The sequence below is a fragment of the Candidatus Francisella endociliophora genome, assembly GCF_000764555.1.
GTDB lineage: Bacteria > Pseudomonadota > Gammaproteobacteria > Francisellales > Francisellaceae > Francisella > Francisella endociliophora.
This window is the reverse complement of record NZ_CP009574.1, coordinates 1,902,031-1,959,701: the sequence shown is the minus strand read 5'-3', so window position 1 is coordinate 1,959,701 and position 57,671 is coordinate 1,902,031. Positions and strand designations below refer to the sequence as shown.

The window sequence follows — 57,671 nt, the reverse complement described above, 5'->3', positions numbered from 1 at the left end:
TCTGAGTTCGGAATGGGATCAGGTGGTTCCTACAAGCTATCATCGCCAAAACTTTATGTTTTGGAATAAAAATATTTAACAATTCAGCATAGAAATAGACTTAAGTCTCTCGGATCATTAGTACTGGTAAGCTTCATACATTGCTGTACTTCCACACCCAGCCTATCAACGTCGTAGTCTCCAACGTTCCTTACTAGCTAAGCTAGAGAGATCTAATCTTGAAGGAGGCTTCACGCTTAGATGCTTTCAGCGTTTATCCCGTCCGAACGTAGCTACCCGGCAATGCTTCTGGCGAAACAACCGGAACACCAGTGGTTCGTTCACTCCGGTCCTCTCGTACTAGGAGCAACTCTTCTCAAATCTCTAACGCCCACGGCAGATAGGGACCGAACTGTCTCACGACGTTCTGAACCCAGCTCGCGTACCACTTTAAATGGCGAACAGCCATACCCTTGGGACCTGCTTCAGCCCCAGGATGTGATGAGCCGACATCGAGGTGCCAAACTCCTCCGTCGATATGAACTCTTGGGAGGAATCAGCCTGTTATCCCCGGAGTACCTTTTATCCGTTGAGCGATGGCCTTTCCATACAGGACCACCGGATCACTAAGACCTACTTTCGTACCTGCTCGAGCCGTCACTCTCGCAGTCAAGCGCACTTTTGCCTTTATACTCTTGGCACGATTTCCGACCGTACCGAGTGCACCTTCGTACTCCTCCGTTACTCTTTGGGAGGAGACCGCCCCAGTCAAACTACCCACCATACACTGTCCTCGAATCTCTCCTGAGTTAGAACTTCAAATATTCAAGGGTGGTATTTCAAGGACGACTCCACACAATCTAGCGATCGTGCTTCAAAGTCTCCCACCTATCCTACACATAAATATTCAAAGTCCAGTGCAAAGCTGTAGTAAAGGTTCACGGGGTCTTTCCGTCTAACCGCGGGTACACTGCATCTTCACAGCGATTTCAATTTCACTGAGTCTCTGGTGGAGACAGTGTGGCCGTCGTTACGCCATTCGTGCAGGTCGGAACTTACCCGACAAGGAATTTCGCTACCTTAGGACCGTTATAGTTACGGCCGCCGTTTACTGGGGCTTCGATCCAGAGCTTCGCTTGCGCTAACCCCTTCAATTAACCTTCCAGCACCGGGCAGGCGTCACACCCTATACTTCATCTTACGATTTAGCAGAGTGCTGTGTTTTTGATAAACAGTCGCAGCCACCTGGTATCTGCAACCCCCAACAGCTCAGAGAGCAAGTCTCTTCACCATCAAGGGCACACCTTCTTCCAAAGTTACGGTGTCATTTTGCCTAGTTCCTTCACCAGAGTTATCTCATAGCCTTAGTATTCTCTACTTACCCACCAGTGTCGGTTTAGAGTACGGTCGCTTATACAATATACTTAGAAGCTTTTCCTGGAAGCGTGGTATCAATAGCTTCGTCAAATAAAATTTGACTTCGTCTCGTATCTCAGATCAACAAGTTACCGGATTTGCCTAATAACTCTACCTACATACTTTCACCTGGACAACCATTCGCCAGGCCTACCTAACCTTCTCCGTCCCTCCTTCGTTCATATAAGCGGCACAGGAATATTAACCTGTTTCCCATCGACTTCACTCTTCAGCTACGCCTTAGGGGCCGGCTTACCCTACGTTGATTAACATTGCGTAGGAATCCTTGGGTTTTCGGCCAATAAGAATCTCACTTATTTTACGTTACTCATGTCAGCATTCGCACTTCTGATACCTCCAGCAAACTTCTCAATTCACCTTCATCGGCTTACAGAACGCTCCCCTACCAATATACTATATATATTCCGCAACTTCGGTGCATAGCTTAGCCCCGTTAAATCTTACGTGCAGGCCGACTCGACCAGTGAGCTATTACGCTTTCTTTAAAGGGTGGCTGCTTCTAAGCCAACCTCCTGGCTGTCTGGGCCTTCCCACTTCGTTTCCCACTTAGCTATGACTTGGGGACCTTAGTTGGCGGTCTGGGCTGTTTCCCTTTCCACTACGGACCTTAGCACCCGCAGTGTGTCTCCCGTGATTGAACTTGATCGTATTCTGAGTTTGCATCGAGTCAGTAAGGTCGTAAAACCCCCATCGTCGAAACAGTGCTTTACCCCAATCAGTTATACACGAGGCACTACCTAAATAGTTTTCGGGGAGAACCAGCTATCTCCGTGCTTGATTAGCCTTTCACTCCGATCCACAGCTCATCCCATAATTTTGCAACATTATTGGGTTCGGTCCTCCAGTTGGTATTACCCAACCTTCAACCTGGCCATGGATAGATCGCGCCGGTTTCGGGTCTACTCCTAGCGACTAGTCGCCCTATTAAAACTCGCTTTCGCTACGGATCCCTTATTCAGTTATCCTCGCCACTAAAAGTAACTCGCTGACCCATTATACAAAAGGTACGCAGTCACATGACTAAATCATGCTCCTACTGCTTGTATGCAAGCGGTTTCAGATTCTATTTCACTCCCTTTATAAGGGTTCTTTTCACCTTTCCCTCACGGTACTAGTTCACTATCGGTCATTCAGTAGTATTTAGCCTTGGAGGATGGTCCCCCCATATTCAGACAAGGTTCCACGTGCCCCGTCCTACTTGTTCGTATGCTTAGTTCCACATGGTATATTTCGTATACGGGACTATCACCCTCTATCGTCAAGCTTCCCAACTTGTTCTACTATATATCATGCTAAATCATACCAGGCTCTTCCCACTTCGCTCGCCGCTACTATGGGAATCTCAATTGATTTCTTTTCCTAAGGGTACTTAGATGTTTCAGTTCCCCTCGTTCGCTCTACACTCTATATCGAGTGAGTACCTAACTGATGCTAGGTGGGTTCCCCCATTCGGAAATCTCCGGATCAAAGCTTATTTACCAGCTAACCGAAGCTTATCGCAGATTATCACGTCCTTCATCGCCTCTGAATGCCAAGGCATCCACCGCTTGCACTTATTTTCTTAAGTCTATTTCTATACTAAATTGTTAAATATCTCTATCTTCATGCAAATAAAATATGGTGGAGCCAAGCGGGATCGAACCGCTGACCCCCTGCGTGCAAAGCAGGTGCTCTCCCAGCTGAGCTATGGCCCCAAAAAAACTGGTGGGTCTGAGTAGACTCGAACTACCGACCTCACCCTTATCAGGGGTGCGCTCTAACCAACTGAGCTACAGACCCGTATTCTATTTACACTAAAATATATTATCTACAAACACTAAGTTAAATCACTTGAAATCAATAGCTAAAGCTTATTCTTTTTTTCGTATTTCCGTTAAGGAGGTGATCCAGCCGCAGGTTCCCCTACGGCTACCTTGTTACGACTTCACCCCAGTCATGAATCACTCCGTGGTAAACGCCCATTCGTTAAGCTATCTACTTCTGGAGCAACCCACTCCCATGGTGTGACGGGCGGTGTGTACAAGACCCGGGAACGTATTCACCGCAGTATTCTGACCTGCGATTACTAGCGATTCCGACTTCATGCAGTCGAGTTGCAGACTGCAATCCGGACTAAGAGTACCTTTCTGAGTTTCGCTCCAGCTCGCACCTTCGCAGCCCTCTGTAATACCCATTGTAGCACGTGTGTAGCCCTGGTCGTAAGGGCCATGATGACTTGACGTCGTCCCCACCTTCCTCCGCCTTGTCAGCGGCAGTCTCAATAGAGTACCCAACTTAATGATGGTAACTATCAATAGGGGTTGCGCTCGTTGCGGGACTTAACCCAACATTTCACAACACGAGCTGACGACAGCCGTGCAGCACCTGTCACTGCGTTCCCGAAGGCACCAATCTATCTCTAGAAAGTTCGCAGGATGTCAAGACCAGGTAAGGTTCTTCGCGTTGCATCGAATTAAACCACATGCTCCACCGCTTGTGCGGGTCCCCGTCAATTCCTTTGAGTTTTAGCCTTGCGGCCGTAGTCCCCAGGCGGAGTACTTAACGCGTTAGCTGCGCCACTAGATCCTTTACACCGAATCCAACAGCTAGTACTCATCGTTTACAGCGTGGACTACCAGGGTATCTAATCCTGTTTGATCCCCACGCTTTCGTCCCTCAGTGTCAGTATCGGTCCAGAATGTTGCCTTCGCCATTGGTGTTCCTTCTGATCTCTACGCATTTCACCGCTACACCAGAAATTCCCCATTCCTCTACCATACTCTAGTTTGCCAGTATCAAATGCAGTTCCAAGGTTGAGCCCTGGGCTTTCACATCTGACTTAACAAACCACCTACAGACCCTTTACGCCCAGTAATTCCGATTAACGCTCGGACCCCCCGTATTACCGCGGCTGCTGGCACGGAGTTAGCCGGTCCTTATTCTTTGGGTAACGTCCTTCTCATGAGCTATTAACTCATAAGCTTTCCTCCCCAACTAAAGTGCTTTACAACCCTAGAGCCTTCTTCACACACATGGCATTGCTGGATCAGGGTTTCCCCCATTGTCCAATATTCCCCACTGCTGCCTCCCGTAGGAGTTTGGGCCGTGTCTCAGTCCCAATGTGGCTGATCATCCTCTCAAATCAGCTATAGATCGTAGCCTTGGTAGGCCTTTACCCCACCAACAAGCTAATCCAACGCAGGCTCATCCATCTGCGGCAGCACAAAGGCCACCTTTAATCCGCAGATATTATGCGGTATTAACAGTCGTTTCCAACTGGTATCCCCCACAGATGGGCAGATTCCTACGCGTTACTCACCCGTCCGCCACTCGTCAGCTAGAAGCAAGCTTCTACTGTTACCGTTCGACTTGCATGTGTTAAGCATGCCACCAGCGTTCAATCTGAGCCAGGATCAAACTCTTCAGTTTAATTCTCAAATTCTGACTCTAACTACTGATACTCAAATTCTTTAACAAAGTGTTTGTATATAATATATCTATTAAATATCTAAGACCTGAAAACTACTCCCTGTCTAGCTTCCCACTGGATCACTCCCAGCCGGTGAAGACATATAATACGCATACACTTACCCAATTGCAAGTACTTTCTGTAAAAAATTACACTTTTTTATAGGTTTTTTGCTTCAAGCCTATTTTATACCTAAAATTCACCCTTTTCTTAATACTAATATAAAAATTATTAATTATAGATTTGGGATTTACACAGTTTCTACAAATTCAATAACTATTAAACTTTTTATACAAATTATAAATATAACAATACTGCTTACTAATTTTTAACAAGACCTACTATTTTCACCCACTTATAAAAGCTTAATTTTCATAATATCATTTGCACCAACTTATAAAAGCAGTTTGATTAAACACGCTAAATGAATAGTCTTAAAGACGGAGGAAATATGAACAACAAAAAGAAACTTTTATCTATGATTACACTTGCATTAATGGGATCATCTGGTTTTGCAGCTGACTGTGTACTGGATGAGACTAAGGATGGATGGACTGGAACTGTTAAGTTTCATTGTAATAAAGATACTGATCTTCTAGAAAATCCTATTAGTTTTAAAGTATCTAATAATGTAGAAGCAGGAAGCATCTGGGGATTACCAGGTAAGTCAACAGTTTCTAAAAATAGAGATACAGTATCGGTCACAGTTGAAAAATGGTGGCCTCAAGGCGAAGGATATATATTACCTGCGGGTCAATCTACTACCATATCTTTCTCACCTACAAATGTTTCTGTCTATGATTCTAATTACGCACCTGAATTCAGTATTGAAAACTTCAATGTTGGTGGTGGTTCAGCTCAAGAACAAGGAACAGTAACCGTAACTTTACCATCTAAGCCTAGCTTTATAACTGATAGCTCCACTTTAGCAAATGTTCTTATATATAAAGGCGACACAAAAGTTGGTCAAATTAATGATGCGGCTTGGGGATCTACAGTTAATCTAAGTGTCCCCACTGGCGCTTTAACAGTATCAGTCCCTGCAATTGATGGGGGCGCTGGTTCAGCATCTCCAGCTAACTTGACTCTTGCTCAAGGAGAAACAGCATCTGTTGAAATAAGCTATGAAACTCCAGCTCCTGCTGAAGTTGGTAGTATCAACCTTTCTGCTAGCACTTCTGATGCACCAGAACAAAATCCAGCTTATATAATTAAAAATAGTAGTGGTATAGTTGTTGCCCAAGGAACAATTAACTTTAATAGCCCTATTACTATTAGTGATCTTCAAGCTACTGAAAGTGGTACGAAATACACTATTAGTGTAGATGGCTACTCTAAAGATGGATATAAGTATGAAGCAGCGCCTGTAACAACTACTGTAACTAAATTTAATTCTACTGATGTTAATCTAACATTTGAAAAAGAAGCAATTCCTACAGAAAATGTAAATATCAAAGTTTCTGGATTAGCAACTGATAATGCAAAAGATATAACACTTACACTAGCTAATGAAAATGGTGAAAAGCAAGAAGTCACTTTAAATAGTAATAAAGACTATAATACAGCAGTTCCTAAAGATGGTTCTACATGGACTGTAACAGCTACATCTGTATCAGGATATACTGTAAATGTATCTCCTAGTACATTCACAGCTAATGAAAATAGTCAAAATATAGAAGTTACTTTTAAACAACAATCTCAAATAGAATCTAATGGTAATACAATAGGCTATTGGGAAAACTGGAAAGGCGCGCAACAAGCTCCTGCCGGAACATCTAATAGTGAAGCAGAATACTATAGTGTTGATGTAGCTCCATATTCTCATGTATTCTACTCATTCTTGACACTAGCAAAATCACCAAACCCGGATAATCCTTCTAACTCATATTGGGATGGTAGCGCAATTTACGAATCTATGACTGCTGGTGATGTACTTGAATTTATGAAAGTATATCCTGCTGGAACTGCAGATTGGGAACGTAAGGATAACTGGATGAGACAAAGAGTGGATGGCCTAATAGAAGCTGTACACAACAATAATGCTAAATTTATCTGGGCAATAGGTGGCTGGTCTGATATTCAGCAAACTATTAGAGAAGATCAAATTGATACATTTGTTAAAATGGTAGTTGATCTGCTTAAAAAGTCCGGGGACGGTGTTGATTTTGACTGGGAACACTTAAGCCAACTTGCTAATGGTAATGTAAACCCAAATAAAGATCAACAGCTTGCAACGCTCGCTAAGACATTATTAAAACTACGTACAGCTCTTGATGCAGCAGGTATGCAAGATAAAGAAATCGGTTATACAACTAGATTTAATGCATTCATGGCTGATAGTAGTAAATATGGATTTGCAGGATTTAACTCTGATGGGGAAGGCTTAGCAATCGATAATTGGTTAAAAGCTCATGGTAGCTCTCTAGATGAAGTAGTTGATCATGTAAATATAATGGCTTATGATGTTGGCCCTAGCTATATGCCAAATGGACAAACTTGGAATATGAATGTATACAAAGACGTTTTAGACACATTTAGCTCTCGTGTTAATAAGGCTAAAGTGAACCTTGGTTTTGAGCCAGGTGGCCAAGCTGCTGGTGGTCTTTGGGAAGGTATGGATGTTAGTAAACAAGCTATTAATTATTTAGCTAGCAATAGCTATGGTGGTAGCATGTTCTGGGCAATTAACCAAACTCCATATATCACTTCTGACAATACTGGCTTAAATTCTGATGTTCTTGCTAAATATACTCAAGAACAATATGATTCTGAATAATATAAAATCTTAACAACTCCTTTCTCTTTTAGTTCACTAAAAAAGGGTTATATTGTTCGGAATCATATTTATTTTCTCTACACCTATCAATTATTGATATACCCTATCAATTTCTGATAATTTTCTACTTCTTATTTCATGATATCTTTATCTCGCAAAATAAAACTTGGCTGTTTTTAAAACAAGATTAAGCTTTATTTATCAACCTCATAATAAAGAGTATTTACTGTAAAACTTATTTGATTTGCTTTTTTTTATGGGCATATAATTAATTTGTAGGCCAATAACCTGCGTTTATTAAAAAACTGTAAGGAGATGACTCTTATGAACAGAAAAATAAAAATGCTTTCGTTTGTTACTCTAGCTCTTATGGGATCAACAGCTTTTGCTGACTGTACTCTAGATGAAGCTAAGGATGGATGGACAGGGTCTTTAAGGTTTCAATGTGATGAAAATACTGATTTACTCAAAAACCCTATCAGCTTTGAACTAACTAACGGTGTTCAAGCGGGAAGTATATGGGGATTACCAGGTAAAACATCTGTTATTAAAAACGGTAATAAAGTATCAGTAACTGTTGAAAAATGGTGGCCTGAAGGAGAAGGCTATGTATTACCAGCTGGACAATCTACAGTATTATCATTCTCCCCAACGAATGTTGTTACTTACGATGCTAATTACGCACCAGATTTTGAGGTGAAAAACTTTAGTGTTGGAGAAGGAGAGGTTCAAGAAAAAGCTACTGTTGCTATCAAACTTCCTGAAAAACCAAGTTTTATCACAGACCAGTCTCTACCAGATGTTGTCATATACAATAGTAGTGATGTCAAAATCTCAGAAATAACTGATGCTGCTTGGGGCTCTGCTATAAATGCAGAAGTTCCTGCTGGAGATATTAAAATAGTTGTCCCAGCTATAAATGGTGCTAATGGTACTGCCTCTCCTACAGCATTCTCTATAGCCAAAGGTGAAACTAAAAATATACAAATAAACTATGAGCAACCTGCTCCTGCTGAAGAGGGCTCTATTGAACTATCAGCACGTATCGATGCGGATACAACTAAAAAACCTACTTATACTGTAAAAGATTCTAATGGAAAGATAATTACACAAGGTATGCTTAACTTTAGCAATCCGGTTACAATCAATAATCTGCCAGCAACAGATGGCGGTACTAAATATACTATTTCAGTAGGAGAATTTTCTGAAAATGGTACTATTTATAAAGCAGAACCTATCACAGTAACTGTGACTAAATTCAATACAAGCAAAGCAAACTTAGTATTTGAAAAACAAGCAATTCCAACCCAAGATGTAAATGTAAAAGTTAATGGTCTCCCTGACCAACAAACAGCAACTCTTACTTTGACTAGTAGTAATGGTGATAAACAAGAGCTTACTCTTGATAAAAATGATAACTATAGTATTAGCATACCAAAAGATGATGCTACTTGGACTGTAACAACTACTTCTATATCTGGATATAGAGTAACAACATCTCCTAGCTCATTCACAGCTAACCAAGATAGTCAAAATATCAGTGTTGCATTTGAGCAACAAGCTCCTATCGAAGCTGGTAAAAAAGTAGTGGGATATTGGGCAAACTGGAAAGGTGCATTACAAGCACCTGCCGGAACTAGCAATACACAATCGAACTACTATACTAATGATGTTGCGCCATACACACATGTATTGTATTCATTCTTAACACTAGATCCTAACCCAAACCCTGACAGCCCTGCTGATAAAGAGTGGAATGGCACTGCTGTTTATGAATCTATGACAAGACATAATGTTCTAGATGTAATGAAACAATATCCAGATGGTACTCCTGCATATCAACGCACAGATAATTGGATGAGATCACGAATTGATGCACTTATTGATTCTACCCACAAAAACAATAGTAAGTTCATCTGGGCGCTAGGTGGTTGGTCTGACCTACAACAAACTATCAGCCCTGCTCAAGTAGATGAATTAGTAAATCAATTAGTTGATCTACTAAAAGTATCAGGTGATGGTATTGATTTTGATTGGGAGCACATTAACCAACTTGCAAATGGTCAACCTAATCCAAATGCAAAAGAAGAGCAAGCGGTATTAGCAGAAACAATGCTTAAATTACGCCAAAAACTAGATGCTGAAGGCATGCAAGATAAGCAAATCGGTTATACTACTAGATTTAATGCTTTCATGGCTGACAGCAGTAAATATGGCTTCCCTGGCTTTAACTCAGATGGTGAAGGTTTAGCTATAGATGATTGGTTAAGAGCTCATGGTAGTTCATTAAATAAAGTAGTGAACTGGGTAAATATCATGGCTTATGATGTTGGTCCTAGCTATATGCCAAATGGACAAACTTGGAATATGAATGTATACAAAGATGTTTTAAACACATTCAGCTCAAGAGTTGATCCTAATTTAGTTATATTAGGCTTTGAACCTGGATACCAAGCTGCTGGTGGTGTTTGGGAAGGTATGGAAGTTAGCAAACAAGCTATCAACTACCTTGCAGGTGAAAACTATGGCGGTAGTATGTTCTGGGCTATAAACTTAGAAAACCCAGCTTCTGATGGTTCTAAACTTGGCCTAAACTCAGATATACTAGCAGATTACTCTCGAGATAAATTTGATCTAGAATAATAACTAGGCTTTTTCTTCATACTTTTCTTCCTCTTTTTTTAATTAAATAGTTTCCAAATATAAATATTCTTATATATATTATATATCTATTAAACAATTTGTTTTAGAAACATCAAGGGAGCTTTTAATGAATAAAAATTTTTATAATAACGTAAACAATAAAATTCAAGAAATTAAAGATGCAGGGACATATAAAAGTGAAAGAGTAATCTCTACACCTCAGGAACCTGTAATCAATTTAGAAAACGGCGATACTCTTATTAATTTCTGTGCTAATAATTATCTAGGATTTGCCAACAATCCAGAAATCGTCAAATATGCTAAAAATCATATTGAAGAATGTGGTTATGGTATGGCATCTGTAAGATTTATTTGTGGAACAAATAGCGTTCACAAACAACTAGAGAAAGAATTATCTGACTTTTTCGAATTTGAAGACACTATTTTATACCCCTCTTGTTTTGATGCAAATGCTGGTTTATTTGAAACGCTTCTTACAAAAGAGGATGCTATTATTAGTGATTCACTAAATCATGCAAGTATTATTGATGGTGTTAGACTTTGTAAAGCTATGAGATTCAGATATAACAACAATGATATGCAAGATCTTGAAGCAAAGCTTATAGAAGCAGATAATGCTGGAGCTAGATTTAAAATGATTGCAACAGATGGTGTCTTCTCAATGGATGGTATTATTGCTAATTTGAAAGCTGTATGTGATCTAGCAGATAAATATAATGCTATTGTAATGGTTGATGACTCCCATGCTTCTGGTTTTGTTGGCAAAAATGGTAAAGGTTCAATCGAACACTGTGATGTAATGGGTCGTGTAGATATTTTAACTGGCACACTTGGTAAAGGGCTAGGTGGTGCTTCTGGTGGCTATATTTGTGCGAAAAAAGAAGTTGTAGACTTACTTAAAAATCTATCTAGACCATATCTCTTCTCAAATTCTCTAGCACCAATTATTGCAAAAACATCATTAAAAGCTCTTGAAATCACTAGAAATTCTAACGAATTAAGAGATCAGCTACAAGCAAACCAACAGAGGTTCAGATCTAAAATGACTGAAGCTGGTTTTGATCTAATACCAGGTGAGCACCCTATTATTCCAGTTATGATTTATGATGAGAAAAAAGCTGCTGAATTTGCAGAAAAATTACTAGATTATGGAATTTATGTAATAGCTTTCTCATACCCTGTTGTACCAAAAGGTAAAGCTCGTATTAGAACTCAAATGTCTGCTGCTCATACTTTTGAACAAATTGATAAAGCTGTAGAGGGTTTTACAAAAGCTGGTAAAGAATTAGGTATTATCTAATAGCAATAGGACTAAAAATAATGAAAGCACTATCTAAATTAAAAAAAGAACCTGGTATTTGGATGATTGATGATGCTCCTATGCCAGAATATGGACATAATGATGTACTAATCAAAATTAGAAAAACAGCAATATGTGGTACAGATCTACATATCTATAACTGGGATAAATGGTCACAAGAAACGATCCCTGTACCTATGATAGTTGGACATGAGTTTATTGGCGAAGTTGCTGCTATGGGAGATGCTGTCAGAGGTCTTGAGATAGGAGATAGAGTTTCTGGCGAAGGTCATTTAGTATGTGGTCAATGCCGTAACTGTAGAGCTGGTAAACGCCACCTTTGTAGAGAAACAGTTGGTGTTGGTGTAAATGTTCAAGGTGCATTTGCTGAATACCTAGTAATGCCTGCATCAAATGTTTTTAAAGTCCCTGATACTATTACAGATGAAATCGCAAGTATATTTGATCCTCTAGGAAATGCTGTACATACTGCACTTTCATTTAACCTAACAGGTGAAGATGTCTTAATTACTGGCGCAGGACCTATTGGCCTGATGGCTATAAAAATTGCCAGATTCTGTGGGGCTAGAAGAATTGTTGTAACAGATGTCAATGAATACCGTCTAAAGAAAGCTAAAGACTTCGGTGCAACTTTTGTACTAAATGTTGCTCCATATAAAACACAGAATGAACTTGTTAAAGAAATGCGTAAGGTTATGTCTGGCATAGGTATGACAGAAGGTTTTGATGTTGGTCTAGAAATGTCAGGCATCAATTCCGCTATATCAATGATGCTGGATGTAATGAATCATGGTGGCAAATTATCTCTACTAGGGATATCAGGTAGTGACGTATCTGTTGATTGGGGTGCTATACTATTCAAAGGCTTAATTTTAAAAGGTATTTATGGCAGAGAGATGTTTGAAACATGGTATCTAATGTCAAGTATGATTCAAGCTGGTATGGATATGACTCCAGTAATCACCCATAGGCTATCTATAGATGATTATAAAGAAGGCTTTGAAATTATGAAAAGTGGTAAATGTGGTAAAGTAATATTAGACTGGAATAGTTAAGTATGAAAAAACCAACTTATCTAAATTCCACTAAACTAGATATTCAATGGATATTTACTTTATTTGGCACTGCTATTGGAGCTGGACTTCTTTATCTACCAGTCCAAGCAGGTGATAGTGGATTTTGGGCATTGGCAACTGTTATGATTTTTGCTCTACCATTAACCTACTATTCACATAAAAATATGTCAAATATCGTCTTATCAGCTGATGATGGTGGTATTACAGATGTCTTTACACATAATCTAGGAAAAATCTTTGGATTAGTATGTGTAGTTCTATACTTCTTTGCTATATTTTTAAATATGCCAATGTACTCTATTGGTTTAAATAGTGAACTTAGTAACTTTCTTATAAATTATAATTTAGTAAAAACAGACCTATCTACTAGCGTATGGTTTAGCTTTAGTATACTAGTAATACTTATGACAGTTGTATCATTAGGTATGAATATTATACTTAAATTTATGCAACTCATTGTTATCTTTCTAATTCTATTAGTATTGATACTAACTATATATATCATACCAGACTGGAATTATAAGTTTGTAACTGATAGTCACTTTGAATTTACAAGCTATATAATAGGTGTGCTAATGGTATTACCAATACTTGTACTATCTATGAACCACTCACCTGTAATCTCAAGTTTAGTTATATTTTATAGAGATTACGTAAAAATAGAACGTTCTGAAGAAAAAGCAAAAATATATAAAATCTTACAAATCAATGCACTAATATTATTTATATTTGTATTGCTTTTTGTAACTTCATGTTTGCTTAGTACAACAGTGGAGGATTTAAATAGAGCAAGTGCAAACAACCTATCCATAGTTACACTAATACAAGAGCAGCATCCAAGTATTCTACTCAACATATTAGCTCCAATGATAGTTTTTACAGCGATTATTAGCTCTTTTATTGGTTGCTATATTGGCTCAATAGAAGCTTTAAGATACTTATTCAGATACTTCTTTAAAGAAGTTTGTAAAATACATATTTCAGATTCTTTAATAAGTAAAGCATGTATTTTCATTATATTTATAGTTTTATGGATATGTACAATTGCTAACTTCAAAATCTTAGATATCATCGGTATTTTAGTGGCTCCTACAGTAGCATTTCTTCTATATGTACTACCTGTAATAATTATATATAAAAATATAAAGTGCAAAAACTATAGAAGAGTTATTTTAGATTCTATCTTATTAATAATGGGACTAGTTATTATATTTGGATACTTGATTGGACTGTTAATTAAATAGAGTTTTAGCTACCAAAATACCAATTAGCAAAATCTAAATCATCTTTAGTTGTTATTTTAATATTTTTTCTTGATCCCTCTACGACTATAGGATTTATTCCATAAAGTTCTAGTGCTGAAGCTTCATCTGTAATTCTATCAGTTAAGTCATTTGTAAAGCAAAAATCCAATGCTTCTTTCAATTGACCATATCTAGATAGTTGTGGGGTTTGTGCAAGCCAAACATCATTACGGTTAATTGTCTTTGTGATAATATTTTTAGCAGCTACTTTTTTGACAGTTTCAAAAGCTTTAATTGCCAAAATTCCAGCTTGAGAATGCGATAATTTAGCAGCTTCATAAAGCTCTAAAATATCATCTATTAACACACAAGGTCTTGCAGCATCATGAACAAAAACCCAATCTTTAGAATCATAGTTTTTTATTGCATGAAGAGCATTATGGACGCTATTAAACCTAGTCGCACCACCAATACAAGTTTGCACTTTTGGACTATCAAAATAAATAGAGTCTTGCCAAAAAGCATCCTTACAGCTAATTGCTATAATAACCTTATCAAAAAAAGAATTTTCGACAAACTTCTCTAATGTATTATCAAGAATAGTTTTACCATTGGCTAGCTTACAATACTGCTTAGGGACATCAAGCCCTAACCGACTACCTATACCTGCAGCAGGAATAATCACATATTTATTTGACACTATAGAAAACCTCACCTTGCTTAATCAACCCCATATTCTCACGAGCTAAACTTTCAAGAACTTCACTATTTTTACGTAATGAAACTACTTCTGAGTATAGTTGAGCATTTGTTTGAGATTTTTGTCTCACTTCTTCTGATTGCTTCGCAACAGCGCTTTTTAATGTTTTATATTTAATAAGCCCTGTACTACTAAACCATAGATCATATTGTAATATAGCAATAAGCAATAGAACTGCAGAGATAAAAATATAGAAAAAAGAATTAGATTTTGTATTCATGAATAATGATTATTCTTCGACTTGAACTACGACTTTTTCCGTTTCGCTCTCTTCTACAACAATTTCTTGAGCTTCATCAGCTTGCTCTTCTTCAGAACTAAACACAAATGCCTTAACACCTGGATAAATAGCATTTTCACCAAGTTCTTCTTCGATTCTTAATAACTGATTATACTTAGCTATACGATCAGACCTTGATAATGAGCCAGTCTTAATTTGACCTGCACAGGTTGCAACAGCTAAATCAGCAATAATTGTATCAGAAGTTTCACCAGAACGATGAGATACAACACAAGTATAGCCTGCTTGACCAGCCATAGCCATAGCTTCAAAAGTTTCTGTTAAAGACCCTATTTGATTTAACTTGATTAGAATAGAGTTAGCTACACCTTTTTCGATGCCTTTTGCAAGAATGCTTGGGTTAGTAACAAACAGATCATCACCAACTAACTGAACTTTCTTACCAAGTTTTTCAGTCATTAACTTCCAACCATCCCAATCTTCTTCAGCCATACCATCTTCGATAGATACGATAGGGTATTTCTCAACCCATTTAGCAAAGTATTCAACCATTTCTGCTGATGTTAAAGACTTACCTTCAGAAGCTAATTCATATTTACCATCTTTGTAGTACTCACTACTTGCAGGATCTAATGCAATAAACACATGCTTACCAGGCTCATATCCAGCTTCTTTAACAGCTTTTAAAATAGCTTCTACAGCAGCTTCATTTGATGGTAAATCTGGAGCATAGCCACCTTCATCACCAACACCTGCTACACTATAGCCATCAGCTACTAATACTTTTTTAAGAGTATGGAATACTTCTGTACCACATCTTAGAGCATCAGAAAAATTATCAAAACCAGCTGGTACAATCATGAACTCCTGCATATCTACATTGTTATCTGCATGTGAACCACCATTGATTACATTCATCATTGGTACTGGCATTAAATATTCTTTAACATCCATTAAATAACGATAGAATGGCTTTCTAAGCTGAGAAGCTGCTGCTCTAGCTGTAGCTAAAGAAACACCTAATATAGCATTTGCACCAAGATTCTTTTTGTTTTCAGTGCCATCTAAATCAATCATAGTTTTATCAACTAATCTTTGATCTAAAGCATCTAAACCTTTCACTGCTTGTGCAATCTTTGTATTTACATTTTCAACTGCTTTATAAACACTTTTACCAAGAAAAATGTCTTTTTTTCCATCTCTTAACTCTAAAGCTTCTCTAATACCAGTAGAAGCACCAGAAGGTACCGCTGCTCTACCAAAAGCACCACTTTCTAAAACAACATCTACTTCAACTGTAGGGTTACCACGAGAATCCAATATTTGTCTAGCATGAACTTGACTTATTTGTGATGACATAATTATAAACTCCTTTAGATAAATTAAGTCTGTCTTGAATTTTTTCGAACTTCTGTAATTATAAGCTAGCTTAGTATGCTTTGCAATTAATAAACCATCGAATAATGTTACTCTCCAAGCTTATCTGAAACGACCTCCTGTGCCTCACTAAATCCAACACTCTCTGGAGTAACTGCTGTAAATGCAACAGTATCTGTAGCAGACTCTCTATATTGAAGTCGATAAACTGTATATATGCTTAATAGTACAGATATTACACCTGTTATTACAAAAAATCCAAAAGGCCCTACAACTGCCATGAAATTTGAAAGTATAATTGGCCCTAGAACAGACCCAACTCCATAAGCAATAGTAATAACACCAATTGCTCCAAGTATTTCATTCTCTTCTAAAAAGTCACTAGCATGAGATATTGATAAGGGGTATATCACAAATGCACAGCCGCCAAAAAAGAAAATGATAAAAGCAAAGAATACTGGAGATTTGTGGAATAGCATTGCTAGTAAAGAAGTAGCCACAATACCAACTGCTGCTAATAATATAACTTTTCTACGATCAATAATATCTGATAATTTACCCATTGGGATTTGTAATAACATACCACCTAAAATAGTTACCATCATTAAAAATGAAATCAAATCATGAGTACTTTCAACCCTAACTAAGAAGATCGGCAGTATAGTATACACCGAGCCAAGAGTTGCTCCTCCAACTGCTGCTGCAACTATAGCTAATGGTACTTTTTGTATAATTTTTTTAGGAGAACAGACCTCTTCTGAGTGTGGTGCTGGAGCAATAGTTTTTGTAAATGCCATTAACACTATAGCAATACTACATAAAGATGAAATAAAGCAGTAAGCAAGAAGAGTTTCACTAAAGTGAACATTTATCATAAGCTGTGAAAGTGCTTGTGTACCATAGTATACAAAGAGATAAATAGAAAAAACAAATCCTCTATTTTTTTTCTCAGAAGATAGGATACACCAACTTTCAATAATTAAAAATAAAGCAGCTAAAGCATAACCACACGCAAACCTAAATATGATCCATATGGTAACTCCTTTAAAGACTCCCAGAAGCATTGTGCTAATAGCCATCATCGATGCAAATAAAACAAACGCACGTATATAACCAACTCGCATAATAGTAAATTGCGAAAAATATGATCCTGTAGTCATCCCTAAAAAATAAGCCGCGGATATTATTCCGATCATAAAATTCGATCTACCAAGACTGTTTAATTCAATAGATGAAAAAGTTGTAAAATACCCGTTACCAAATGATAGAACGCACATTGCAACAATTGGAGTAAGAATTAGAAATAGAGTTTGTCTAACAGTCATAACTTGATTTGAATTAGGTAGGCTAATAACTGCAAATTATATAGCAAGGATCATATTAAGTTAAGAAGTTTATAAGAAAGTTTTTTAATCGTCCTTTTTAAGTTTTAGCCAATTAATATAACCATATATTGCATTACAAAGATAAATTAACCACATCACTAAAAATGCTATCCCTTGACCAGTACCAAATAGATATTGTTGCAACCAAATAATAGTAGAAAGAGAATTAATAATTATCCATAAAACCCACTGTTCGATATAAGCATTGACCATCAGGATAATTGCAACAACGGCAACAACTCCTGTTAGCGAATCAGCAAATAAGCCAACTTGCTGATTAAAAACTCCTTTCAAAATTATCAACCCATACAATGTAGCAACAACTATTATACCTACACTAAGTTTTAGTCTCTGGCTACCAGTTAAGACTCTAGTGATAATATCATTGTTTTCATTTGTACGTTGTGGCTTTGTCCAAGTATGCATGCCATAAAACTGCATAGGAAAATAAAAACACAAAAACAATAGAAATTGTCCATAAATACCTTGACTATAACAAACATAAGCATATGTAAGATTATTTATAAGTCCAAAGAAAAAATTTAAAACCTTTCCCTTAGCTATCAGTAAAATTGTAGTAATACCTGTAACTGTAGCTACTATCGTTAGCACTACCTGCTGTTGAGCAGTATAAGCGCTTATAAACAACATTGTTAATGTCGCAGTCACAAACCATACAATCTCTAAAGTAGACCAGCCATTAAAAATATTAGTTAGTCTAATATTTCTAAAACCTTTGAAGTAAGTAGTTAACTGAGAGATAAAATTCTTAAATATGTTCAATGTTTTAAACCCCTATTAAATAGCCACAAGCTCCATAGCCCCATAAATACCAGCCTGATCACCAAGTTTGGCTAATTTAAAATCGCATTCTGCAAATATATCTGCAAAAGAATTTCTCATAGCTGCCCTTTTAATTAAAGGCAAGTACTGCTCGCCTATTGCTTCCATAACTCCACCTCCTAAGATAACCATAGATGGGTTAATCATATTAAGAGAACTTCCAAGCCCTGCACCTAGATATTCCATAGCCTCACTGAGAATATCTTTTGCTATTTCATCATTGTCTTCAAGTGCTTTTTTAATATGGCTACTTTTCAGCTTGCCATCATTCTCAACTACTAGATCAATAAGGGTACTTGAGATTCTTTTTTTAGCAAGATTTTCTATTTTCTTTTCAATACCCACTTTACCTGCATAAGCTTCTAGACAACCTTGTGAACCACAACCTGGACAATATGCTCCTCCTTGTTTGATAACAGTATGACCAAGTTCTGCTGCCAAACCACTATTCCCAGTATAAAGCTTACCGTTTAATACCAAGCCACCACCAATACCAGTGCCAACAAAAGCACCAACGATATCATCACAACCTACTCCTGCGCCATACTTAGCTTCACCTAAGATACCAACATTTACATCATTATCAACTTCTGCTAAGACTTTATATTTTTCTTCAAGAATTTTTTTTAGATTAACACCATTGATATTGATATTAACACTTCTGCGCACTACTGATGTTTTTTTATCAATAAGTCCAGCAACACCTATACCGATTCCCTTTAAACTTTTTCCTGTAGAAATATCCACAGTTAGTTTATCAATAACTTTAAACAACTGTCCTAAAACAACTTCAGTTACATCTTTTGCTTTTGATTTAACTTTCGCAGTTGCTACTAGCTTTTTATTTTCATCAAATAGTCCAGCAGCCATATTAGAGCCGCCAATATCAACACCTATATACATTACCAATTTCCTTGTAGTCTATTAAATGCTATATCCATAGCTCCATATACACCTGAATTATCGCCTAGAGTTGCGATCTTTAATTCACAAGCATCTAACATAGTTTTAAAAGCATATTTTGAGCAAGACTGATAAATCACATCTAAATACTCTTGACCTATTGCTTCCATAATTCCACCACCGAACAGAATCATTGATGGATTTAAAAGATTAATATAATTAGCGACAGCAACACCTAAATTTGTCATCGCAATATTTGCAATATCGATAGCTACTGGATCTTTAGCCTCTAAGGCTTTCTTTAAGTGAGACCCTTTTAGTTTGCCATTATTCTCAAGTACAGAATCTATCAGAATGCTTTTAACACCCTTCTTATGCAGATTCATAATTCTATTCTCCATGCCAACTTTACCTGCATAAGTTTCAACACATCCTTGTGAGCCACAACTTCCGCAATATGGGCCTTGGCTATTGATAGTGACATGACCAACTGCACCAGCGCCACCAGTCTCGCCATAGAGAAACTTATCGTGTATTACTAAACCACCACCAATACCAGTACCCGCAAATATACCTACTATATTTTTATGGCCTCTACCGACACCGTATTTCCATTCACCTATAACGCCAACATTAACATCATTCTCAAGAAAAACTGGTACATTATTAAACTTTTGAGTAACTTCTTGAACAATGTTTATCCCATTTAAATTAATATTCGCACTAAAATTTAATACACCTTTTTTTGAATCAACAAAACCTGCTATGCCAATACCTATAGCTTTGATTTTATCTTTATTTGAGTCATCCAAGAGCTTACCAATAACTTTAAAAATCTGACCAAGAACAACATCCGAGTCACTTTTGCCTTTTGACTTAACTTTTGCGGTATTAAGTAAATTTTTCTGCTCATCAAAAATACCAGCTGAAATATTAGTGCCACCAATATCTAAACCTATATACATAAAATTCTCCTAAACTTTTTCAAATACAGCTATTGATTCAACATGCATGGTATGCGGAAACATATCCATTACTCCAGCACTTATAAGTTTATAACCCTTTTCATTAACTAAAATCCCTGCATCTCTAGCTAAGGTAGCGGTATCACACGAAACATAAACTATACGATCAACATTAAATTTTTCGATATTGCTACATACCTCTTGTGCACCTGCTCTTGGCGGATCAAGAAGCATTTTATTATACTCAAAGTTATTGAACCACTCTTTATCTTCAAAGCTTTCAAAAAGATTAGCAGCATAGAATTTGGTGTTTGTAATATTGTTTTTTTGAGAGGTTTCAATAGCTCTTTGAACCATTGTTTGCTCACCCTCAACACCTATTACAGATTTTGCTTTTTGAGAAATTGGCAAAGTGAAATTACCAAGCCCACAAAATAAATCTATAATAGAATCATTTTCTGATATATCTAAAAGCTCAATTGCTCTTTTAATCATTTTTTTATTTATATCATTATTTACCTGAGTAAAATCACTAGGCTCGTAATTAATTTCTATACCTTCAATAGGTTGATAACTTAATTTTGTAGGCTCAACATTTTTTTCTGGATATAATCTAAAGATAGTATCTGGTCCTTTAGATTGTAAATAGACCCAATAGTTATTTTCTTGCCCAAAAGCTCTCAACTTATCAAGATCTTCATTCACAAAAGGCTCAAGATGTCTAACAATAATAGCAGGTTGATGATCATCAATTGCAATCTCAAGTTGAGCTATATGCTTGTATATAGATAAGGTTTCTATAAACTCAGCTATCTGAGTAATCTTTTCACCCACCAATGGATTTAAAACTATACATTTATCAATATCTGCTAAGAATCTACCGTTACGCTCTCTGAAGCCAACTAGTATTTTTTCTTTCTTTGTAACATATCGAACACCAAGACGCGCTTTATTGCGATAGCCTTCTGTATTATTTGTAAGTAACGGTTCTAAAATATTTTGAGGCTGAACCCCATTACCAATATATTTTAATTGATTTAATAAAGTTTGTTGCTTATGTTCTATTTGAGCACCTGTAGACATATGCTGCAAACTACAACCACCGCACATCTCAAAATGAGCACAAGGAGGCTCAACTCTACTTGGAGATTTTTTAATATACTCTACAACTTTACCTTCATCAAATTTAGCTTTTGAAAATGTGTATTCAAATTTAACTATTTCACCTGGTAAAGTAAAAGGTATAAAAGTTGTTTTACCATCAATTTTTGCAATGCCTCTACCATCGTGGCTAAGAGATATAATTTCAGCATCAAAGATACCCTCTTTGAGCTTTCTTCTTCTAGATCGTCCCATAAATAATTTAACTGAAAAATATTAAGATAATTGTATTTAATTAGCCATTCAAATACAACTTAAAGAATAACTTATGAAGCCTATTTTATATTATTCAAAATCCATTGCTAAACCATCATATTTAGCGATATGTCCAGGAGCAAACTCTGTAGCACCTGCTTTTGAATGAGAAAAAATCATATCAACTTTTTTATCCTCAATATTTACCCCATCAACGTTGTTAGGATAAATAGCAAAACTCACTTGCCCTAAAGATGAAGATAATAAGGATATCTGACCATCTGCTGGTTTTGTATCTAGAGGTTTAGTTGGTCCATAAGCTCCTCCAATATTAGCAAAAACATCATACTGAGTATCTTTTGTATCAGTATTAGTAGGTACAAAAATAAACATATTTGAGCCTTTCATTGTTGGTGCACCAAAACCAGCAGCAAACCAACCACTACCATCTTTTGACCAATCTTTTGTTTTATCTTTATCTAGATCAACTTTTAATGTTGCACAAATATGATCTTCATATTTAAAGTATAAAAAAGTCATATCTTGCATATCTATTGTTTTAACTTGCTGACCTGTTGGACAAATATTATCATTATTTGTTGCAACTTCTTGAGTAGACTGCTGTGCAACAGCTTGAGTATCAGTTTGTTGTGATTCCGTATCACTTGAGTTTGAGCTGCTGCAGCTAACTAATAATGAACCAAACAAAACTGCTAATGATATTGGTAAAACTTTTCTCATAATTTTCTCCTATAGTTTTGAAAACCTATCAGAAAAAGTCTAGCACAGTTTTGTGAAGCAGTGATAACAATATTAGAAACAAAAAAGGCGGTATAAAACCGCCTTTTCGTATCGTGGTGGGTGCAGAGGGGTTCGAACCCCCGACCCTCGCCTTGTAAGGGCGATGCTCTCCCAGCTGAGCTATGCACCCGATAGGAAAGTATTATATATTAGCATTAGATAATGTCAATTAGTTTCGCTCATATTTTTGATATTTTTAGCCTATCACTTGCTCAACACCGATAACATCAGCAATACGAGATAAGTTTGCTAAACTAGCATCATGTGCTTCTTGCGTAGCTGCATTACAGGCATCAGCAACTACTGTAACTTTATAATCACGGTCATGTAATTCTCTAACAGTCGATTCAACAACAAAACTTGTCGACACACCGCATATAACAACATGCTCAATATTGTTATATTTTAAAATAGCTTCAAGATCTGTACCATAAAGAGCGCTTACACGATGTTTTGTGATAATTATGTCCTGATCTTGAACATCCATATCAGCATGAAACTGCGTTGCCCAAGTATCTAACTTTAAAACACCATATTCTGGAGCTTGCTTAAACATTGGAGATACTTTTGAGCATTCATTATAGCTTTTACTAAAGCCAACTTTTACATGTGCAATTTGAACATTATTTTTTCTCGCCCAAGAAATTAATTGATTCGCTTTTTGTATAGTATTATCATCTTTTATTCTTTGCGCATTATGAGCACCAAAAGCACCCTTCTCATCAACTATTTCATTTATAAAGTCTGCAACAATTAATAAGCTTTTCATATTTACTCCTATTTATAATTTTCTAAGAATTCTTTTCTAAATTCTTCAAACCTTTCTTCTTCTAAGGCTTTACGAATAGCTTTCATCAGGTTTTGATAGTAAGTTAAATTATGGATAGTATTTAATCTTGAGCCCAAAATTTCTTTAGTTTTATCTAAATGATGTAAATAACTCTTAGAGAAATTCTTACAAGTATAACAGTCACAATTAGGATCTAATGGTGAAGTATCTTCTTTATGTTTAGCATTTCTAATTTTAATTACACCTTCTGATGTAAAGATATGACCATTACGAGCATTTCTTGACGGCATCACACAATCAAACATGTCAATACCACGATAAACAGCCTCGACTAAATCTTTTGGTGTACCAACTCCCATTAGATATCTTGGTTTATCTTCTGGCATTTGATGAGCTGTATGATCTAATATTCTAATCATATCCTCTTTTGGTTCTCCTACAGATAATCCACCAATAGCAAACCCATCAAAATCAATTTTCTTTAATGCTGCCAAAGATTCATCTCTTAGATGTTCATACATTCCACCTTGAATAATTCCAAATAATGCTGATGGATTATCCCCATGAGCATCTTTTGATCGTTGAGCCCAACGCATAGATAGCTCCATAGAATCTTTAGCTTCTTTCTCAGTTGCTGGATATGGCGTACACTCATCAAAGCACATTACAATATCAGAACCCAAATCTCTTTGAACTTGCATTGAGATCTCTGGTGATAAAAATACTTTTGAACCATTAATTGGTGATTTAAAAGTTACACCTTCTTCGGTAAGTTTACGCATCTTACCTAAACTAAATACTTGAAATCCTCCAGAGTCTGTCAGAATTGGCTTATCCCAACCATTAAAATCATGTAGTGTGCCATGCTTTTTAATGATATCAGTACCCGGTCTTAGCCATAAATGGAAAGTATTACCTAAGATAATATCTGCACCCATTTCTTTTAACTCAACTGGAGATAATGATTTAACAGCACCATAGGTACCTACAGGCATAAATGCAGGGGTTTGAATATCACCTCTTGGAAAACTAATCTTTCCTCTACGAGCTTTACCTTGTTTTTTAATCAAATCAAACTTCATTACAGTCATAATATAATTAACCTTTCAGAATAAATATTAGTGAATATATTTTTTAAGGTAGTAATCGTATAACAAAGTTATAAAAATAGCTAGCCAAGATATTGCCGAGATAGTATTATCCCTTATAATAGAACAAATAATTTTATAAAAATAAAGGAGCCACATGGACTTTTTAAACTTCAGCATCCTAATATTTGCTTATCTTTTAGGATCAATAAATAGTGCTATTATTGTATGTTATATATTTAGATTACCATCACCAAGAAGTGTTGGTTCTGGTAACCCTGGAACCACAAATGTACTTAGAATTGGTGGTAAAATACCCGCAATCATCACGCTTGCTTTTGATATATTAAAAGGGTTAGCTCCAGTAATTATTGCAAAAGTTCTCACCCATAATGAGTTTATAACTGCTTGTACAGCTCTTTATGCTATTCTTGGTCATGTTTTTCCTATATTTTTTGGATTTAAAGGTGGCAAAGGAGTCGCTACGCTTATAGGAACATTATTTGGCTTTAGCCTAGTTCTAGGTTTAATTTTTGTAATTACTTGGGTTTGTGTCGCAGTTATTACACGTTATTCTTCTCTATCTGCTTTAGTTGCTACAGTTATAGCAAGTTTTTCTGTAATATTCACATCAGATTTTGTAACAGCAACTCCATTTTTAATAATAGCTATAATTGTACTAGTTAAGCATAGTGGAAATATCCAAAGATTAATTAGTGGTCAAGAAAGCAAAATAGGCGATAAAGCTAAGGCTAAGAATGATACAAATTAAAAATTTAAAAAAAGAATATAGAACAAATAACACTAGTAACCTTGTTCTTGATAATATTAACCTTGAAATTAATCAAGGTGAAATATTTGGCATTATTGGTCATAGTGGCGCAGGTAAGAGCTCCCTTTTAAGATGTTTAAATCTACTTGAGCAGCCAACTGATGGTTCAATTTTTATTGCTGATGAAAATATCACTAAGAAAAATCCGAAACAACTTAGAGATTTTCGTAAAAAAGTTGCAATGATATTTCAACATTTTAACCTACTCTCATCACGTAATGTCTTTGAAAATATAGCTCTTCCTTTAGAGATCCAAGGAGTACCAAAAGCAGAAATTAAAAAACGTGTTTTTGAGCTTCTCGATCTAGTTGAACTTCCAAATAAAGCTGAAGCCTATCCTCAAGAACTAAGCGGTGGCCAAAAACAAAAAGTAGCTATTGCTAGAGCTCTTGCACTTAACCCTTTGGTACTACTTTCAGATGAAGCAACCTCTGCACTAGACCCAACCTCTACTAAGCAAATATTAGCTTTACTAAAGAGGCTAAATAAAGAGCTTGGGTTAACAATTGTGCTTATCACTCATGAAATGGATGTTGTTAGAAAAATTTGTGACCGTGTTGCGATAATTGATAAAGGTCGCATTCCTGAGATGGGAAAAACTTTAGATATTTTCTTAGATCCTAAAATGCCTGTTACAAAATCATTTGTTGAAACAAGTATTCATACAAAAGTTCCTGATTTTATGGCTAAAAAACTTTATGACAATCCATATAGTAATGAAAATACTTACCCTGTAATACAACTCACCTTTTATGGTGATAAGGGCAAGATGCCTATCATTGCTGAGATATCTCGCCAATTTAATGCTACAGCAAGTATTATTCAGGCAAATATTGAAACAATCCAAGATCAAATAGTTGGTATTGCAATCTGTCATGTTACAGGTGAGCGTCAAGATTGGGAAAATGCTCTAAAATTCTTATCAAACCAAGATGTTAATTTAAAGGTGCTAGGTTATGCAACAGCAGACAATATTTAGTTTACACGAGCTTAGCCTAATAGCTCAATCAACATGGGAAACTGTCTTTATGGTTTTCATAGCTACTTTAGTAGCTGTGGTTGGTGGTATTTTATTAGGCATTTTATTGTATATTACTCAAGATAGTAAAAATGTACTTATCAAAGGATTTAATAAAACTTTTGGTATAATAATAAACATAACAAGAAGTATTCCTTATATAATTCTTCTAATTTTACTATACCCTCTTACAAGATTAATTGTTGGCACAACTATTGGCACAACAGCTTCTATAGTTCCTTTAGCTATCGCAGCATTACCATTTTATGCAAGATTAACAGAATCAGCTCTTCGTGAAGTTGATACAGGTCTAATTGAAGCTGCCAGAGCTATGGGCGCTACTCAAAGACAAATTATCTTTAAAGTGCTTTTACCTGAGTCTAAGAACCTGCTGATTGATGCTGCAACATTAACTTGCATATCATTAATAGGATTCTCAGCTATGGCTGGTATCGTTGGCGGTGGCGGTCTTGGTGATCTTACTTATTTTAAAGGTTATAACTATGGTAATTACACTTTGTTATTAGGTGGTGTAATTATGTTAGTCATCCTTGTTCAGTTAACTCAGTCTTTCGGTAACTATCTAATCTCTGCGAAAAAGCTAACTCCCCTTTGGTTAGTAACTCTCATATTAGCAGGAGCTAGTGGCATGCAGCTCTATTCAAATACTGTAGTAAAAACTGACTCAAATGAAATAACTGTTGGTTATATTACAAGCCCTCCTCAAGATGCTATTATGAAACTAAGTCAAAAGATAGCTAAAGAAAAATATAATCTTGACGTCAAGCTTGTAACATTTGGTGATTATAATATCCCAAATAGAGCTCTAAATGATGGCGAGTTACAGGCTAATGTTTTCCAACATATTCCTTTCTTAGAGAATCAAGTTAAACAGTTTGGTTATAAATTAACTTATATTGGTAAGACCTTCTTATATCCTATGGGAATGTTTTCTAAAAAATACGATAATATTAAAGATATCAAAGCTGGTTCAACTGTAGCAATCCCTAATGACCCTACAAACCAAGGTAGAGCTCTTATGATTTTACAGGATGCAGGATTGATTAAACTTAAAGATGGTATAACTTGGAAAGCAACTACTGATAGCATTGCTAGTAACCCTAAGAAATTAAAAATAGTAGCCCTACAAGCAGATCAAATCCCTAATAATCTAGGAGATGTTGATATTGGTATTGTTAATAATGACTATATATCTAAAGCTGGGTTAAGTTTAAAAGATGCTATTTTTGTTGAACCTAAAGACTCACCTTTTGCTAATATTATTGCAGTTCAAGACTCTCAAAAAGATAATCAGAAACTAAAAGAATATGTTAAATCTTTAAATAACAAAGAAGTTCTAAAAGAAGCTGAAAAGTATTATCCAAATGGTGCAGCTATCGCTGCTTGGTAATTTCAACTTTATTCTGTCAAACTTATTCTTTTTTCTATATTTACTCTATAAAATATAAGTTATCTAAGCAACTTAATAGGTGTAACTATGCAACACTCTTCCGAATTTGTAAAACTAGTAAATGATGCAAAAACAAGAATCAAAGAATGTACTGTTGATGATATTCAAAAAATGAATGAATCTGGAACTCTTGATGGTCTACTTATAGACACTCGTGATGAATCTGAATTCGCAAATGGCTATATTCCAAATGCGATACATATAAGTAAAGGAATTATTGAAAGTGCTATTGAATCTGCTGTACCGAATAAAAATCAAAAAATGTATTTTTATTGTGGTGGTGGCTATAGGTCTGCTCTTGTAGCTGATGCCTTACAAAATATAGGATATAAAAATGTAATATCTATTGATGGTGGTTGGAGAGCTTGGAATGTAAATGGCTATCCTACTATTTCTCCTAATGAGAAAAAACCTGTAGAATTTCTAAAACTTGTAAATAGTGCAAAATCACAAATCAAAGAGTGCTCTGTTACAGAACTACATGAAAAAATGGGTTCTAACAATTTAGACGGAGTAATTTTTGATGTGCGTGAAGATTCCGAATATGATAGGTTTCATATCCAAGGAGCTGCGCATTTAAGTAAAGGGCAGCTTGAAGTAAAAATTGAAAATTTAATCCCTCTTAAGGAACAAAGAATCTACTTATATTGCGGTAGTGGTTTTAGGTCAGCACTCGCTGCACAAAACCTACAAAAAATGGGGTATACAAATGTGGTATCTATCGCAGGTGGCATCCAAGCTTGGCTAAATAATAATTATCCCGTAACACAGGAGTAAAAATTAAAATGTTTCGTATTGGTCATGGCTTTGATGTCCATAAATTTACAGATCAGAAGCAAAATATCATCATCGGTGGTATTGAGATACCTTATCATCTAGGGCTAGAGGCCCACTCAGATGGTGATGTACTTATTCATGCTCTTTGTGATGCTATATTAGGAGCCCTAGGATTAGGTGATATAGGTAAGCACTTTCCTGATACCGATGCTCAATACAAAAATACCGATAGCAAATTTTTCCTATCTGAAATAAAAAAAATGCTTGATGATAAAAACTACACTATTGGCAACATTGACTGCACAATAGTTGCACAAGCCCCAAAAATGCTACCTCATATCGAAGCTATGAAAGCTTGTTTAGCTAATATATTAGATATAGAAATTAACCAATTAAATATCAAAGCTACCACTACCGAGAAATTGGGTTTTGTTGGTAGAAAAGAAGGGATTGCTACTCATGTAGTTTGTTTATTGATAAAAGAATGATTATTTTGAATACCCTTCTAAATAATTAGCAACTTCTTCTAGTTCAGCCTGACAGCAAAAAATTGCGACATCATTATCTTCAAGCTTATCTAAAATATATTTAACTCCTTCTAATTCACCATGAGAAATATATGTTTTTGAAACATCAAAACCTTTATCTGCTAAATCTTTACGAATCATTAAAGGTAGCTCCATAGGTTCAGCACCTCTTAGATATTTTTCTGTTTCTTTTAAAACAATAAAATCCACATCATGCTTAAGTACGATATCATTTATACCTGGTATTAAATATTTACGATCTCCAGTGGTTCCAACCATCATATATGTTTTACCACCTTTATCATAAGCTTTCATCATAGAAAGTAAAGCATCGATACCTGCTTCATTATGCGCATAATCAAGTACAGCAACTTTATTACCCCACTCAAAGATATTTGCCCTACCCCTATTAACTTTTGTATCATTTTGATAAGTTTTTAAAGCTTTTATAATATCGGCAAAATCAACACCAAGCTTAAATGATAAAGAAATAGCTATCATAGCATTTTCGATATTATGCTTAGCAAAACCCTTAACTGTTAAAGGTGCATCGACAACAGCAAGTAGATTTGTTTTACTACTTCTATCCACCCAAACAAAATTACCATCTTCAACAATACAAGCATAATCAGCTTTTTCAAGATAGTATTTCATATCATGTTGCTCAGGATTTTGAGTTACTACTATTTTTGCACAATCAAGCTTATCAAACCTTTCTTTCATATATGAGTTATCAAGATTGATAATTGCATGAGAAGCCTCACCCATTGTACGAAAAACAATCGACTTTGCTTCTGCAAGTTCCGCAACTGTCTCAATACCATCTTCACCAAGATGATCAGCTGACACATTCGTTACAGCTGCAGCATTTACAAAACTTTCGATAAGACCTCTTTTTAGAAGACCTCCTCTAGCAGATTCTAAAAGCGCAACTTCTACTTTTTTGTTAGTAAGTACAAATTGATGCCCTGTGGGGCCAGAGTAATCACCCTCATCAATCAGCTCATCATTTACCTTTACCCAATCAGTAGAAGTATAACCAGTAAGCTTGCCTGCTACTCGGCAAATATAATCAGTAAGTCTAACAGTTGTAGTCTTACCATTTGTACCAGTTACTATAATTGCAGGAATATCATAAATATTTCCCCAATCAATACTATCAATAGAATCATTATCCAAATCAAACTCATAGCAACCAGTTCCTGAGCCTATAAAAGCTTTACTCTTATCTCTAAAAGCATTAAATCCTTTTGATTTAGCTAGCTCATAAAGCTTGCGATAAACAAGGTTTTTATCTTCATTAATTACGGGGATAAGTTCTTTTTGAGCATCTTCAATTGTTCTAAAAACACCTGTTTCAAAACCTTCTCTAGCTGAAGCCCACGCAAAATCAATAACATCACAAGCTGGCATAGTAATATCTACAGGAGCTGTAAAAGCAAATCTAACACCATTATTAAAAAACTTATGAGCTATCTTTACTTCTTCCCAACCTAATGCTGGTAAAAACTTATGAGCTTCTTGATAAAAAAGCTTTGTTAGTTCATCTCTATTTTCAACTAATGGCACATCTAATACCGTACCAGTCTCTTTGAAAAATAGATTTGGCCCAACCAGCCTACGCGAATAACCCTCTGGAATCATATACAAGTCTCCTTAATAAAAAGACTAATTAATCACTATCTTCATCATGATAAACCACTCGAACACCACTATCATCCGAGACAATACCAGCTTTAATAACATCTGATATTTCTTGTGACAGACTTGGATCCTGAGCAATTATAGATGCTGAAAACATTTCTTGCTTTTCTGCTTTCTCTTCTTTACCTTCAGATTCTTCATGATCTTTGTTGAAATATATAATCTGCTTCCAAGTTCTTTTTAACTTATCTGCAAAAATCACAACTAAATCACCCTCTTCAGCCATAGATAAAGCTGTATTTACTGCTTCTTGCTCACTTTCGATAGTTTCTATATTATTTGCTGAAACACCCGCTTTTAATAAAGCTTCTTTTAGCATTCTAGGCACTTCATCAGGAGCTCTTTTTCTAAGATTATCATCACGCTTACAAATAAAGTAATCATAGTAAGGAGCAGCCGTTGTAGCTAACTCATAGATATCTTCATCTCTTCTGTCACCAGGAGATGCTAATACACATATTTTCTTACCAGTAAACTCCATATTATCAACCATTTGGCTTACAAGCTTGATTGCAGCAGGGTTATGACCATAATCCATTAAGACCTTAAACGGATGCTCCTCAAACCAGTTCATACGACCTGGAGCTTGATAAAATGAAGTTACAAACGTTCTTAAACCATCTCTAACATCATCTAGGCTCATTCCCATACTATACGAGATAGCTATAGCAAACATTGCGTTTTGAACATTATGTATAGCTTTACCTTCCATAGTTGCAGGAATTAAGTGTGTCCATAATACAGGGATATGAATATGATTATCAAAGATTGTAATCATGTCACCGTTAACACCTTTCTCAATAATACAAGCCTTACCGCCAGCTCTAATATGCTGTTTAACTAAAGCATGCTCAGGGTTCATAGTTACATATAAAATATGCTTTGCTGTAACTTTTGCAGACATTTTTAGAACATTTGGATCATCTGCATTTAATACTGCAACATCTCTTGCTGCCTCAGGGACAATACTTTTAACTTTTGCTAAATCTTCTAATGTATTTACACCTTTAAGACCAAGGTGATCAGAAGCGATATTCAAACAAGCACCTACATTACAGTAGTCATAACCCATACCACTTCTAAGTAAACCACCCCTTGCAGTTTCTAAAATAGCCATTTCAACAGAAGGGTCTTTTAAAACCATCTGAGCTGAAGTTGGACCTGTAGTATCACCAGCAACAGTAAGTTTACCATTAATATAAACACCATCAGTAGTTGTTAGACCTACAATTTTACCGGCATTTTTCCACATGTGGGCAACCATACGAGAGGTTGTAGTTTTACCATTTGTACCAGTAATTGCAGCAATTGGAATCCTTGCATTACCAAACTCTTTTGGAATTAGCATATCAATTACAGCACCAGCAACATCTCTTGACTTACCTTCACTTGGAGCCACATGCATTCTAAATCCAGGAGCAGCATTACACTCACAAATCGCTCCACCAATATCATGATATGACTGTGATATATCATCAATAAGAAAATCTACACCACCAACATCTAGACCAATAGCTTTAATAGCTCTTTCCGCCATATCTTTATTATCAGGGTGAACAATATCTGTTACATCAACAGCTGTTCCACCAGTTGATAAATTAGCTGTAGATCTTAAATAAAATGTCTCACCATCCTCAAGAATAGTATTTTCATCATAATTAGCAGCCTTCAATAAAGTTCTTGCTTGGTGATCTAATTCAAGTTTTGTTAAAACTTTTTCATGACCAACGCCTCTACGAGGATCTTCATTAACAATATCAACAAGCTCTGTGATAGTATGTTTGCCATCACCTACAACATGGCCTGGCACTCTTTTTGCAACTGCAACAAGCTTGCCATCAACTACTAGCATTCTATGGTCAAATCCTGTAGCAAATTGTTCTAACAATACATAACGAGAAACTTTATTAGCTTCAACAAAAGCTTCTTTGATTTCTTCCATTGTGTTTAAATTAATAGAAATTCCTCTACCATGATTACCATCTAATGGTTTAACAACCAAAGGAAAACCTAGTATTTTTGCAGCTCTTAAAGCACCTTCTTCTGAAGTCACCATTCTTTGCTTTGGCATAGGAAGACCTAAACCACTTAATATCTTGTTTGTCTGCTCTTTATCACATGAAAGATCAACAGCAATACTAGTTGTCTTACCTGTAATAGTAGCTCTAATTCTTTGCTGGTATTTACCATAACCAAACTGAACTAGTGAATGATCATTTAGGCGAAGATATGGAATATCTCTTTTCTTAGCAGCTTCAACTAATGATGCTGTACTTGGTCCAAATTCTTTGCTTTGAGCAAACTTAATAAACCTAACCTTTTCGTATTCAAAATCAAAATCTTCATTATCAAAGCCTACTTCTTTTTTCAAATGCTCTGGTAATAAAGAAAGCAAAAGATCTCTAGCAAGCTCCATAGCTCTAAGGCCTACATCTCTTTGCTTATACTCATACGCCATATTATAATGACCAACTTGGTCAGTAGATCTAGTACGACCAAAAGTTACATCACTACCTGCCATACTCTGAAGCTCTAAAATAACATGCTCCCAAATATGCCCCATCCAGGTACCTTCATCTTCTTTAAGCCTGCGGACAAATCCTCCAGCCTCTCTATAAGAACAACCATGCTCTTTAATCCCTGGTAAGTTCTCAATAAGCCCCTCTATAAACTCCTCTCCAATTTTTGCAGATGGCCATTTTTCTAGTACACCTAGATCTATTTCATGTCTTATAACAGGAAAATTTGCATAAATATTAGGACCAACATAAACATTTGTTGCTATTATTCTCATTTGGAGCTCCTTAGAAGTTCTATCTTATATGTGCGTAATATATACTATATAAAGCATAATACCTAAAAAAAATAATCAAAAATAGTTTGATTTTTATAAAATCATTAAATTAAGGATAATACTGTGAAATATGACTTCGGTTTTATAGCTATTGGTGATGAAATAACAGATGGCGATATTGTTAATACAAATTCCTCTAATTTTGCGAAACATTTAGTATCAAAAGATTTTAACATTGGTTTTCATATCTGTTGTACCGATAGTATTACAGACATTAAAGATAGCATCAAATTCTTGCTTAATAACCATAAAAACATAATTACTATAGGTGGTCTTGGACCTACGGAAGATGATCTAACAACTTACGCTGTTGGAAATTTTTTTGATAAAGAGCTTGCTCTAGATCAAAATTCATGGCAACGACTTGAAAAAAGAATGTTCGATAAGTATGGCAAAATAACTCATGGTACAAAAAAGCAAGCCATGTTTCCTCAAGGATCAAAAGTTATTCAAAATGAAAATGGTACAGCTAATGGATTTCTACTTGAGTTTGAGGAAAAACGTTTTATTTATGTTTTTCCAGGTCCTCCAAAAGAGTGCCTACCAATGTTAGAAAGCTTAAACTTTTCAAACTCTGATAAAAAGAGAAAAATAATTCGTAAAAAATGGAATGTTTATAGAATTGGTGAAAGTTTTTTAGCTGAAAAACTTGAGAAAATAAAGTCCGAATATTATTTTGTAACTTTCAAATACAGAATCACAGATAATTTTATCGAATTAAAATATTTTTACCCTGAAGGTTGTTCTCATAGCAATGATATTATTAGTAAGATTGAAGATTTACTCAAAGACTATTTTTAAACTAGCTTAACGCAATTTGCTCTTTTTTATCGATAAACATTGCATCAATTCCCCAAGAAATAAGTTGTTGAACTTCATAATCAGTATATACAGAATATACATATACTCTTTTAAACTTACTTTTTAGATATTCAACTCTTTTTTTAGTTAAGCACCCATAATTAATGATAATTGCGATATAATCACATTCTTTAAAATATTTATATACCTTTTTATCAATATAGCCAAAATCCTTAGGCCAATTAGTAGTATAAAAAAGTTTACCCTTAGGATATTTCTTATATTTCTTTAACTCTTTCATTACTACTTTTGAAAAACTAGAAAGAAACACTTTATTTTTCAAATTAGGAAACTCTTTTAGTAACATTAATGCTTTTTCCACTAGCTCTTCCTGATACTCTTCACTTTTATTAGTGATTTTGAATTCAAAATTTGAAAAAGCATCATTTTCACTAGCCCACTCAAGATACTCTCTCAAAGTTGGTATTTTTCCTTTAACTTGCAAAATAGGATGAGTCAGCTCAAGCTCTTTTAATTCAGAGATTGTCATTTCTGTAACATTCTTGTCACAAGGAGCTAACCTTCTAGGTGTTTGATCATGAAATAGAAATACTTCCTTATCACTACTCATTTGCAGATCTGTTTCAAACCATTTTATGCCATAATTTCTAGCAATTTGAAATGATTCAATAGTATTTTCAACAGCATCAGTATTCGCTCCTCTATGGGAGATAAACCTATCAACCTTCATATATTCTTGTATTGTTTCTAAACACCAGAAGATTATACATCAAAGACTATTCTCTAATAAAATACTTTTTAAAAATATTCTTCAAAATATTTTGTTTTTTAATAATTAGGGTAATCATGATATAATTTTCGTAATTTTGTAGCTAATTTTGTATAAATGATTAACAACCCTCATATTTGTAAGAAGCTAGCATCTTTACTCTTACATCGTAAGCTTATTACGAAAGAACAACTTGAAGAGGTTAGCCTTGATTCTTCTTTAGCCAAAGAAGGTTTCTTAGATTATGTAATAGATCATGGTATTGTTGATAGCCAAGCATTTATGATAGAGGCTGCTACACTACTTCGTTTACAGTATATTGACCTAGCTGCTATAAATGTGAAATTTCTTCCGCAAGAACTTTTTGATGTTGATTTTTGTAGAAAAAATCGCTGCTTGCCAATTTTTACTAGAAAAAAAACTGTTCATGTAGTTATTGCAAATCCTATAGAAAGTCAAAATATATTAAAAAGTTTGCGCAACAAATATGATCGCCCATTTACAGCGATAATTGGCGAGATTAATCAAATAAAAGAAAAAATTGAAGAGTTTGAGCAATACCTAAAGGATGAAGGTCAAAAAGATGATGATTCTAACTTTAGTGAACAAATGGAAGCATCTGCTGATCTAGATATTGACTTTGTTGATGAAGGTGAAAGAGAAGGTGATGCCATAATAGGTAGTGGAGAAGATGAAGAAGCTCCTATTATTAGATTTATCAACAATACAATTGTTGACGCCATTCAAAAAGGTGCTTCGGATATACATTTTGAACCATATGAAAAAAACTTTCGAATTAGATATAGAATAGATGGTCTTTTAATTGAAACTTTTAATACCAAGAAGAATTTAGGACCTAAAGTTATTTCTAGGCTTAAAATTATGTCTAGTTTGGATATCGCTGAAAAACGTATTCCTCAAGATGGTAAGTTCAAAATTTCATTATCTCGTGAGAAGGCCATCGACTTTCGTGTTAGTACATGTCCGATTAGTTTTGGTGAAAAAGTGGTATTACGTATTATCGATTCAAGCTCAACACAAATACCAGTAGAGCAACTGGGCTTCTCTGAATCTCAAAAAGCAACCTATCTAAAATATATCCAACAACCACAAGGCATGGTACTTGTAACAGGCCCAACAGGTTCTGGTAAAACAGTTACCCTATATACAGGGATAAATATTCTAAATAAGCCAGAAAAAAACATTTCTACAGCTGAGGATCCAGTAGAGTTAGTAGTTAAAGGCATCAACCAGGTAAATGTTAATAATAAACAAGGGCTAACCTTTGCTGCAGCACTTAAATCATTCCTTCGTCAAGATCCAGATATTATCATGGTGGGTGAGATTAGGGATATTGAAACTGGCTCAATTGCCATTAAAGCCTCACAAACAGGTCACTTGGTAATGTCAACACTACATACAAACAGTGCTCCAGAGACACTTAACAGACTTGTTGATATGGGTTTACCTCGATACAATATCGCAACGTCTGTTACACTTATTATTGCACAGCGTCTAACTCGTAAGCTATGTCCAAAATGTAAGCTTAAAGATACAGATACCGAATTTGAATTGCTTATTGAAGATAGTGGTCTTAATGATGATATTCTAAAAAGTAGTTTTAACACTACTCTTGATAAGGTTAAAAAAGCAAAAATATATAAACCTAACCCTAAAGGTTGCCCAAGATGTTTTAAAGGCTACAAAGGCCGACTTGGTTTATATGAGGTAATGCCCGTATCTAGAGAAATATCAAAAATGATACTTGAGGATAAAAACACTATGGAAATCGCTCAACAAGCGCAAAAAGAATGTATTGCGACAGTAAGACAATCTGCGTTAGTTAGAGTTTCAGAAGGCCTAACATCAATGGAAGAAGCATACCGCGTAAGTTAAAAGGAAAAGTTATATGTTATTTGGTAAAAAAGATAAAAGTAAAATAACTATTACATCTTGGAACTACAAGGCCAAGTTAAAAAGTGGTAAAAAAACAAAAGGCGTTATTGATGCTGATACAAAAGAAAAAGCTGAAATTCAATTAAGACAAAAAGGCTACTCTGAAATTAAGGTTAAAAAACAGCCTAAAGATCTTATGCCTAAAAAAGTATCTTACCAAGATATAACTGAGATGACACGCCAGCTTGCTACTATGACAAAAGCGGGTATTCCTATAATTAAATCATTTGAAGTTTTTATTATGGGGGTTCGTAAACATAATCGTCTTAAAATACTAGCAATCGAATTAAAACAAGCAATTGAAGGAGGTGATTCTTTCTCAAAGGCTCTAAGTAAATTTCCTAAAGTATTTGATAAACTCTATGTTGGTCTTATAACTGCTGGTGAAGAATCTGGTAACTTAGACCTTATGCTTAATAAGATTGCTGAACAACGAGAAGCTTTACAAAGTATCAAAAAGAAAGTTAAAAAAGCTTTATCATACCCAATAATAGTTTGTATTATTGCTGCCGGTGTAACAGGTATTTTATTGACCTTTGCGGTACCTGCTTTCTCAGCAATGTTTATAAACTCTGGTAAACCACTACCTGCTATTACCCAACTTACGGTAAATGCTTCGAACTTTATGCAAGATGCTTGGTGGAAGATTATATTATTTATCTTTGTCTTTATTAGTGTTTTTAAGTCATTGAAATTTAGATACCCAAAAATCCAAGTAGCCCAAGACCACCTTATGCTAAAAATTCCTATTATTGGTGAAGTTATATTTAAATCTGCTCTTGCAAGATTCTCTAGTACTCTAGAAATTACAGTACAGTCAGGAATGAGCTTAACAAGAGCTTTAGATATGGTTGCTTTAGCCACAGGTAATGCAAAATACGATCAAGCAGCTGTTGATATTAAAAAAAGTATTAATGAAGGTGCCTCATTTAAAGAAGCTATTGTTGAAACAGGAAATTTCCCCTTCCTAGTTGAACAGATGGTTGCTGTAGGTGAGGAATCTGGCGCACTAGAGACTATGCTTGGTAATCTAAATAGAGTTTATCAAGAAGAAGTAGATACTCTAGTAGGAAGTTTAAGCTCAATGCTTGAGCCTATAATTATGATTGTATTAGGTGGTGTAGTAGGCTTCCTAGTAGTAAGTATGTATATGCCTATGTTCCAGATGGGTGATGCGATTTAAAACACCTAAGAGCTTTATTTATAACAACCTCAGAAATTTGTTTTTTAATTTTATATGTAATATCGTGATAAAGATAAAACTCATACATAAAAATAAATAGGTAAATTTTAGAGCCTTGGAAATTATAATACCTTTTCAGAAGCGACTATCCAAAAGTTCATTAATTTTACAAGAATAATAAGCAACACTATATTATTTTAAAATTTAGCATTACCTGGTGTACGAGGAAAAGGAATAAGTTCACGGATGTTTGGCACACCAGTAATATACCCAAGTAATCTTTCAAAACCTAAGCCAAAACCACTATGAGGAATAGTTCCATAGCGACGTAAATCACGATACCAGCTTAACCCACTACTATCTATATTCATTTCTGTCATACGCTTATCTAGAACTTCCAAACGCTCTTCACGCTGACTTCCACCAATAATCTCACCAATCCCTGGCACAAGCACATCCATTGCTGCAACAGTTTTACCATCATCATTAAGACGCATATAAAATGCTTTAATATCTTTTGGATAATTCATAATCACAACTGGTGCATTGAAATGCTTCTCACATAAAAATCTCTCATGCTCAGACTGCAAATCAATACCCCACTCTACTGGATATTCAAACTTTTGACCAGACTTTTGTAAAATCTCAATAGCATCTGTATATTCAACTCTTACAAAACCTTTATCAACCACACTCTGTAGTTTATCCAACAAACCTTTTTGTACAAACTGATTAAAGAAGCTTAAATCATCTTGACAGTTACTCATCACAGTTTGGATTACAGATTTAAGCATCTCTTCTGCCAAATTTGCATCATCATTTAAATCTGCAAATGCTATCTCAGGTTCAACCATCCAAAACTCAGCAAGATGCCTACTTGTATTTGAATTCTCTGCTCTAAATGTTGGACCAAAAGTATAAACTTTTGATAGTGAGCAACAATAACTCTCAACATTTAACTGCCCAGAGACTGTTAAAAATGTTTCACGCCCAAAGAAGTCTTCTCTAAAATCAACCTTACCTTTATCATCTAATGGAGGATTTAGACTATCAAGAGTTGAAACTCTGAAAAGTTCACCCGCTCCCTCGCAATCATTAGAAGTTAGAATAGGAGTATTAACCCACATAAAGCCTTTTTTACATAAGAAATTATGGATTGCATTTGCTAATTGGTTTCTAACTCTAGCTACTGACCCAATAATATTTGTTCTAGTACGAAGATGTGCCACTTCACGCAAATGCTCCATGGTGTGACGCTTTGGTGATACAGGGTAAGTCTCTGGAGAATCGATCCAACCATAAACTTCAATACTGTCAGCTTGAATCTCTACACTTTGACCTTTGCCTTGTGATGCTATTAATTTACCTGTAATAGCAACTGAACAGTCTTTTGTAAGCTTCAAGACTTCATCATTATAATTACTAATAGTATTTGGAACAATAGCTTGTATTGGATCAAAACATGAACCATCATGTATAGCTACAAAAGAAAAACCTGCTTTTGAATCTCTACGGCTACGAACCCAGCCTTTAACAGTTACAGTTTGATCAATCAAACTAGGTGAGTTAAATAACTCTTTAATAGAATAATATTGTGACATTCTCATTTAGAAAAATTATTTTATAAGTGGACAAATTATATAACAAGCTTATGCTTTTTTATATATTTGAAGATAAATTAAAAAAGAGAATTATATTTTACAAATTCTAATAAGATAAAAGGTTTTGATTAAGCTTGATCAGTTTCAGCAGCGGTAGTAGCACCATTATCTTCAATATTAGCTGTATCATTAGTTGTATTATCTTTACCACCAAAGAACCAAGTAATTCCAGCACCTATTAAGTTATTTCCACCTGCCGCATTAGCTTGTTGTCCTAAACCAGCAACAGGATTCGGAGCCATAGTTTGGATATATCTATAGTCAACACTAGCTTGAACATCTCTAGAAAGCTCAAACTTAAGACCTCCACCAACATCCCATGCACCAGTAGCTTTACCAGATAGGTTACCCCAACCAGCACCAGCTGCAGCATATGGCGTAAACATTGTGCTATTACTTAAATTAATAACACCTTCACCTATACCTGCAAAATGCTTACCTACGATTTGGTTATATTGAACTGCAAAGTATTTATTGATGTTATAACCAAGAATAAAGTTAGCAGCAGCTCCTGAACTTGAATTCACATTCTGTGCCATACCATTAGCGCCAACACCTAAATACCATTGTCCACTTCTATCTTGAGGCCCCCAAGTATTATCCTTGTTTGTTAATGCACTATATGTATTAGTCAAAGGACTAATTAATGAATCTGAAGCACCTGCTTGAGTTGCTGGTGTAGTTGCAACATCTGTAGATGCATCCATATCCATATTATCACCAGTAGCTGCAAATGATACTGTAGCCGTGCCAAGTAGCACAGAAGTAGCTAATACAATATTTCTTAGTTTCATCAAAAACTCCTTTTTAAAAACTTTTATATTTTAAATTAAAATATTACTTATAAAATAAAAATAAGTAAACGATATGATTATAAATATAGAACAAAAGAAATACAATATTTATTTAAAAAATATGGAAATAAATTAAAGATAACTATAATAAGAAATAATTATTTTTCTTCTTTTAAAGGAGCTGATACGCTAGCTTGTACACGTTGGTTACTAGCATCAGATTTATCAACACCGTCTAAAGTATCATTGTAACCGAAGCCTTTTGTAACGATTTTTTCACTATCAAGACCTAAGCCTTTCATATAGTCAGCAACAGCTTCTGCTCTCTTTTCAGAAAGTTTTTGATTATATACTTCAAATTCTTCACCTGTAGTTCCTTGAGAAGCGTAACCTTTAACAGTCACAGATGCAATATCACTATCTTTTATGAAGTTTACAAATGAAGAGATAGCTTCTTTACCTTTTGAATTTAGATCTGTGCTATCATAAGCAAATTTAGTATCTAAATATACAGTTACATCATCACCATCTACTGTATAACATGCAACACCATCTTTAGTTAAGTTAAAGTTCCCTTCACATTGTTGAATACCTTTTGGTAACACATATTTAGTTTCATCAACTGTAGGCATAGCTGTAGTTTCAGCAGCGGTAGTAGCACCATTATCTTCAATATTAGCTGTATCATTAGTTGTATTATCTTTACCACCAAAGAACCAAGTAATTCCAGCACCTATTAAGTTATTTCCACCTGCCGCATTAGCTTGTTGTCCTAAACCAGCAACAGGATTCGGAGCCATAGTTTGGATATATCTATAGTCAACACTAGCTTGAACATCTCTAGAAAGCTCAAACTTAAGACCTCCACCAACATCCCATGCACCAGTAGCTTTACCAGATAGGTTACCCCAACCAGCACCAGCTGCAGCATATGGCGTAAACATTGTGCTATTACTTAAATTAATAACACCTTCACCTATACCTGCAAAATGCTTACCTACGATTTGGTTATATTGAACTGCAAAGTATTTATTGATGTTATAACCAAGAATAAAGTTAGCAGCAGCTCCTGAACTTGAATTCACATTCTGTGCCATACCATTAGCGCCAACACCTAAATACCATTGTCCACTTCTATCTTGAGGCCCCCAAGTATTATCCTTGTTTGTTAATGCACTATATGTATTAGTCAAAGGACTAATTAATGAATCTGAAGCACCTGCTTGAGTTGCTGGTGTAGTTGCAACATCTGTAGATGCATCCATATCCATATTATCACCAGTAGCTGCAAATGATACTGTAGCCGTGCCAAGTAGCACAGAAGTAGCTAATACAATATTTCTTAGTTTCATCAAAAACTCCTTTTTAAAAACTTTTATTTTAGTAATAGTCAATTATTAAATTATAACGCAATCACAATACAGCATTAAGGATATTTTTTCAAGTTTTTTTAACTATCTAGCTCAAGAGACTAGTTTTCTATACTTACCCAAAAGCTGCTCTTTGGTTTCAGTATTATCTGGGTCTATTATGATACAACGAATTGGACAAACTTTTGTACATTGAGATTCCTCAAAATGCCCTACACATTCTGTACATTTATTAGGGTCAATTTCATAATACTCTTCACCCTGAAAAATAGCTTCATTTGGACACTCTGGTTCACAGATATCACAATTGATGCAGTCATCTGTTATTAATAACGCCATTTATCTAACCTCTATTATATTTAGCTTCTATTTCTCTAAATACACACTCTGGAACAAATTCATCTACTCGAGTATAATTATGTACTGCAACAGCTCGAACCAAAGTTGATGATATACAAGAGAATTTTTCACTAGGTGTTAAAAATATAGTCTGAATATCACTATTAAGTTTATTATTCATACTAGACATTTGAAATTCATAATCAAAATCAGATACTGCTCTAAGTCCTCTTACAATAGCACAAGCATTATGCTTAGCTGCCGTATCAACTAATAACCCTTCAAAACTAACTACTTTAACTTTTGGGCTATCTTTAAAAACTTGTTTTATCATCTGCTCTCTTTTACAAAGGTCAAAAAGAGTTTTCTTGCCATATGCCGTAGATACAGCCACGACAATCTCATCAAATATGTTTAACGCCCTATCTACTAAATCAATATGGCCATTTGTAATAGGATCAAATGTTCCTGGATAAATTGCTATTTTGCTCATAAAAGATGAATAAGATTTAAGTATGAAGAGTTATTATAAAATAATTTGAACAGCATTACCATCATGATCACGAGTAGAGAAATTATCATCTAAGAATGTATTATTCATTTTAATATATTGGGTATTTATCCCTTGTTTTTTAGCATTCTTATATAATAAATCTCGACAATGATTAAATGACACGAAGTGATGTATTAATAACATTAAGTTATTCATCTCACTACGCTTATCTTCAACCTTAAATAAACCGGACTCTTCACTACATGAACCAGTCATTACATAATAACCATTATAACTTTTTGTAGAACCAAAAATACGTAAATGATCATTTTGCATAAAAGGATAATTATCAGAATAAGTCTTATTTTGAAATTGGTTATATATGTCTTCACCTATATAGGCTTGATACCCTGATGAATGCAGTTTACTTACATTACCAAATCCAGTATCTTTATCTGTTAGGAAACTATCTACCTTTGTAAATGCATCTAATTCAGACGTCGCCTTAACGAAAAACTCTACATTGATTGGTTCTAAAGTATATCGACTATCCTTCTTACCATTTATTTTACGATCTCCTAGCCAATGAGCAACTTGACCATCTGAATCTATCATCCATTTTCCTAATGCAGGAAACCCACCATTGGTTTTTTTAATAACAACTGGAATATTTGGCATAGCATAATCTGATCTTACAAAAGTAACTCTGTTCGGATCTATGCTGTCATATGTAAATTGGTCTAACTTAATCTCCTGTTTTGAAAAAGATAGTAACGGTAATGCTAATAATGCGAATGCAAAAGTTTTTTTCATTGAAGTTTTGAACTTATATCTTTGTCTTTAGTTGAAGAGCATTATATCATTATAAAAAAAGCTAACAAAGTTATACTTTAGAATAATCCTAATTCAAGCTTTGCTTCTTCTGTCATAAGCTCTGAATTCCAAGGAGGATCAAAAACCATCACAACATCAACTTTGTCAACATTTGGAAGCATTGCAACCCTTCTTTCAACATCTGTCATAAGAACTGGTCCCATACCACAACCAGGAGCTGTAAGAGTCATATCAATGATTACATGAAAATTGCCATTATCTAGTTTTCTAGTTACAACATTATAAATTAATCCAAGATCTACAACATTCACAGGAATCTCAGGATCATAGACAGTTTTCATTTGATCCCAAACTGCATCCATATTTATAGGATCGCCTGGCTTTATATCATACCCTTCAACAGGATATTTAACCACCTGCTTACCTATAGCATCTGCATCTTTACCATCTAAATGAAGTAAATTACCATTAACATTTAGTGTAAAGCTGCCACCTTTATCTTGAGTCACCAATACTTCTTGGCCAGGCATAAGCTCAACCTCATTTCCAAAAGGTACTGCTATTGCTTTAACCTGTCTTCTAACAATTGTTACATCTGTTGCTTTCATCAATCCTAATTCCTAAACTGTAAAACTCTCACCACAACCACAACGAGCTGATTCATTTGGGTTTGTATACTCTAGCTTATATAAACCAAATTCATGCTTAACATAATCTATTTTCAAACCATTTAAAAAATCCATAGCTTTATTAGATACAAAAAATCTAAGATCATGCTGATCAATTTCTGTAGTATTATCAGGTTGTTTTAAAACAAAATCTATATCATATGCTAGCCCAGAGCATCCCATAACTTTTGTACCAACATAAATACCTACAGCTCCTTCATGCTTAGCTAAATGTTTTTGAAAATGCTTTGCTGCCGATTCTGTAACTTCTAAAATATTACTATTTGTCGGGTCAAAAACCTCTACCATAAACCTAACCTCTAAAATTTTAATTTGCTTATTTTAACTGTGATATTACTTTTTGCAATGCTTTGATAAACAAGTCTACTTCTTCAAAAGTATTATACATCCCAAAGGACATACGTGTAGTTGATGTAACTCCCATTCTATATAATAAAGGATGAGCGCAATGTTTACCTGTACGAACACAAATACCTTTAATTGCTAATAGCTCTCCAATATCTCCAGCATTACAACCATCTATCACAAAAGTGATTACTCCAGCCTTATGTTTAGCTTCACCAATAATATGTAGACCTTCTATTTTTTTCAGCTCTGCTGTCGCATATTCCAACAACTTTTGTTCATGCTTTGCAATATTTCCCATACCTATCGAATTTACATAGTCGATAGCTTGACCAAAACCTATTGTACCAACAATATCTGGGGTGCCAGCTTCAAATTTATATGGAGGTAGCGCAAACGTAGTTTTTGAAATAGTTACATCTTCAACCATATCACCACCAAAATTATATGGCGGCAATTTTTTTAATAAATCATACTTGCCATATAAAACACCAACACCTGTTGGACCATATAACTTATGACTAGAAAATACAAAAAAATCACAATCTAAATCTTGTACATCAACCTTTGAATGTATAACAGCCTGCGCCCCATCAACAACGCTAATAATATTTGGAACGATAGTCTTTACTTTTTTTATGATTTCCTTTACAGGGTTGATAGTTCCCAAAACATTTGAGCATAAAGTGATTGCTAAAACTTTCGTTTTTTCTGTTACTAATGATAACAAGCTATCTACATCTAATTCGCCATTATCTTTAACTTTTGCTACTTTGAATGTAAGCCCATTATCTTCACAAAGCATCTGCCATGGTACAAAGTTCGCATGATGTTCCATTTCTGTTATGATGATCTCATCACCAGCAGAAACCATAGAGTGTCCAATAGAACTTGCTAAAAGATTAACTGCTTCAGTAGTTCCTTTCGTGATAACTATCTCATTTGATGATTCTGCATTAATAAATTTTTGAACTTTTAGCCTAACATTCTCGTAGCTATCGCTAGCTTCTTGGCTTAGTGAATATACCCCTCGATGCACATTAGCATAATTAAAAGTGTAAGCCTTTGCTACAGCATCAATAACACATTGAGGCTTCTGTGCAGATGCTCCAGTATCAAAAAACACTATTGGCTTATTATTTATAGTTTGATTTAGAAAAGGGAAATCTTTTCTAATTTTATTTACATCATACATAATCAAAATAAACTTTGTAGAAACTTAAACAAGAATATTATACTAAAATAGTATAGTTTATACCAGCATAAATGAGCCTGACTAACTTTAACAAACAGGCACGTTTGTTGCAAGTCCACCGAGAGATGTCTCTTTATACTTACTGCACATATCAAGGCCGGTTTCATACATAACTTTAATCACATAATCTAAACCAACAAAACGTTTTTCTCCGTTATCTAGATGAGCAAGTTTAGCTGCATTTATAGCTTGAACTGCTCCCATAGCATTACGCTCGATACATGGTATCTGCACTAAACCACCAATAGGATCACACGTAAGACCAAGATTATGTTCCATACCAATCTCAGCTGCCGACTCTATAGAATCAATATCTCCACCAAGCAAAGCACAATAACCTGCCGCTGCCATTGAACAAGCTACACCGACCTCACCTTGACAACCAACTTCAGCAGCAGAGATAGATGCCCCTGACTTATATAAAATTCCAATAGCTGCACAAACTAATAAGTACTTATTTATAATCTGCTGCAATTCTTCTCTATTTACAACCTCATGTGTTTGTAGATAATACTTTAAAACAGCAGGAATTACCCCTGCAGCACCATTTGTAGGGGCTGTCACAACTCTTTCACCACATGCATTTTGCTCATTTACAGCAATTGCAAAAGCATTTAAGTAATTAAAGTCTGTATTTTCAATATTGGCTGCTTTAAGTTTTTTTATCATACTAGGAGCTCTTTTTCTAACCTTAAGACCTCCAGGTAGTTCAACCTCTGGACAAGTTAAACCTTTTTCAATGGATGTTTCCATAACATTCCAAATCTCAGATAATTTCTTAAGAGACTCTTGTTCACCATATGCAACCCTTTCATTTTCAAACATTATTTCATCAATTGTTTTTTGCTCCTGCTCACATAATTGTCTAAGCTGTGCCATCGTTGCAAACTTATATGGTTTATTACATGGTTTTTCAGTCGGAACTTCATCTTTTTTCACTTGCTTTTTATCAACAATAAATCCACCTCCAATAGAAAAATACTCTTTTTCACAAAGTAGAGTTTCTTCTTTAAATAAAGAAAAGCGCATCCCATTAGAATGCTCAGGTAAGAATTCATCATAGTGAAAAACAATATCTCTATTATAGTTAAAGTTGATATTAAACTTTTGATTTAGATCAAGTTCCTCATGTATCAAACAATGCCCATAAAGTTTTTTAGCTAATTCAATATCTACAGATTCTGGTAAGAAACCCATTATCCCGAGAACTGCCGCATAATCTGTTTTATGCCCCTTACCAGTTAAAGCTAAAGAGCCATATAAATCTATTTGCACCCGTGTAGTTTCTGCTAATTTATCTGAATATAAATTAATAAAATCACATCCAGCCCTCATAGGCCCAATAGTATGAGAAGATGATGGCCCGACACCAATAGAAAAAAGTTCAAAAGTACTTTCCATGAGAACTCCTATAAAGATAAATACTCAAATCATTCTATAATACTTTTCTCTATTAAACCAACTGATTTTTGATAACAAATGACGATAAAACAATGTTTATTATTTAAGTTGATTTTCTCTTGCCTTCCAATCAGGCATATACTCTGCAATATAACCGTAAAATTCTTTAGAATGATTTGGATGTGTTAGATGAGCTATCTCATGAAGTACTACATACTCAATAGCCTTAATATCTCTCAACACAAGGTTGTAGTTTAGATTGATTGTCTTTTTGACATGATTACAAGAACCCCAGCGAGTTTTTGTCTTTTTGATTGTTACTCTTTGGATATCTTGATTTGTGATTTTAAGATATTTTGCAACGAGATTATTAAGGATGATATCTGCCCTATCTTTATAGAACTCTTCAAGAAGCTGTAGCTTAAACACTCTGTTACAGATTACACTTGGATTTAATAAAAACTCTAGATAATCATCATGTTCAACTATCAGATTCTGTTTTGACTCAACAAGCTTGACCAAATACTCTCTACCCAAATAGTAAATATTATCACCATCCTCTAATTGATAGTTCTGATAATCATATTTACTATGATGAGATAATCTTTTTGCATGTTTATTAAGCCATGCTTTTTTTGACTCTAAAAGCTCATGTATCTCTTTTTTTGTTACTCCTTTTGGAGATGTCACAGTTATAACGCCTTCTTTATCTAGCGAGATTTTTAAGTTTTTTACATTTTTATAAAGAATCTTTATTTGATATTGCATATACTAATTTTGGGCTTTAATACTTTGCCAGCCCTTTGCAATATTTGCTGGATACTTAGACCAATAGTTAACAATCATATCTCTAACTGTTATATTGGTATCTTTATAATTGCTAACACCTCTAAAAGAAAAACCATCTCCTCCGGTATAGATAAAGTCCATAGTCGCAAGTTTGTAAATTTTATTTTTCTTTAAAGGTTTACCATTTATGACAACTTTTTGGATATTAGCAGATTTATCTAACTGGATATCAGCACCTGCTAATACCCCAGTAGTAACATCACCTTTCTGTATTATGCTATGTTTAATAACATCCAAAAGATCTTTACCTTTAATGTCAAAAGTTACAATCATATTATCAAAAGGCATAGACTCATATATCATTCCATAAGTTATATCACCCTTTGGTAACGATCGCCTAACACCATTACCATTTAATAGGCCAATATCACTATCTGTCTGATTTTTGACAATATCTGCAAAAGTATAGACTAATGGAGAATTGTAAAAATTATCCTGACCATGTTGAGGTAATGCAACTGGTGCTTTTGTAATAACTTTTTCTAATTCGTCTTTTACAGAATCTTTATATTTATCAATAATAGCTTGAACTTGTTTATTGGGCTGTAGATCTTTAGTAGCTTTTGCAAGATTTACAACTTCTGGTGTTACAACACATCTATTTGTAGTGTGGCAATCATAGTGTAACACACTAATATCTTTACCTTGGCTTTCGCCTTGCTCAACAACCACACCATTCTTTGTACCATTTACAAATTTATGACTATGCCCTGTTAATACTGCTGAAATATTTTTAACATTATTTACAACCGCATATATTTCGGACTCCCCATTTAGGTCTTTTCTTTTACTAAAGAAAATATTTGTATTATCTTGATCTGTAGGAATATGAGTCAATAAAACAATAGTATCAGGTTTTGGAATATCATGTTTTTTATAATCATTAATGTATTTAATCCACTTATTTGCAGCAATAACTGGATTAGTAAAACTAAGATTTGAAATATTTTTTTCAGCTGTAGTTTCTGGTGTTTCAAGAGTTGATAAACCGATAAAGTATATAGTTTTCCCACTTGGTAATGTCTGATATCCAAAAGGTTTTATATAATCTAAAGAGTATTTTTCTGTGAAGAACCTCACTATATAACCAGATAAAGCATCATTTACATAACGAATATTTGCTGCTAAAAATCTAACATCACTCGTTTTATACCAATGCTTAAACCACTTTTGCCCATAATCAAAATCATGATTACCAACAGCAGAATACTTAAGTCCTATATAATCAAAAAACTCATTAACAACATCCCCATGAGATATATTAGAAATTGCTGTACCTTGATAATTATCTCCAGCTGCAACTACAACTAGATTTGGGTGAGTTTTACGATACTTCTCAATAAAGCTAGCTATCTTAGGTGCTCCCACCATATTTTTATTAGGCTCGACTTGGCCATGAAAATCATTTAAAGATAAAACTGTAATATCATCTTGTGCATAACAGAATGACAAGCTAATACTTATCAGGATAATGCTAATAATTTTTTTCATCAATTTGGTCCTAATTAATTAAAATGATAACTTTTATAAGATCCTAAAATTTTAAGAAAAGTACTCTTCTTTAATACCTCTAAAAGAGCTTGTTGCACAGATGTATCATCTTCTGACCCTTCAAAATCTATAAAAAACAAATAGTTCCATGCCCTATTTCTAGATGGTCTAGATTCTATCTTTGTTAGATTAATATTATGCTTACCAAAAACATTCAAAGTATTAACAAGAGCATTCGATTTATCTTCTACAGAAAAGATAATAGTAGTTTTATACTTTTCATCTATTGAAGAAGCCTCTATATCCTCACGCCCCATCAATAAAAAACGAGTATAATTAAAATGTTCATCTTCAAATTCACTTTGAAAAATCTTTAACCCATATGTTTCAGCAGCAAGCTCTCCTGCTATAGCTAAATGATTTTTTTTGTTTTTCTCAAAAATATACTTAGCAGCACCAGCTGTATCTGCAAATGCTTCTGGAGTAAGCTTTAACTTTTTAAGACTTTTTGCACACTGAGATAATGCTTGCGGATGAGATATTACACTCTCCACCTCTGAAAACTCAACATCACTTAATCCCATCAAACAATGTTTAATTTTAAGAACTATCTCTGCTTTGACTTTTAAATTACTTTTGATTAATTCATCATAAGCAGGTACAACGGATCCAGCTAATGAATTCTCAACTGGAATTATTACAAAATCAGATTTACCTGCAATTGTATGTTCAATAGCATCGAAGAAAGACAAGCAAGGTATAGTTTCAAACTCTTCAATACTTTGCTGCTTTAAAAAATTAGTTATCGCTTGCTCAGAATAAGCGCCATGTTCTCCTTGAAAAGAAACTTTAATCATAAAGAAATAGTATAAATTAGATTCTTAATAATGAATGATACAGTTTTTTAGATTTTAATAAAATAGTAACAATTAAATATAGTTTAACTATTTGCTTGAATATGCAGAGCTTTATTTATTCCTTGCTGCATCTGTTTTGCTGATAAACAATAGTGTTTAGCCAAAATAATCGTTATATAACTAATAACTAATAATACAATAGCTGCCTTATAAATATCTAAAGCACCAGTCCCACCAAATGTACTAAAATATGAAACAATAGAAACAGCTACAATATAAAACCAAAACCAAATTGACTCTTTAAAGTTCCAGGAAATTCTCTCTGATTTCTCAGCACCAAATTTTCTATATGCTCCAAGCATAAAAATCGCTATACAGATAGCAAACCCTGATTTTGATACTATGCTCCAGCCACTCCATAAAAAAACCATACTTGAAGCGAATACTCCTAGCACAGAAACAAGATAAACACATCTTAGTTTAAAAGGTCTATCAATATCTGGTAGCTTATGCCTCATCGCTATTGTAGAAGTTGCACCTGTAAGATATGTTAATGATATTAAAGATGTCAAAAATGCAGTCATTGCTTTCCAGCCAGGAAACGGTGCAAACATTATCATAGCAATCAAGAAATTTAATCCCACTGCATAGATTGGCTTGTTTACAAGTGGATTAACTTTATTAAGCATCTTTGGCATATAACCATTAGACACCATAGCATTTAAAGAATTCAAAGCCACACAGAAATATAAAAGTCCAGCCACAAGAGGAAATAAGATAGCACCAAAATACAATAGATACATCATCCAAACTTGGCCAAAATGTTGGGCCATTAAAGCAAAAGCACCAAAATTAGAACTATTCCCCTTGGTTATAGTATTTAAATCCCAAACATTATTATGTACATACTTAGAGACAACCATTATATACGCAACTTGAAGAATCAAGAATATACCTAAACATATAAGTATCGTACTAATTGTTGCTATCGGTATTGCTCTTGCTGGATTTTTAGTATTACCGGCTAACTCAACAATTGTTTTAAATCCTACAAATGCATACCCAATACCTCCAAGAGATATTGCAGCAAACATTCCATTAACACCAAAAGGCATATAGCTCATGTTTGTTTCAAAAGCCTTAGACTTTAGTTCCGGAAGTGTATAACAAAAAACTATAAGAGTAATAGCTATAGTTCCAGGAACTAAAATCTTAAATAAGGTAATAATATTATTAGCTCTAACAAGCCACCTTAAGGAATAAAAATTAAAAATACAAAAAGTCAATAATAAAACTATTGCAACAGGTGTTCCATCTACAGAAAGAGCTCCGGTAGCGGGTTCTATTAAATTAGGGTAAAAAACAGCTACATATTGCAATACAGCTTGGACCTCAATAGGAGCTAAAACTAAATATGATATCCATGTAATCCAAGCAAATATATAACTTAACAAAGTTCCGTGAGTAATGTGAGGTACTCTAGATGATGAGCCTTGAACTGGAACAATCGTTGAACTTTCAGCAAATGTTAATGCTATAAAGATCATCATAAGCGCCCCTATTATCCAAGATAATATAGAAGCAGGCCCTGCATATTCAGAAGTATATTGAGCAGAAAACATCCAGCCAGAACCCATTATAGTCCCTATACCTATTGCTATGAGACTAGGAATTGTTAGCTTACTTTTTATCATAAAAAAATATTTTTTGCGTACTGAGATATTGAGTTTATGTTCTAAGCTCCTAAAAGTAAAGCTTATTTCACAATCACATCTCTTCTAACAACTCTTTGATTTAAAGTAGTTATAATATCGTATTCAATAGTTTTTAATTTCTTTGCAAGGCTTTTCGCACTGTTTTGCATTGATGGATTATCGGATATAAGTTCAACTTCACAACCGACTTTTACTTTGTCAGTATTACTACCTAAGGATATTGCTAAGGCATCCATATTTATTTTTCCTACAATAGGATATTTTCTATCTTTAATATAGACAACGCCAATATTGCCCAACTCTCTAGGAAGACCATCTCCATAACCAATTGGTAATATCGCAATAGTTTCACTAGATTGACCAGTATAACTAACTGAATACCCTACTTCCAGCATGTCTTCTAAGTCTATAATTTTTATAACTTTAGTTGTCAGCTTTGCAATTGGTCTTATCTCCTGCAATACGTTGTCTACCTTGAACTTAGGCAAAAAACCATAACTTAATATACCTGCTCTAACCATATCAAAGCTAATATTAGCTTGACCTATACACCCATAAGAGTTTGCTAAATGACAAATTATTTGATTATCTACAGATTTTGTAAAATCATAAACTTTTTTAAATCGATCTATCTGCAACTTGTTAAATGGATGATTATTTTCATCAGCACAAGCTAGATGACTAAAGACCCCTTCCAAATTTAACCATTCTGATCTTCTAGCTTTTTGGATAATATCTTCAGCATGCTTACAATCAATTCCTAACATATTCATACCAGTATTGATAAATATATGCACATTAGCTATCTTTGAACATTTTTTTGCAGCAAACTCTATTTTGTCAATATCCTTAAAACGATGAATACTTATTCTTATACCTTTTAAAATTAATTCTTCAAGATACTCATCTTCAACGACTCCAAATATTAAAATTGGAACCATAGAGCTAACCTCATATACTTCCAAAGCTTCGCGAGCACATGCTATAGCATAAAAATCCACAATATCACTCGTATTTCTAACTATATTTTGTAATCCATGGCCATAGGCATTTGCTTTAACAGGAAGGCAAAATTTAGTTTGTGTATATTCCTTAATTATAGAAATATTATTCCTTAAAGTTGATATATTTAACTCAAGAAAATTTACATCCATAACAACTACCTAATATCAAATTTCTGTTGCATATTTTCCATAAAAGCAGCTAGGTTTAGATTACTAACAAAATTCTGTATTTTTTTACCACAACTACCATCACTTAAATTTTTTATAAAACTAAATGCAACTATATCAACAAGAGAAGTTTTATCATTAAAGAAATATAATCTTGAATCTAAAAAGTCAGCTATTGCTTGTAAATCTTTTTCAGCTTTTGAATAAATTTCACTACTTGTTAATTTAGTAATCCCATTTGCTTTTAGCTGACGTAATACATTTTTCCTAGCAACTGGGTATACAATAGTAGCCATTGCCTTAGGCAAACCTGTAGACTCAATAAAATCTTTTTTCCATGAGTCATTATTTTTATCTGCCCAACGACTATAAACTCCAATTGGATATAGACTATCTTCACATAATCGTATAAATGCTATTGATATTGCTTTTTGCTCTAAAGTTAAATGCTCATCAATACTATTCTCATTTTGCTGCTCAAGCATTTGTATTATTAAATTACTATCAGCAAATTTTTTACCCGCCATTTCTATATATGGCATCTTGCCAGTTGGGGATTTGTTAAACTCCAAGTTAAAATGATTTTGATAATTTAAGTCCATAGCTTTTAGATACAACTCTAGTTTCATGCAAAAAGGACTGCAACTATATTCTTTGTCTTTTAGCTTAGGTAACTGATGTAAATGAATCATAATCTCCCCTACTCATTAAAATTAATAACGTTATTGGCTGGCTCTCTTGTCGTAGAAGATGCAGTCTGTTCCGAAACAATATTTTCTTGTACAATATCTGCTTTTTCAAACTCTGATATTACAACATCATCTAATCTACCATTTCTAATAACGATATATCCTCTATACCTATCGTCTGAACTGACAGTATTGTAATCAAAAGAATATACTCTATAAAAGACTAGCCTTTTATTCTCAAACTTTAAGTTTATTTTGCGTAAGCAAACTGTAGCATCCAACAAATCTAGATTATATTTAGCAGATGACCTTTCTGCTACATCTACAGCATATTCTTTATTTTTCATAAAATTCCGCCATAAAAAAAAGCTAATACCTAAAAAAATGATTGTATACAAAGCTATCGACATACTACTACCTTAAAATATAAATTACTGCTCTATTATATGTTAAAATCACTACGTTATAAAACATAAGCAACTAGATAGTTTTGAAAAATTTAAAATACTTTTACGGATCATTCTTTATAACGTTCTTGGGTCTTGCTATAGGAGTCTTTTTTTATCCAACAAATCCTCTAGCTATAATTTATTCTATATTAATATTAGCAATATTAGAAATATCTTTAAGTTTTGATAATGCTGTAATCAATGCAAAAATCCTAGGACAAATGCCCAAAAAGTGGCAAAAGGCTTTTATTTTCATAGGCCTACCCATAGCTGTGTTTGGTATGAGATTAATTTTTCCAATTTTGCTTGTTAGTATCTCAAGTGATATTAATTTTCATAAAGTTATAAATTTAGCCCTACATAACCCTGAAGAATATCAACTAATACTAGAGCACTCAATGCCATATATATGCAGCTTTGGAGGTAGTTTTTTACTAATGGTTTTCTTAAACTTTTTTCTTAGTGAGAATGAAGGACATCATTGGATACCACTAATTGAAAATAATATCCTTACACGAAAAATTCGTGATTATAATGGTGGATATATACTTTTTGCTGTATTCGTTGGACTTATACTTATATACAACTCAGAAAACAATCTTCAAGGCAGCTTAGCTATTGCATATATACTTGGTATAGTTGTTCATGAAAGCATCGGATTACTAAACTCTTTCTTTGATACTCCCCAAATAAGCTCCTCGAATATAGTTCGTAATGGCTTAATGGGGTTTATTTATCTAGAAATAATTGATGCCTCTTTTAGTTTTGATGGAGTTGTTGGTGCATTTGCAATATCTACGAATATTATAATTATAATGATAGGTCTAGGTATTGGTGCAATGTTTGTTAGATCTTTAACAATATTATTTGTTGAAAAAAAGACTCTAGCAAAATATATATATTTAGAGCATGGAGCCCACTATGCTATTGGCTTTTTAGCTGCAATCTTATTACTTAAAGTATTTATACATATACCAGAATGGTTTAGCGGTTCAATTGGAATTATTATTCTTACTATTTCTTTTATACATTCCATACTTAGTAACAACAAACTAAATCAATAAATATTTCAACACTCCAACATCCATAGCTACAGATTCAGCCTTATCTAGTACATTTTTTCTTTCAACATGTTCCACATAAGCTATAAACTTATCAGCAACCCCTTTCTCAAAAAGTTGATAATCTGTATAGCCATCGCCAATAGCTATAACTTCACCTTCAAATCTATTTTTAACTTTTTCAAATGCAACAAGTTTCGAGTCACAAGCGCCGTTGGAATTATCTAAACAATCAAAGTTCCCTTCATTATCCCAATTAACTTCAACGGCAAAGATATTCTCTCTCGGAATTTGTAAATAATCAGCAAATGGTTCTATACTTTCTGCTATTCCTCCACTAAATATCCAAATATTATCCCCATTAGATTTAAGTTGTTTTATCAACTCTGCAATCCCATCGGTTAAAATATCTGGACAATACTTATCAGCAAAGTCTTTTATACTTTGTTTTGTTGGACTAGCCATTGCTAACCTTTTTTCTAGAGATTCTCTAAAATCTAGATCTCCTTGCATACCTAAATTAGTTATTTTCTCTATCTCAAATATTTTTTCAGGAGATTCTTTTAGTAATGGTTCTAGGATAATTTCTAAAGACTCTTTTTTAATTAAAGTTGAGTCGAAGTCAAATATTATATTTCTCATTAGTTTTGTAGCTTTTGCATTTCTAAACGTTAATTATTTATATTATACTATTTCTTATGTCTTATTTTTAATTTCAAAAAAGAAAACTATGCTTAATTATAAAGAAATGCCCAAAGGGGTTATTCAGATTCACCTTATTCAAGTATTTAGTCTATTTGGTTTTGCAACTCTACTTGGTCTACTTAACTTCTACCTATCTAATGACGCAGGCTTTACAAAGACTCAAGCTAATACTATCACAGCAAGCTTTTTTGCTCTTAACTTTCTATTACACTTTTTAGGTGGTGCTGTTGGCGGAAGATATTTCAGTTTTAGAGGACTATTGGTTATTAGCTTCATACTCCAAATAGTAAGTATGTTTTTTATAGCTAACCGTGGTGATAGCCACATAATTCTAATTGGTTTAGCAATGTTTGTAACTGGTACAGGGGTAAATACTAGTTGTGTAAATATGATGTTAACACAACGTTTTAGCTCAGATGATGGTAGACGAAGAGTTGCTTTCTCTATCAACTATAGCTGTATGAACATTGGCTTTTTTGGAACATTTATAATTGCAGGAATAATACAAGGATATGGTGACTATACTTATGCTTTTTATATAGCTGCTGTATTTTTATTTATCTCTTTGTTAATACATCTTGCAAACTATAAAAATGTTTATGATCACGACACTTATTTTTCAAATACTTTTCATAAACTCAATAGAAGATATGTTGTAGCTCCAGCAATTTTAATTGCTTGCTTTTTATTATCATTACTTTTGATGAATAACCCAGAATATGGGCCACACCTAATTGTAATCGTATTTATAGCTGTTGCTATTTATCTATTTAGGTTAGCTATAACTCACGATAATGAATATCGTATAAAAATATTAGTATTTGTTATCCTAAGCTCATCAATGATTGTATATGCTCTAGTTCAAGGAATGATGAGTTCAGCATTTGAAAATTTTGTAGAGTTTAATACTAACAAATCTCTATTTGGTATACATATAGAGCCTGCAATGATAAACGCTTTTGAAAACCTTGGTGTAATTATTTCAGGTATATTATTAGCCATATATACTAAAAAGCGTCTCACTAAACATAATCCAATTGGACCAGGAACTTTAGTTGCTAGAGGTATATTGTTAAATGTGATAGCTTTCTTAGTAGTTCCTCTAGGGATATTACTTGCTAATCCTCAAACAGGA

At 34.4% G+C, this 57,671-nt stretch carries 46 protein-coding genes, 3 tRNA genes, 3 rRNA genes and 1 pseudogene (2 of these 53 only partly in view); 15 read left to right on the top strand and 38 right to left on the bottom strand.

Going from position 1 to position 57,671, the window contains the following annotated elements:
- From rrf to QI37_RS09525, 5 genes are all read right to left on the bottom strand, one after another.
- Positions 1 to 50, bottom strand: a 5S ribosomal RNA gene (gene rrf / locus QI37_RS09545); it reaches 65 nt to the left of the window's first position.
- Positions 51 to 96: 46 nt separating this feature from the next.
- Positions 97 to 2,983: ribosomal RNA gene (locus tag QI37_RS09540) — 23S ribosomal RNA — on the bottom strand.
- A gap of 51 nt (positions 2,984 to 3,034) precedes the next feature.
- Positions 3,035 to 3,110 (bottom strand) — tRNA-Ala (locus QI37_RS09535).
- Positions 3,111 to 3,118: 8 nt separating this feature from the next.
- Positions 3,119 to 3,195 (bottom strand) — tRNA-Ile (locus QI37_RS09530).
- Positions 3,196 to 3,290: 95 nt separating this feature from the next.
- Positions 3,291 to 4,824: ribosomal RNA gene (locus QI37_RS09525) — 16S ribosomal RNA — on the bottom strand.
- The 16S, 23S and 5S rRNA genes sit together here with 2 tRNA genes alongside, the layout of an rRNA operon.
- Before the next feature lie 491 nt (positions 4,825 to 5,315).
- Here QI37_RS09525 and QI37_RS09520 point away from each other — a divergent pair.
- The 5 genes from QI37_RS09520 to QI37_RS09500 all read left to right on the top strand — a co-directional run bounded on the left by QI37_RS09520 (position 5,316) and on the right by QI37_RS09500 (position 13,945).
- On the top strand, positions 5,316 to 7,640 hold the full coding sequence (locus tag QI37_RS09520) for a hypothetical protein (protein WP_144242733.1): 2,325 nt from the start codon (positions 5,316 to 5,318) through the stop codon (positions 7,638 to 7,640).
- A 324-nt stretch (positions 7,641 to 7,964) separates the two neighbouring features.
- Positions 7,965 to 10,283 (top strand): glycosyl hydrolase family 18 protein, encoded by a 2,319-nt coding sequence (locus QI37_RS09515; protein WP_040010561.1) that lies wholly within the window; start codon positions 7,965 to 7,967, stop codon positions 10,281 to 10,283.
- 127 nt (positions 10,284 to 10,410) lie between these two features.
- Positions 10,411 to 11,604: a glycine C-acetyltransferase gene (locus QI37_RS09510; protein WP_040010560.1), complete on the top strand. Its 1,194-nt coding sequence runs from the start codon at positions 10,411 to 10,413 to the stop codon at positions 11,602 to 11,604.
- A 20-nt stretch (positions 11,605 to 11,624) separates the two neighbouring features.
- Positions 11,625 to 12,680, top strand: a complete 1,056-nt coding sequence (gene tdh, locus QI37_RS09505) for an L-threonine 3-dehydrogenase (protein WP_040010559.1) — start codon at positions 11,625 to 11,627, stop codon at positions 12,678 to 12,680.
- 2 nt (positions 12,681 to 12,682) lie between these two features.
- Positions 12,683 to 13,945: an amino acid permease gene (locus QI37_RS09500; RefSeq protein WP_040010558.1), complete on the top strand. Its 1,263-nt coding sequence runs from the start codon at positions 12,683 to 12,685 to the stop codon at positions 13,943 to 13,945.
- Positions 13,946 to 13,949: 4 nt separating this feature from the next.
- On the opposite strand, the gene ispD is transcribed toward QI37_RS09500, so the two are convergent.
- The 12 genes from ispD to tgt all read right to left on the bottom strand — a co-directional run bounded on the left by ispD (position 13,950) and on the right by tgt (position 24,457).
- The gene (ispD, locus tag QI37_RS09495; protein ID WP_040010557.1) at positions 13,950 to 14,645 is read right to left on the bottom strand and encodes a 2-C-methyl-D-erythritol 4-phosphate cytidylyltransferase; all 696 of its coding nucleotides are present in this window, start codon (positions 14,643 to 14,645) and stop codon (positions 13,950 to 13,952) included.
- Positions 14,635 to 14,925, bottom strand: coding sequence for an FtsB family cell division protein (locus QI37_RS09490; RefSeq protein WP_040010556.1), 291 nt, complete (start codon positions 14,923 to 14,925; stop codon positions 14,635 to 14,637). Before QI37_RS09490 ends, ispD begins: the two co-directional genes overlap by 11 nt.
- Before the next feature lie 9 nt (positions 14,926 to 14,934).
- Entirely contained in the window at positions 14,935 to 16,305 is a 1,371-nt protein-coding gene (gene eno, locus QI37_RS09485) for a phosphopyruvate hydratase (protein ID WP_040010555.1), read from the bottom strand.
- 107 nt (positions 16,306 to 16,412) lie between these two features.
- Complete coding sequence (locus tag QI37_RS09480) at positions 16,413 to 17,648, bottom strand: MFS transporter (protein ID WP_040010554.1); 1,236 nt, start codon at positions 17,646 to 17,648, stop codon at positions 16,413 to 16,415.
- 84 nt (positions 17,649 to 17,732) lie between these two features.
- Positions 17,733 to 18,491: a nicotinamide riboside transporter PnuC gene (gene pnuC, locus QI37_RS09475; protein ID WP_040010553.1), complete on the bottom strand. Its 759-nt coding sequence runs from the start codon at positions 18,489 to 18,491 to the stop codon at positions 17,733 to 17,735.
- A 15-nt stretch (positions 18,492 to 18,506) separates the two neighbouring features.
- Positions 18,507 to 19,454: an ROK family protein gene (locus QI37_RS09470; RefSeq protein ID WP_040010552.1), complete on the bottom strand. Its 948-nt coding sequence runs from the start codon at positions 19,452 to 19,454 to the stop codon at positions 18,507 to 18,509.
- Positions 19,454 to 20,419: an ROK family protein gene (locus QI37_RS09465; protein ID WP_040010551.1), complete on the bottom strand. Its 966-nt coding sequence runs from the start codon at positions 20,417 to 20,419 to the stop codon at positions 19,454 to 19,456. Before QI37_RS09465 ends, QI37_RS09470 begins: the two co-directional genes overlap by 1 nt.
- Before the next feature lie 9 nt (positions 20,420 to 20,428).
- The gene (rlmD, locus tag QI37_RS09460) at positions 20,429 to 21,775 is read right to left on the bottom strand and encodes a 23S rRNA (uracil(1939)-C(5))-methyltransferase RlmD (protein WP_040010550.1); all 1,347 of its coding nucleotides are present in this window, start codon (positions 21,773 to 21,775) and stop codon (positions 20,429 to 20,431) included.
- A gap of 90 nt (positions 21,776 to 21,865) precedes the next feature.
- On the bottom strand, positions 21,866 to 22,516 hold the full coding sequence (locus QI37_RS09455; RefSeq protein WP_040010549.1) for a hypothetical protein: 651 nt from the start codon (positions 22,514 to 22,516) through the stop codon (positions 21,866 to 21,868).
- 114 nt (positions 22,517 to 22,630) lie between these two features.
- Positions 22,631 to 22,706, bottom strand: a tRNA-Val gene (locus tag QI37_RS09450).
- Positions 22,707 to 22,772: 66 nt separating this feature from the next.
- Positions 22,773 to 23,345, bottom strand: coding sequence for a cysteine hydrolase family protein (locus QI37_RS09445; protein ID WP_040010548.1), 573 nt, complete (start codon positions 23,343 to 23,345; stop codon positions 22,773 to 22,775).
- Between the two features lie 8 nt (positions 23,346 to 23,353).
- Positions 23,354 to 24,457 carry a tRNA guanosine(34) transglycosylase Tgt gene (gene tgt / locus QI37_RS09440; protein ID WP_040010547.1) on the bottom strand — a complete coding sequence of 368 codons (1,104 nt, stop codon included), beginning with the start codon at positions 24,455 to 24,457 and terminating at the stop codon, positions 23,354 to 23,356.
- A 154-nt stretch (positions 24,458 to 24,611) separates the two neighbouring features.
- On the opposite strand from tgt, the gene plsY reads away from it, so the two are divergent.
- From plsY to ispF, 5 genes are all read left to right on the top strand, one after another.
- On the top strand, positions 24,612 to 25,226 hold the full coding sequence (plsY, locus tag QI37_RS09435) for a glycerol-3-phosphate 1-O-acyltransferase PlsY (RefSeq protein WP_040010546.1): 615 nt from the start codon (positions 24,612 to 24,614) through the stop codon (positions 25,224 to 25,226).
- Positions 25,213 to 26,265 carry a methionine ABC transporter ATP-binding protein gene (locus QI37_RS09430; RefSeq protein WP_040010545.1) on the top strand — a complete coding sequence of 351 codons (1,053 nt, stop codon included), beginning with the start codon at positions 25,213 to 25,215 and terminating at the stop codon, positions 26,263 to 26,265. The genes plsY and QI37_RS09430 overlap by 14 nt, the downstream gene beginning before the upstream one ends.
- Positions 26,243 to 27,715 (top strand): MetQ/NlpA family lipoprotein, encoded by a 1,473-nt coding sequence (locus QI37_RS09425; RefSeq protein ID WP_040010544.1) that lies wholly within the window; start codon positions 26,243 to 26,245, stop codon positions 27,713 to 27,715. Before QI37_RS09430 ends, QI37_RS09425 begins: the two co-directional genes overlap by 23 nt.
- A gap of 87 nt (positions 27,716 to 27,802) precedes the next feature.
- Positions 27,803 to 28,552 (top strand): rhodanese-like domain-containing protein, encoded by a 750-nt coding sequence (locus QI37_RS09420; RefSeq protein ID WP_040010543.1) that lies wholly within the window; start codon positions 27,803 to 27,805, stop codon positions 28,550 to 28,552.
- Between the two features lie 8 nt (positions 28,553 to 28,560).
- Positions 28,561 to 29,040, top strand: a complete 480-nt coding sequence (gene ispF, locus QI37_RS09415; protein ID WP_040010542.1) for a 2-C-methyl-D-erythritol 2,4-cyclodiphosphate synthase — start codon at positions 28,561 to 28,563, stop codon at positions 29,038 to 29,040.
- On the opposite strand, the gene QI37_RS09410 is transcribed toward ispF, so the two are convergent.
- Together QI37_RS09410 and cphA are read right to left on the bottom strand one after the other, a co-directional pair.
- Complete coding sequence (locus tag QI37_RS09410; protein ID WP_040010541.1) at positions 29,041 to 30,723, bottom strand: Mur ligase family protein; 1,683 nt, start codon at positions 30,721 to 30,723, stop codon at positions 29,041 to 29,043.
- A gap of 28 nt (positions 30,724 to 30,751) precedes the next feature.
- Complete coding sequence (gene cphA, locus QI37_RS09405) at positions 30,752 to 33,577, bottom strand: cyanophycin synthetase (RefSeq protein WP_040010540.1); 2,826 nt, start codon at positions 33,575 to 33,577, stop codon at positions 30,752 to 30,754.
- Between the two features lie 123 nt (positions 33,578 to 33,700).
- On the opposite strand from cphA, the gene QI37_RS09400 reads away from it, so the two are divergent.
- A complete protein-coding gene (locus QI37_RS09400; RefSeq protein ID WP_040010539.1) occupies positions 33,701 to 34,438 on the top strand; it encodes a competence/damage-inducible protein A in 738 nt (245 codons plus the stop codon).
- A gap of 1 nt (position 34,439) precedes the next feature.
- Here QI37_RS09400 and QI37_RS09395 read toward each other — a convergent pair whose 3' ends face one another.
- Positions 34,440 to 35,189: a glycerophosphodiester phosphodiesterase family protein gene (locus QI37_RS09395; protein ID WP_040010538.1), complete on the bottom strand. Its 750-nt coding sequence runs from the start codon at positions 35,187 to 35,189 to the stop codon at positions 34,440 to 34,442.
- Between the two features lie 156 nt (positions 35,190 to 35,345).
- On the opposite strand from QI37_RS09395, the gene pilB reads away from it, so the two are divergent.
- Positions 35,346 to 37,124 carry a type IV-A pilus assembly ATPase PilB gene (pilB, locus tag QI37_RS09390; protein WP_040010537.1) on the top strand — a complete coding sequence of 593 codons (1,779 nt, stop codon included), beginning with the start codon at positions 35,346 to 35,348 and terminating at the stop codon, positions 37,122 to 37,124.
- 13 nt (positions 37,125 to 37,137) lie between these two features.
- Entirely contained in the window at positions 37,138 to 38,367 is a 1,230-nt protein-coding gene (locus QI37_RS09385) for a type II secretion system F family protein (protein WP_040010536.1), read from the top strand.
- A gap of 197 nt (positions 38,368 to 38,564) precedes the next feature.
- On the opposite strand, the gene asnS is transcribed toward QI37_RS09385, so the two are convergent.
- From asnS to QI37_RS09300, 17 genes and pseudogenes are all read right to left on the bottom strand, one after another.
- Positions 38,565 to 39,968, bottom strand: coding sequence for an asparagine--tRNA ligase (gene asnS, locus QI37_RS09380; RefSeq protein WP_052399184.1), 1,404 nt, complete (start codon positions 39,966 to 39,968; stop codon positions 38,565 to 38,567).
- A 140-nt stretch (positions 39,969 to 40,108) separates the two neighbouring features.
- Positions 40,109 to 40,822: pseudogene (locus tag QI37_RS09375) on the bottom strand (porin family protein); the annotation flags it as partial.
- A 158-nt stretch (positions 40,823 to 40,980) separates the two neighbouring features.
- Entirely contained in the window at positions 40,981 to 42,174 is a 1,194-nt protein-coding gene (locus QI37_RS09370) for an OmpA family protein (protein WP_040010534.1), read from the bottom strand.
- A gap of 111 nt (positions 42,175 to 42,285) precedes the next feature.
- On the bottom strand, positions 42,286 to 42,531 hold the full coding sequence (locus tag QI37_RS09365) for a YfhL family 4Fe-4S dicluster ferredoxin (protein ID WP_040010533.1): 246 nt from the start codon (positions 42,529 to 42,531) through the stop codon (positions 42,286 to 42,288).
- Between the two features lie 4 nt (positions 42,532 to 42,535).
- Positions 42,536 to 43,024, bottom strand: coding sequence for a pantetheine-phosphate adenylyltransferase (gene coaD / locus QI37_RS09360; protein WP_040010532.1), 489 nt, complete (start codon positions 43,022 to 43,024; stop codon positions 42,536 to 42,538).
- A 33-nt stretch (positions 43,025 to 43,057) separates the two neighbouring features.
- Entirely contained in the window at positions 43,058 to 43,837 is a 780-nt protein-coding gene (locus QI37_RS09355) for a hypothetical protein (RefSeq protein ID WP_040010531.1), read from the bottom strand.
- A 77-nt stretch (positions 43,838 to 43,914) separates the two neighbouring features.
- A complete protein-coding gene (gene sufT / locus QI37_RS09350) occupies positions 43,915 to 44,466 on the bottom strand; it encodes a putative Fe-S cluster assembly protein SufT (RefSeq protein ID WP_040010530.1) in 552 nt (183 codons plus the stop codon).
- A 12-nt stretch (positions 44,467 to 44,478) separates the two neighbouring features.
- Positions 44,479 to 44,835 carry a HesB/IscA family protein gene (locus tag QI37_RS09345; protein ID WP_040010529.1) on the bottom strand — a complete coding sequence of 119 codons (357 nt, stop codon included), beginning with the start codon at positions 44,833 to 44,835 and terminating at the stop codon, positions 44,479 to 44,481.
- Between the two features lie 28 nt (positions 44,836 to 44,863).
- Positions 44,864 to 46,087 carry an aminotransferase class V-fold PLP-dependent enzyme gene (locus QI37_RS09340; protein WP_040010528.1) on the bottom strand — a complete coding sequence of 408 codons (1,224 nt, stop codon included), beginning with the start codon at positions 46,085 to 46,087 and terminating at the stop codon, positions 44,864 to 44,866.
- 87 nt (positions 46,088 to 46,174) lie between these two features.
- On the bottom strand, positions 46,175 to 47,548 hold the full coding sequence (locus QI37_RS09335; protein ID WP_040010527.1) for an L-serine ammonia-lyase: 1,374 nt from the start codon (positions 47,546 to 47,548) through the stop codon (positions 46,175 to 46,177).
- A gap of 99 nt (positions 47,549 to 47,647) precedes the next feature.
- Positions 47,648 to 48,316 carry a M48 family metallopeptidase gene (locus tag QI37_RS09330; RefSeq protein WP_040010526.1) on the bottom strand — a complete coding sequence of 223 codons (669 nt, stop codon included), beginning with the start codon at positions 48,314 to 48,316 and terminating at the stop codon, positions 47,648 to 47,650.
- Between the two features lie 3 nt (positions 48,317 to 48,319).
- Positions 48,320 to 49,888: a bifunctional metallophosphatase/5'-nucleotidase gene (locus tag QI37_RS09325; protein ID WP_040010525.1), complete on the bottom strand. Its 1,569-nt coding sequence runs from the start codon at positions 49,886 to 49,888 to the stop codon at positions 48,320 to 48,322.
- Between the two features lie 14 nt (positions 49,889 to 49,902).
- Positions 49,903 to 50,745 (bottom strand): prephenate dehydratase, encoded by an 843-nt coding sequence (gene pheA / locus QI37_RS09320; protein WP_040010524.1) that lies wholly within the window; start codon positions 50,743 to 50,745, stop codon positions 49,903 to 49,905.
- Between the two features lie 83 nt (positions 50,746 to 50,828).
- On the bottom strand, positions 50,829 to 52,439 hold the full coding sequence (locus QI37_RS09315; protein WP_040010523.1) for an APC family permease: 1,611 nt from the start codon (positions 52,437 to 52,439) through the stop codon (positions 50,829 to 50,831).
- 62 nt (positions 52,440 to 52,501) lie between these two features.
- The gene (gene alr / locus QI37_RS09310; protein WP_040010522.1) at positions 52,502 to 53,614 is read right to left on the bottom strand and encodes an alanine racemase; all 1,113 of its coding nucleotides are present in this window, start codon (positions 53,612 to 53,614) and stop codon (positions 52,502 to 52,504) included.
- A 5-nt stretch (positions 53,615 to 53,619) separates the two neighbouring features.
- A complete protein-coding gene (locus QI37_RS09305; RefSeq protein WP_144242730.1) occupies positions 53,620 to 54,324 on the bottom strand; it encodes a glutathione S-transferase family protein in 705 nt (234 codons plus the stop codon).
- 8 nt (positions 54,325 to 54,332) lie between these two features.
- Positions 54,333 to 54,731, bottom strand: a complete 399-nt coding sequence (locus QI37_RS09300) for a DUF3301 domain-containing protein (RefSeq protein WP_040010520.1) — start codon at positions 54,729 to 54,731, stop codon at positions 54,333 to 54,335.
- A gap of 80 nt (positions 54,732 to 54,811) precedes the next feature.
- On the opposite strand from QI37_RS09300, the gene QI37_RS09295 reads away from it, so the two are divergent.
- Positions 54,812 to 55,834 (top strand): DUF475 domain-containing protein, encoded by a 1,023-nt coding sequence (locus QI37_RS09295; RefSeq protein WP_040010519.1) that lies wholly within the window; start codon positions 54,812 to 54,814, stop codon positions 55,832 to 55,834.
- On the opposite strand, the gene QI37_RS09290 is transcribed toward QI37_RS09295, so the two are convergent.
- Positions 55,823 to 56,473: an HAD-IB family phosphatase gene (locus QI37_RS09290; RefSeq protein ID WP_040010518.1), complete on the bottom strand. Its 651-nt coding sequence runs from the start codon at positions 56,471 to 56,473 to the stop codon at positions 55,823 to 55,825. The two genes, QI37_RS09295 and QI37_RS09290, sit on opposite strands and share 12 nt — an antisense overlap.
- Before the next feature lie 88 nt (positions 56,474 to 56,561).
- On the opposite strand from QI37_RS09290, the gene QI37_RS09285 reads away from it, so the two are divergent.
- A protein-coding gene (locus QI37_RS09285) for a POT-type proton-dependent oligopeptide transporter (RefSeq protein ID WP_040010517.1) crosses the window boundary here: on the top strand, positions 56,562 to 57,671 show its 5' portion. It continues 348 nt past the right edge of the window; the window shows 1,110 of its 1,458 coding nt (coding positions 1-1,110); its start codon is at positions 56,562 to 56,564; its stop codon lies beyond the right edge, outside the window.

Coding starts and splice junctions, on each gene's coding strand:
- QI37_RS09520 (WP_144242733.1), top strand. CDS start 5,316: ATGAACAACAAAAAGAAACTTTTATCTATGATTACACTTGCATTAATG.
- QI37_RS09515 (WP_040010561.1), top strand. CDS start 7,965: ATGAACAGAAAAATAAAAATGCTTTCGTTTGTTACTCTAGCTCTTATG.
- QI37_RS09510 (WP_040010560.1), top strand. CDS start 10,411: ATGAATAAAAATTTTTATAATAACGTAAACAATAAAATTCAAGAAATT.
- tdh (WP_040010559.1), top strand. CDS start 11,625: ATGAAAGCACTATCTAAATTAAAAAAAGAACCTGGTATTTGGATGATT.
- QI37_RS09500 (WP_040010558.1), top strand. CDS start 12,683: ATGAAAAAACCAACTTATCTAAATTCCACTAAACTAGATATTCAATGG.
- QI37_RS09490 (WP_040010556.1), bottom strand. CDS start 14,925: ATGAATACAAAATCTAATTCTTTTTTCTATATTTTTATCTCTGCAGTT.
- eno (WP_040010555.1), bottom strand. CDS start 16,305: ATGTCATCACAAATAAGTCAAGTTCATGCTAGACAAATATTGGATTCT.
- QI37_RS09480 (WP_040010554.1), bottom strand. CDS start 17,648: ATGACTGTTAGACAAACTCTATTTCTAATTCTTACTCCAATTGTTGCA.
- QI37_RS09470 (WP_040010552.1), bottom strand. CDS start 19,454: ATGTATATAGGTGTTGATATTGGCGGCTCTAATATGGCTGCTGGACTA.
- QI37_RS09465 (WP_040010551.1), bottom strand. CDS start 20,419: ATGTATATAGGTTTAGATATTGGTGGCACTAATATTTCAGCTGGTATT.
- rlmD (WP_040010550.1), bottom strand. CDS start 21,775: ATGGGACGATCTAGAAGAAGAAAGCTCAAAGAGGGTATCTTTGATGCT.
- QI37_RS09455 (WP_040010549.1), bottom strand. CDS start 22,516: ATGAGAAAAGTTTTACCAATATCATTAGCAGTTTTGTTTGGTTCATTA.
- QI37_RS09445 (WP_040010548.1), bottom strand. CDS start 23,345: ATGAAAAGCTTATTAATTGTTGCAGACTTTATAAATGAAATAGTTGAT.
- tgt (WP_040010547.1), bottom strand. CDS start 24,457: ATGACTGTAATGAAGTTTGATTTGATTAAAAAACAAGGTAAAGCTCGT.
- plsY (WP_040010546.1), top strand. CDS start 24,612: ATGGACTTTTTAAACTTCAGCATCCTAATATTTGCTTATCTTTTAGGA.
- QI37_RS09430 (WP_040010545.1), top strand. CDS start 25,213: ATGATACAAATTAAAAATTTAAAAAAAGAATATAGAACAAATAACACT.
- QI37_RS09425 (WP_040010544.1), top strand. CDS start 26,243: ATGCAACAGCAGACAATATTTAGTTTACACGAGCTTAGCCTAATAGCT.
- QI37_RS09420 (WP_040010543.1), top strand. CDS start 27,803: ATGCAACACTCTTCCGAATTTGTAAAACTAGTAAATGATGCAAAAACA.
- ispF (WP_040010542.1), top strand. CDS start 28,561: ATGTTTCGTATTGGTCATGGCTTTGATGTCCATAAATTTACAGATCAG.
- QI37_RS09410 (WP_040010541.1), bottom strand. CDS start 30,723: ATGATTCCAGAGGGTTATTCGCGTAGGCTGGTTGGGCCAAATCTATTT.
- cphA (WP_040010540.1), bottom strand. CDS start 33,577: ATGAGAATAATAGCAACAAATGTTTATGTTGGTCCTAATATTTATGCA.
- QI37_RS09395 (WP_040010538.1), bottom strand. CDS start 35,189: ATGAAGGTTGATAGGTTTATCTCCCATAGAGGAGCGAATACTGATGCT.
- pilB (WP_040010537.1), top strand. CDS start 35,346: ATGATTAACAACCCTCATATTTGTAAGAAGCTAGCATCTTTACTCTTA.
- QI37_RS09385 (WP_040010536.1), top strand. CDS start 37,138: ATGTTATTTGGTAAAAAAGATAAAAGTAAAATAACTATTACATCTTGG.
- asnS (WP_052399184.1), bottom strand. CDS start 39,968: ATGTCACAATATTATTCTATTAAAGAGTTATTTAACTCACCTAGTTTG.
- QI37_RS09370 (WP_040010534.1), bottom strand. CDS start 42,174: ATGAAACTAAGAAATATTGTATTAGCTACTTCTGTGCTACTTGGCACG.
- QI37_RS09365 (WP_040010533.1), bottom strand. CDS start 42,531: ATGGCGTTATTAATAACAGATGACTGCATCAATTGTGATATCTGTGAA.
- coaD (WP_040010532.1), bottom strand. CDS start 43,024: ATGAGCAAAATAGCAATTTATCCAGGAACATTTGATCCTATTACAAAT.
- QI37_RS09355 (WP_040010531.1), bottom strand. CDS start 43,837: ATGAAAAAAACTTTTGCATTCGCATTATTAGCATTACCGTTACTATCT.
- sufT (WP_040010530.1), bottom strand. CDS start 44,466: ATGAAAGCAACAGATGTAACAATTGTTAGAAGACAGGTTAAAGCAATA.
- QI37_RS09345 (WP_040010529.1), bottom strand. CDS start 44,835: ATGGTAGAGGTTTTTGACCCGACAAATAGTAATATTTTAGAAGTTACA.
- QI37_RS09340 (WP_040010528.1), bottom strand. CDS start 46,087: ATGTATGATGTAAATAAAATTAGAAAAGATTTCCCTTTTCTAAATCAA.
- QI37_RS09335 (WP_040010527.1), bottom strand. CDS start 47,548: ATGGAAAGTACTTTTGAACTTTTTTCTATTGGTGTCGGGCCATCATCT.
- QI37_RS09330 (WP_040010526.1), bottom strand. CDS start 48,316: ATGCAATATCAAATAAAGATTCTTTATAAAAATGTAAAAAACTTAAAA.
- QI37_RS09325 (WP_040010525.1), bottom strand. CDS start 49,888: ATGAAAAAAATTATTAGCATTATCCTGATAAGTATTAGCTTGTCATTC.
- pheA (WP_040010524.1), bottom strand. CDS start 50,745: ATGATTAAAGTTTCTTTTCAAGGAGAACATGGCGCTTATTCTGAGCAA.
- QI37_RS09315 (WP_040010523.1), bottom strand. CDS start 52,439: ATGATAAAAAGTAAGCTAACAATTCCTAGTCTCATAGCAATAGGTATA.
- alr (WP_040010522.1), bottom strand. CDS start 53,614: ATGGATGTAAATTTTCTTGAGTTAAATATATCAACTTTAAGGAATAAT.
- QI37_RS09305 (WP_144242730.1), bottom strand. CDS start 54,324: ATGATTCATTTACATCAGTTACCTAAGCTAAAAGACAAAGAATATAGT.
- QI37_RS09300 (WP_040010520.1), bottom strand. CDS start 54,731: ATGTCGATAGCTTTGTATACAATCATTTTTTTAGGTATTAGCTTTTTT.
- QI37_RS09290 (WP_040010518.1), bottom strand. CDS start 56,473: ATGAGAAATATAATATTTGACTTCGACTCAACTTTAATTAAAAAAGAG.